Source organism: Marinobacter sp. NFXS9 (assembly GCF_040148665.1).
Lineage (GTDB): Bacteria > Pseudomonadota > Gammaproteobacteria > Pseudomonadales > Oleiphilaceae > Marinobacter_A > Marinobacter_A mangrovi.
The window spans coordinates 461,373-519,043 of sequence record NZ_JAGDDW010000001.1 but is presented as its reverse complement, the minus strand read 5'-3'; the positions used below and the strand labels follow the sequence as shown (position 1 = coordinate 519,043).

48 protein-coding genes and 1 tRNA gene (2 of these 49 cut by a window edge) are annotated in these 57,671 nt (G+C 59.1%); 23 read left to right on the top strand and 26 right to left on the bottom strand.

The window, feature by feature from the left end; all coding sequences use genetic code 11:
- Both J3364_RS02245 and dcm read right to left on the bottom strand, forming a co-directional pair.
- A protein-coding gene (locus J3364_RS02245) for a type II restriction endonuclease (RefSeq protein ID WP_349556345.1) crosses the window boundary here: on the bottom strand, positions 1-252 show its beginning. The gene continues 972 nt to the left of window position 1, outside the view; the window shows 252 of its 1,224 coding nt (coding positions 1-252); its start codon is at positions 250-252; its stop codon lies off the left edge, out of view.
- A 38-nt stretch (positions 253-290) separates the two neighbouring features.
- Positions 291-1,730 carry a DNA (cytosine-5-)-methyltransferase gene (gene dcm / locus J3364_RS02240; RefSeq protein WP_349556343.1) on the bottom strand — a complete coding sequence of 480 codons (1,440 nt, stop codon included), beginning with the start codon at positions 1,728-1,730 and terminating at the stop codon, positions 291-293.
- 234 nt (positions 1,731-1,964) lie between these two features.
- Between dcm and J3364_RS02235 the strand changes: the two genes are divergently transcribed.
- The 3 genes from J3364_RS02235 (at position 1,965) to J3364_RS02225 (ending at position 5,763) form a co-directional block, all read left to right on the top strand.
- Positions 1,965-3,176 (top strand): hypothetical protein, encoded by a 1,212-nt coding sequence (locus tag J3364_RS02235; protein ID WP_349556342.1) that lies wholly within the window; start codon positions 1,965-1,967, stop codon positions 3,174-3,176.
- A gap of 377 nt (positions 3,177-3,553) precedes the next feature.
- The gene (locus J3364_RS02230; RefSeq protein WP_349556340.1) at positions 3,554-5,365 is read left to right on the top strand and encodes a cytidine deaminase-like fold-containing protein; all 1,812 of its coding nucleotides are present in this window, start codon (positions 3,554-3,556) and stop codon (positions 5,363-5,365) included.
- Positions 5,326-5,763 carry a DUF6911 family protein gene (locus J3364_RS02225; RefSeq protein WP_349556339.1) on the top strand — a complete coding sequence of 146 codons (438 nt, stop codon included), beginning with the start codon at positions 5,326-5,328 and terminating at the stop codon, positions 5,761-5,763. The genes J3364_RS02230 and J3364_RS02225 overlap by 40 nt, the downstream gene beginning before the upstream one ends.
- A gap of 139 nt (positions 5,764-5,902) precedes the next feature.
- Here J3364_RS02225 and J3364_RS02220 read toward each other — a convergent pair whose 3' ends face one another.
- Complete coding sequence (locus J3364_RS02220; protein ID WP_123634477.1) at positions 5,903-6,079, bottom strand: DUF1328 domain-containing protein; 177 nt, start codon at positions 6,077-6,079, stop codon at positions 5,903-5,905.
- Positions 6,080-6,370: 291 nt separating this feature from the next.
- Here J3364_RS02220 and recC point away from each other — a divergent pair, with 291 nt between their 5' ends.
- From recC to recD, 3 genes are read left to right on the top strand one after another with little or no spacing between them, the layout of a single operon-like run.
- Positions 6,371-9,883, top strand: coding sequence for an exodeoxyribonuclease V subunit gamma (gene recC, locus J3364_RS02215; RefSeq protein WP_349556337.1), 3,513 nt, complete (start codon positions 6,371-6,373; stop codon positions 9,881-9,883).
- A 5-nt stretch (positions 9,884-9,888) separates the two neighbouring features.
- Positions 9,889-13,617, top strand: a complete 3,729-nt coding sequence (recB, locus tag J3364_RS02210; RefSeq protein ID WP_349556778.1) for an exodeoxyribonuclease V subunit beta — start codon at positions 9,889-9,891, stop codon at positions 13,615-13,617.
- Positions 13,614-15,788 carry an exodeoxyribonuclease V subunit alpha gene (gene recD / locus J3364_RS02205; RefSeq protein WP_349556335.1) on the top strand — a complete coding sequence of 725 codons (2,175 nt, stop codon included), beginning with the start codon at positions 13,614-13,616 and terminating at the stop codon, positions 15,786-15,788. The genes recB and recD overlap by 4 nt, the downstream gene beginning before the upstream one ends.
- A 663-nt stretch (positions 15,789-16,451) precedes the next feature.
- Here recD and J3364_RS02200 read toward each other — a convergent pair.
- The 3 genes from J3364_RS02200 to J3364_RS02190 all read right to left on the bottom strand — a co-directional run bounded on the left by J3364_RS02200 (position 16,452) and on the right by J3364_RS02190 (position 18,186).
- On the bottom strand, positions 16,452-17,297 hold the full coding sequence (locus tag J3364_RS02200) for an ion transporter (protein ID WP_203141017.1): 846 nt from the start codon (positions 17,295-17,297) through the stop codon (positions 16,452-16,454).
- A 71-nt stretch (positions 17,298-17,368) separates the two neighbouring features.
- A complete protein-coding gene (locus J3364_RS02195; protein ID WP_349556332.1) occupies positions 17,369-17,812 on the bottom strand; it encodes a hypothetical protein in 444 nt (147 codons plus the stop codon).
- Positions 17,813-17,826: 14 nt separating this feature from the next.
- Entirely contained in the window at positions 17,827-18,186 is a 360-nt protein-coding gene (locus J3364_RS02190; protein ID WP_123634490.1) for a hypothetical protein, read from the bottom strand.
- Between the two features lie 151 nt (positions 18,187-18,337).
- Here J3364_RS02190 and J3364_RS02185 point away from each other — a divergent pair, with 151 nt between their 5' ends.
- The 3 genes from J3364_RS02185 (at position 18,338) to J3364_RS02175 (ending at position 20,932) form a co-directional block, all read left to right on the top strand.
- Entirely contained in the window at positions 18,338-19,120 is a 783-nt protein-coding gene (locus J3364_RS02185; protein ID WP_349556330.1) for an SDR family NAD(P)-dependent oxidoreductase, read from the top strand.
- Between the two features lie 107 nt (positions 19,121-19,227).
- A complete protein-coding gene (locus tag J3364_RS02180; protein ID WP_349556328.1) occupies positions 19,228-19,635 on the top strand; it encodes a hypothetical protein in 408 nt (135 codons plus the stop codon).
- A 55-nt stretch (positions 19,636-19,690) separates the two neighbouring features.
- Complete coding sequence (locus J3364_RS02175) at positions 19,691-20,932, top strand: saccharopine dehydrogenase family protein (protein ID WP_349556327.1); 1,242 nt, start codon at positions 19,691-19,693, stop codon at positions 20,930-20,932.
- Between the two features lie 7 nt (positions 20,933-20,939).
- Here the strand turns inward: J3364_RS02175 and cydC are convergent, their stop codons facing one another.
- The 4 genes from cydC to J3364_RS02155 are packed head-to-tail and all read right to left on the bottom strand — an operon-like array spanning position 20,940 to position 26,778.
- Positions 20,940-22,601, bottom strand: a complete 1,662-nt coding sequence (gene cydC / locus J3364_RS02170; RefSeq protein WP_349556325.1) for a thiol reductant ABC exporter subunit CydC — start codon at positions 22,599-22,601, stop codon at positions 20,940-20,942.
- The gene (cydD, locus tag J3364_RS02165; RefSeq protein ID WP_349556323.1) at positions 22,594-24,345 is read right to left on the bottom strand and encodes a thiol reductant ABC exporter subunit CydD; all 1,752 of its coding nucleotides are present in this window, start codon (positions 24,343-24,345) and stop codon (positions 22,594-22,596) included. The genes cydC and cydD overlap by 8 nt, the downstream gene beginning before the upstream one ends.
- Positions 24,329-25,330, bottom strand: a complete 1,002-nt coding sequence (gene cydB / locus J3364_RS02160; protein WP_349556322.1) for a cytochrome d ubiquinol oxidase subunit II — start codon at positions 25,328-25,330, stop codon at positions 24,329-24,331. The genes cydD and cydB overlap by 17 nt, the downstream gene beginning before the upstream one ends.
- 2 nt (positions 25,331-25,332) lie before the next feature.
- On the bottom strand, positions 25,333-26,778 hold the full coding sequence (locus J3364_RS02155; protein ID WP_349556321.1) for a cytochrome ubiquinol oxidase subunit I: 1,446 nt from the start codon (positions 26,776-26,778) through the stop codon (positions 25,333-25,335).
- Between the two features lie 284 nt (positions 26,779-27,062).
- Here J3364_RS02155 and J3364_RS02150 point away from each other — a divergent pair, with 284 nt between their 5' ends.
- From J3364_RS02150 to J3364_RS02135, 4 genes are all read left to right on the top strand, one after another.
- Entirely contained in the window at positions 27,063-27,686 is a 624-nt protein-coding gene (locus J3364_RS02150; protein ID WP_349556319.1) for a class I SAM-dependent methyltransferase, read from the top strand.
- A gap of 99 nt (positions 27,687-27,785) precedes the next feature.
- Positions 27,786-27,872 (top strand) — tRNA-Leu (locus J3364_RS02145).
- A 204-nt stretch (positions 27,873-28,076) separates the two neighbouring features.
- Positions 28,077-30,611: a DEAD/DEAH box helicase gene (locus tag J3364_RS02140; RefSeq protein ID WP_349556318.1), complete on the top strand. Its 2,535-nt coding sequence runs from the start codon at positions 28,077-28,079 to the stop codon at positions 30,609-30,611.
- Positions 30,612-30,625: 14 nt separating this feature from the next.
- Positions 30,626-31,813: a DUF3800 domain-containing protein gene (locus tag J3364_RS02135; RefSeq protein WP_349556317.1), complete on the top strand. Its 1,188-nt coding sequence runs from the start codon at positions 30,626-30,628 to the stop codon at positions 31,811-31,813.
- Between the two features lie 374 nt (positions 31,814-32,187).
- Here J3364_RS02135 and J3364_RS02130 read toward each other — a convergent pair whose 3' ends face one another.
- The 3 genes from J3364_RS02130 to J3364_RS02120 all read right to left on the bottom strand — a co-directional run bounded on the left by J3364_RS02130 (position 32,188) and on the right by J3364_RS02120 (position 34,738).
- Positions 32,188-32,385 carry a DUF4926 domain-containing protein gene (locus tag J3364_RS02130; RefSeq protein ID WP_349556316.1) on the bottom strand — a complete coding sequence of 66 codons (198 nt, stop codon included), beginning with the start codon at positions 32,383-32,385 and terminating at the stop codon, positions 32,188-32,190.
- Between the two features lie 130 nt (positions 32,386-32,515).
- On the bottom strand, positions 32,516-32,905 hold the full coding sequence (locus J3364_RS02125) for a hypothetical protein (RefSeq protein ID WP_349556314.1): 390 nt from the start codon (positions 32,903-32,905) through the stop codon (positions 32,516-32,518).
- Positions 32,906-32,908: 3 nt separating this feature from the next.
- On the bottom strand, positions 32,909-34,738 hold the full coding sequence (locus J3364_RS02120; protein WP_349556312.1) for a CdiA C-terminal domain-containing protein: 1,830 nt from the start codon (positions 34,736-34,738) through the stop codon (positions 32,909-32,911).
- A gap of 361 nt (positions 34,739-35,099) precedes the next feature.
- Between J3364_RS02120 and J3364_RS02115 the strand changes: the two genes are divergently transcribed.
- Entirely contained in the window at positions 35,100-36,113 is a 1,014-nt protein-coding gene (locus tag J3364_RS02115; RefSeq protein ID WP_349556310.1) for a substrate-binding domain-containing protein, read from the top strand.
- Between the two features lie 9 nt (positions 36,114-36,122).
- Here the strand turns inward: J3364_RS02115 and J3364_RS02110 are convergent, their stop codons facing one another.
- A complete protein-coding gene (locus tag J3364_RS02110) occupies positions 36,123-36,671 on the bottom strand; it encodes a PadR family transcriptional regulator (protein ID WP_349556308.1) in 549 nt (182 codons plus the stop codon).
- On the opposite strand from J3364_RS02110, the gene J3364_RS02105 reads away from it, so the two are divergent.
- Entirely contained in the window at positions 36,649-37,173 is a 525-nt protein-coding gene (locus J3364_RS02105) for a DUF2306 domain-containing protein (RefSeq protein WP_349556306.1), read from the top strand. The genes J3364_RS02110 and J3364_RS02105 overlap by 23 nt on opposite strands.
- An 8-nt stretch (positions 37,174-37,181) precedes the next feature.
- Here J3364_RS02105 and J3364_RS02100 read toward each other — a convergent pair whose 3' ends face one another.
- From J3364_RS02100 to J3364_RS02090, 3 genes are read right to left on the bottom strand one after another with little or no spacing between them, the layout of a single operon-like run.
- A complete protein-coding gene (locus tag J3364_RS02100) occupies positions 37,182-37,700 on the bottom strand; it encodes a DUF192 domain-containing protein (protein ID WP_349556304.1) in 519 nt (172 codons plus the stop codon).
- Positions 37,700-38,461 carry an ABC transporter permease gene (locus J3364_RS02095; protein WP_123634503.1) on the bottom strand — a complete coding sequence of 254 codons (762 nt, stop codon included), beginning with the start codon at positions 38,459-38,461 and terminating at the stop codon, positions 37,700-37,702. Before J3364_RS02095 ends, J3364_RS02100 begins: the two co-directional genes overlap by 1 nt.
- Positions 38,458-39,384, bottom strand: a complete 927-nt coding sequence (locus J3364_RS02090) for an ABC transporter ATP-binding protein (RefSeq protein ID WP_349556302.1) — start codon at positions 39,382-39,384, stop codon at positions 38,458-38,460. Before J3364_RS02090 ends, J3364_RS02095 begins: the two co-directional genes overlap by 4 nt.
- A 304-nt stretch (positions 39,385-39,688) precedes the next feature.
- Between J3364_RS02090 and J3364_RS02085 the strand changes: the two genes are divergently transcribed.
- The 5 genes from J3364_RS02085 to J3364_RS02065 all read left to right on the top strand — a co-directional run bounded on the left by J3364_RS02085 (position 39,689) and on the right by J3364_RS02065 (position 42,374).
- Complete coding sequence (locus J3364_RS02085; RefSeq protein WP_203140999.1) at positions 39,689-40,093, top strand: MbcA/ParS/Xre antitoxin family protein; 405 nt, start codon at positions 39,689-39,691, stop codon at positions 40,091-40,093.
- Positions 40,094-40,786 (top strand): RES family NAD+ phosphorylase, encoded by a 693-nt coding sequence (locus tag J3364_RS02080; RefSeq protein WP_349556299.1) that lies wholly within the window; start codon positions 40,094-40,096, stop codon positions 40,784-40,786.
- A gap of 174 nt (positions 40,787-40,960) precedes the next feature.
- Positions 40,961-41,338: a PilZ domain-containing protein gene (locus J3364_RS02075; protein WP_349556297.1), complete on the top strand. Its 378-nt coding sequence runs from the start codon at positions 40,961-40,963 to the stop codon at positions 41,336-41,338.
- A gap of 76 nt (positions 41,339-41,414) precedes the next feature.
- Entirely contained in the window at positions 41,415-41,885 is a 471-nt protein-coding gene (locus J3364_RS02070) for a hypothetical protein (RefSeq protein WP_349556295.1), read from the top strand.
- Between the two features lie 174 nt (positions 41,886-42,059).
- Positions 42,060-42,374 (top strand): hypothetical protein, encoded by a 315-nt coding sequence (locus J3364_RS02065; protein WP_349556293.1) that lies wholly within the window; start codon positions 42,060-42,062, stop codon positions 42,372-42,374.
- A gap of 19 nt (positions 42,375-42,393) precedes the next feature.
- On the opposite strand, the gene J3364_RS02060 is transcribed toward J3364_RS02065, so the two are convergent.
- The 8 genes from J3364_RS02060 to J3364_RS02025 form a co-directional block, all read right to left on the bottom strand.
- Entirely contained in the window at positions 42,394-43,005 is a 612-nt protein-coding gene (locus tag J3364_RS02060) for a hypothetical protein (RefSeq protein WP_349556291.1), read from the bottom strand.
- A 112-nt stretch (positions 43,006-43,117) separates the two neighbouring features.
- Positions 43,118-44,596 carry a PhnE/PtxC family ABC transporter permease gene (locus tag J3364_RS02055; RefSeq protein ID WP_349556289.1) on the bottom strand — a complete coding sequence of 493 codons (1,479 nt, stop codon included), beginning with the start codon at positions 44,594-44,596 and terminating at the stop codon, positions 43,118-43,120.
- A gap of 15 nt (positions 44,597-44,611) precedes the next feature.
- On the bottom strand, positions 44,612-45,262 hold the full coding sequence (locus J3364_RS02050) for a phosphonate ABC transporter ATP-binding protein (protein WP_349556287.1): 651 nt from the start codon (positions 45,260-45,262) through the stop codon (positions 44,612-44,614).
- The gene (locus J3364_RS02045; protein WP_349556286.1) at positions 45,262-46,119 is read right to left on the bottom strand and encodes a putative selenate ABC transporter substrate-binding protein; all 858 of its coding nucleotides are present in this window, start codon (positions 46,117-46,119) and stop codon (positions 45,262-45,264) included. Before J3364_RS02045 ends, J3364_RS02050 begins: the two co-directional genes overlap by 1 nt.
- A gap of 120 nt (positions 46,120-46,239) precedes the next feature.
- Positions 46,240-48,510, bottom strand: coding sequence for a selenide, water dikinase SelD (selD, locus tag J3364_RS02040; RefSeq protein ID WP_349556284.1), 2,271 nt, complete (start codon positions 48,508-48,510; stop codon positions 46,240-46,242).
- 139 nt (positions 48,511-48,649) lie between these two features.
- Positions 48,650-49,399 (bottom strand): helix-hairpin-helix domain-containing protein, encoded by a 750-nt coding sequence (locus tag J3364_RS02035; protein ID WP_349556282.1) that lies wholly within the window; start codon positions 49,397-49,399, stop codon positions 48,650-48,652.
- A gap of 181 nt (positions 49,400-49,580) precedes the next feature.
- Positions 49,581-49,997 carry a hypothetical protein gene (locus J3364_RS02030; protein ID WP_349556280.1) on the bottom strand — a complete coding sequence of 139 codons (417 nt, stop codon included), beginning with the start codon at positions 49,995-49,997 and terminating at the stop codon, positions 49,581-49,583.
- Between the two features lie 306 nt (positions 49,998-50,303).
- Positions 50,304-51,833, bottom strand: coding sequence for a bifunctional GNAT family N-acetyltransferase/carbon-nitrogen hydrolase family protein (locus tag J3364_RS02025; protein ID WP_203140990.1), 1,530 nt, complete (start codon positions 51,831-51,833; stop codon positions 50,304-50,306).
- Between the two features lie 205 nt (positions 51,834-52,038).
- Between J3364_RS02025 and J3364_RS02020 the strand changes: the two genes are divergently transcribed.
- Together J3364_RS02020 and J3364_RS02015 are read left to right on the top strand one after the other, a co-directional pair.
- A complete protein-coding gene (locus tag J3364_RS02020; RefSeq protein WP_349556278.1) occupies positions 52,039-53,928 on the top strand; it encodes a methyl-accepting chemotaxis protein in 1,890 nt (629 codons plus the stop codon).
- Positions 53,929-54,222: 294 nt separating this feature from the next.
- Positions 54,223-56,112 carry a methyl-accepting chemotaxis protein gene (locus J3364_RS02015; protein ID WP_349556276.1) on the top strand — a complete coding sequence of 630 codons (1,890 nt, stop codon included), beginning with the start codon at positions 54,223-54,225 and terminating at the stop codon, positions 56,110-56,112.
- Between the two features lie 15 nt (positions 56,113-56,127).
- Here the strand turns inward: J3364_RS02015 and J3364_RS02010 are convergent, their stop codons facing one another.
- On the bottom strand, positions 56,128-57,132 hold the full coding sequence (locus J3364_RS02010) for a transporter substrate-binding domain-containing protein (protein ID WP_349556274.1): 1,005 nt from the start codon (positions 57,130-57,132) through the stop codon (positions 56,128-56,130).
- Between the two features lie 141 nt (positions 57,133-57,273).
- On the opposite strand from J3364_RS02010, the gene J3364_RS02005 reads away from it, so the two are divergent.
- Positions 57,274-57,671, top strand: partial view of a DUF4442 domain-containing protein gene (locus J3364_RS02005; protein ID WP_349556272.1) — the 5' portion only. Its footprint extends 160 nt past the window's final position; the window shows 398 of its 558 coding nt (coding positions 1-398); the start codon lies at positions 57,274-57,276; its stop codon lies off the right edge, out of view.

Below are 57,671 nucleotides of genomic sequence, written 5' to 3'. Positions count from 1 at the left end.
GTATTCCGAGCGGGTAGGGTGGTTCTCCCTTGCGTCATACCAGGTAACGGTATCATCAATCACCAAGCGGTCATCTTCATCTTCACCCAGATAAAAAAAACGGGCGAGGAAACGCTGGCGGCCCATGCCAAGATAGCGTTTCATCGCGCTGGTGCCGTTGAATTCATGCTGGTTTGATGTATGACGCTCTGTCTCCACCGCGCTGAGGCGTTTCGCAGAAACGCCAGCGAAGTGGTCCGAGAGTAAGGTCATGGATAATCCTTTTCGCTAGACAAACTCGAATTGGAGGCTTAAACGGCCAGCTCCATTTCAACTTGGGGCCGCTCTCGCTCTAGAGCTTCTTTTTTCAGTTTTCCTTGCATAATCCTGTCTTTCATTAGCCTTGCCACGGCTTCGAAAACAGGCACTGCAACCGAGTTGCCAAACTGCCTGTATGCCTGAGTATCTGAAACTGGAATGATAAATTTGCTCTCTCCGGGTTGGTCAAATCCCATTAAACGCGCACACTCGGAAGGAGTTAACCGTCTCGGCCGATGAGCTTCTTGCTGATTGTGAGTGCTGTAAAAGTCTTGGCTATCATCAAATCCCTGGTCAACAAGTATTTCTGATCCATCCTTATGATAGCGGGCTGAAAGCGTCCGAGCTGTATCGTCTGGCCTCGTCAAACCAAAGCCGAATCCGTTTCCTTTCTCTCTATGTTTTTGAGCGTACTTGAACAGATATTCCCAAAGCTTTGGAGTCAAGGTGTATTTGGGATCGACGTCTTTCTCCAGCAGATCGCCGAATTTGGGTCGTTGAGCCGGGAAGAGCTGCTCGATATTTCTTAGTGTGAACCCTTGGTGGACATTCAGATCTCTGAGGAATCCAACAAGTACGATACGTTCTCTGTGCTGAGGAACGAAATTTGCCGCATCTATGACTTTGGGATCTCTGCCTTTTGGGGCGTCGACGTCAGCAACGTCATAGCCCAGCTCGTCGAGGGCTTCGCATATCACCCGGAACGTCTTGCCTTTGTCGTGACTTTTGAGATTTTTGACATTCTCCAGGACAAAAGCTGGGGGACGCTTAGCCGCTATGATTCGTGCAACGTCAAAGAATAGAGTGCCTTGGGCATCGCATTCGAACCCGTGCTTCCTGCCAAGAGAGTTTTTCTTCGATACCCCCGCCAAAGAGAAGGGCTGACATGGAAATCCTGCCAATAGAACATCATGATCGGGAATAAATTTGCGAATGTTATCGTACGCTTCCTCTTCACTGGCGTTAGCCCTGTCAGACCAAGTTATTTCCCGAATGTCGCCATTGAAGGAGTGTCGCTTGGGATCGCAGTAATGGTTCGCTTTGTATGTTCGCACTGCATACTTGTTCCATTCCGATGTGAACACGCACTCACCGCCGATAGCATCAAAGCCCTTACGGATTCCACCAATTCCCGCAAATAGATCAATAAACGTAAAGTCAGGATTCCCATAGTGTTCAGGTTTCGGTGGAAGAAGCCGTTGGAGCGCCTCGTACTCGGAGTGATAGAGTCGAGGCACCAGCTTGCCTTTTACCCAACGATTTATCGTTTCGCGGCAGCGATCTTCTCCGCCATGTTGGTTCAGGTACTCGGCAACCTGTTTCTGGTCGTAGATCTCTAGAATTTTGTTGAGCAGGTCCAGATTTTCTTGGTCTTTGGAGTTTTGCTCTTGCTCAATGTCCAGTACAACTCGACTATCTTTGGTTTTGGTCATCTGTCTCTCTGGGTCAAACGTGTGACGTGATGTCACTACCTTATTCCAAATTTCGGTTTTTTACTATACAAATAATCGATTAAATAATTATTTATGATTGTTATTTTGTATCGGTGTGACGTGTTGACGCCGCCTCGGAAGTGGAAGATTAAACCCGTGCTAAACATCCACGTCTAAATCAATTAGTGTTGTCAGTCACTTATCTTTACGAAGCCACAAATTGCGCGGTTTGCGATGGATCTACCCAAATCAGTTTATGTCGATTTGCTATTGGCGAATGAAAAGCCGAAGAGGATAGAGGGAATTCTGCAAGAGCAGTTCTTCGAAAGATCCTTGGTGCCAAGGATGAAGGAGGGCACTTCTTTTTCGTTCGGGTGGGCTCGAACGGGAGGGCAATGGGAGCCAACGACCTGGTGGAAAATTATCGATAGCGATAACCCTCATGACGATTCGCTCGCAAACGCAAAGTTCATTGAATTTTTGACCCAGACTTGCGGAGAAAAGGTGATCGAGGTTCATGCTTGCCTGAAGGCAAAGAGCGAAAAAACCGTCGGCCTCGATGTCAATGTTTTGGAGTATCGTGACGGTCAGATATCTCCATCAAAAGCATATCAGGATAAGGTTGAGTTCCGTCTCAAAAAAAAAGGATGGGTAAACCGCAACTACACGGAAAGCAAGATACCGAGAGATAATGAAGCTTACAGGAAGCATTTTGAGGCGCTGTCTGAGCAGGAGCTAAATCGTCTACTGGTCACAAGGATTCTTTTGAATAACGGGCTGGGTTACCCCGTCGATATTGATGTTGTTTTTAGTAGGAATGAAGCGTTTGGGGTTGTGGAGTATAAGCGAAAAGATCCAATGTACGGACATTTCCCTTTCATCCAGCACCGATCGGAAACGGAGAGTTTCCTTAGGCTCTTACAAAAAGATTTCAGAGATTATCTGTCAGAGCAGGACCCTTTGAAAGGTCAGAATGAGCCTGAATTAGATTACGAAACTGCTAGAGAATACCTCTGGAGCTTTATTAAGGACGATGATCGCTGGATAAATGTTAGCGAGTACATAGAGGAACCATGCTTTGGGCTCGATTTGTCGCATTTGAAAACGGCCGAGTTCTGCAGGACGCACGGGCTTCATTATCGTTACCTGATTTGGAATCACGCGAGCCCGAAACCTGGTAAGAGCTTATTGTCCACAAAATTGATACCTCACCTGCCAGATGAAAAGGTGCTTTTTCAAACTTATAAAAATAGAGCTCTTGTGGTCGAGGGACTGAACCTGACGATCGGGATCGACTCGGGGTCATTTACTGAAGACCCAGAATCTGAAGAGGCGAGAGAGCAGAGATTGAAACTGTATAAAAGCATTCGACTGCAGGCTACGTTCCGTAGTTGCGAATGTGGATTTCGTGCTGTGGACCGGTTCCGAAATTTTTTAGAAGATTGATAGGCTATTTCGTGGTTTGGATGTTGGATCTCTGTTCAGTTTTGATGGGTTGCTGCACTCGGTACTCTCCTCTGCTTTTTCAGTGCGAGGATAGCTGCCTCGCCAGCAACAAAGTTGGCTCATAGTGTTAACGAGTTGCCCAATTGACACATAGGGAGTTGCGCGGGGTCAGGGAGTGCGCGGGGTCAAGTCTTGCCTTTTGCTCCCCAGAGAATGAAGGGGCAAGTGCTGAAATGCCCGTTGCAGGCAAATCTGAGATTTTCCTCGAGGCGTCTGCTTACCTCATCCCTTCCACTTGCCATCCCACCAACAACGCCATAGCATTCCCAGTGCTGTAAAAAGGACCCAAGGACACACAGGACAAGGAAGCAGTCGCAATGTCCTACGCGCTCTACGTCACGGGCGGCTATGGCTTTACCGAAACCATACTGCCCAGGTTGTTGTATCCATCTAATGCCGTGGATGTCGCCCGGGATTACTTTACCCGGGGCTACCAGGGCCACCATATCGATTTGCCTCCGGATGCGGATTTTTCGCAAAGCGGCAACCTGACCGACACCCAGAAACGAAAGCTGCTGGACGACCTGCAGGACGGGCGTCTTGTGCTCGCCAGCCGTTATGGGCCCGGGTTTGAACTGTTCACGGAGTCCGAGGCAAGCCCCGACCTGCTGCGCAGCGACTTGCCACCAGCACTTCGGCATCGTCTCCAACAGCACTGGCCAACCGGAGCGCGTGGTGCGTTTGCCCGCTCCGACTCCCTGGCACCGGCCGTCGAGCCCGCTAATCCTGCCCCAGAACCTCCCGTCGCGGAAACACCTTTGCCGGGATCAGGCCCTTACCACGTCAAGCTGGCTTACCACTGGCCCGACGGCACGGGCGTGGCGAATCTTCCTTTTATCCTCAGTACCGATCAGGAGACCGTCAAAGGCACTCTGGATGCCCATGGCGAGGCTCAGATCCAGGGACTGAATGGGCGCTTTGCTACAATCCGCCTGAGTTCGGATGCCTCCGATGGTGATGTCAGCCAGCAACGCCGGGGAATCCAGGCAGCCCTGGAAGGACTGCTCAATCAGGAAAGAAAGGAGGCCGAAGACCTCGCCCGGGAGTACGAGCAACTGCCTTGGTATCGGCGCGGGCTGGTGAGCATTGGCGCCGTATCCCAAGGGTTTTCAGATGCAGGGATGGGGCTTATCCGATTTGTGGCCGGCGTGTCCGATCTGTCCTCCCCCACCCAAACCATACTGGATGGCCTGAAGTCCGCATGGGCGGCCAGTGAGGGAAGCCCGGATGAACACTGGTTCGAGTCCTATCAGGCGAACTATGAAGAGGCCCGCCACCGACGCTGGGTTGAGGATTTGGGGTTCGACCCTTCGGACATCTCCCGCGAGGATATCGCTGAAGCCTATGACCTCGCCAACCTGGTGATGGCGGATCCCGAACTCCGGCAAAGCTTCACCGATTTTGCGGCCGACTACGCCGCCATACAGCACCATACCGAAGTCAGTTACTTCACCGGGGCGGTGGCTTTTGACGTGATACTCACTGCCATACTGGCGGTTGCCACAGGCGGTGTCGGTGCGGCCGGCGCCGCCGGTACTCAAATCCGCCATGCGGGCCGGCTTACTCATTTGGGCAAAACCGTTAAAGCGTTTGGCAAAGCTGTTCGGAAACAGCGTCTGAGGCGTATCTGGCGTGATGCTGATCTGAACAGTCAGACTGTCCTTGAGGATACGGCTCCGAGTCGGGTGGATGGGCTTGAACTGAAGGCAGCTGACGCTGTTCCAAACGCTGCTAAACCAGTGGTCACCGCAGAAGCTCGCGTGAATGGATCGGTTTTTGGCGACGTTAACCAGACTGCGCGTGCGGGTGCGAATGTTGACCAGCCAACATTAATTGCCGAACGAATCGCCGAGAAGAGTGCCCAATCGGGAAAGGTGCTTCCCAATGGGAATATGGGCACGGCGCATGCTGAAGTTGGGGCGATACAACAAGCATTTGACGCTGGCGCAACCTCCGGGGCAGATATGACGTTAACTGTAACAGGGAAAGCTGTTTGTGGATTTTGCCGTGGTGATATAGCTGCGATGGCAAAACAGGCTGAGTTGAAATCATTGACAGTGTATGAGGAAGCAACAGGAAATACTCTATATTGGCAACCTGGCATGAAATCTGTGAAAAAGGCGAAATAATGTTTTCATTTTCTTGGGTAATCGGAAGTGGTGAAAATGCACAAGGTGGCAACACTAATGATGTGCAGCTAGAAAGCGTTCTGGAAACTGTCGACTTGATTTTAGAAAAATCAGGCTCGGTGACATTGGATATGGTTGATGGTGATCAAATAGGCCCAGAAAGCTTACAGGTGGAAACTGACGGGAGTAAGTCAGTTATTTCGCTTGGGGAAAATACCAGCGATGATTATATTGTTCGAACCTTTACAAATACGAGTGGATTGGCCAACGATGAAACAGTCTCTATTCTTGGCAATGAGTGGGATTCAAGGCTAGTTTGCGAGGATTCCGGGATAGTAAAGGCGATCATTAAGGAGTTTCTTTCAACAGGAAATGTATCTAGGGATTTACTGAGTTGAGTCAGTTGTTCCAGACACCGTGAAACTAAATCCAAAGAGCAGGTTGCCAAGAACAAACGGGTACTGGGATGGTGAGCCTCGAAATGGCCGGCTCCTATAGGCAGCCCTAATAGGAGCAGGCCAGACTCGCTATGTCACGTCACGGACGCGGTCCCCGGCCACGAAAGACGTTGGCAAGAACCGAAACCACGAGCAGCACCAAGAAAATAAAGAACAGGATCTTGGCGAACCCGGCTGCGGTACCAGCGATGCCGCCGAAGCCCAGCACGCCGGCGATGATGGCGATAACCAGACACACCAGTGCCCAATACAACATAACGAATCCTCCTTTTTGGAGCCTTCCTGCCGGCGACTGTCGATGCCGGCGATCCAGCAGACTTTCCGTACGTGTCTTTCAACGTTGCACAGGCATCGGTTTAGGGCAAATTCGCGTGGTCTTGATCGTCTTGAAAAGAATCGACAACCTGCTGAATATAAAGCGTAAAGTTTCTTTATTATGGTTTATTCAGCTTGTGTTAATCTGGCCATTTTCCAAAAATAGCCCGCCAACCCGGACACCGGCGTTTCGGGTCGGTATCATCGGGAAAAAGCCTTCCAGGGAACCAGAATGCGAGCAGTAGACAGGCCAGCGCTACCGACCGGTTTTCAGGTCATTCATGCCAACAAGCTGGAAGATCTGCGTGCGGTGACGGTGGAACTTATTCGCACGTTTCCGCTGGATCCACTCGAGAACGATGTCTTCCTGGTCCACTCTAACGGCATCGCCCAGTGGCTCAAGCTGGCGCTGGCCCGGGACGAGGACGACCCGACGCTGCCGGGCAATGGCATCGCCGCCGCCATGCAGTTCCTGCTGCCTTCACGCTTCCTCTGGCAGGTTTACCGGACCGTTCTCGGCGAAGACGCCGTTCCCGAGCAATCGCCGTTCGACAAGGACCGCATGACCTGGCGCCTGATGCGCCTGATTCCGGAACTGGTGACTCAACCAGGCTATGAACCTCTGGCGCGTTTCCTCAGAGGCGGTCAGGAAGCCCGGCGTCGCTACCAACTGGCCGAGCGGGTGGCGGACCTGTTCGACCAATACCAGGTCTACCGGGCCGACTGGCTGGAAAGCTGGGCTGACGGTCAGGATGTGTTGCATGTCCGCGGTTCCGAGGAGCGCGCCGTACCGGCCGAACAACTCTGGCAGCCGGCGCTGTGGCGGGCCCTGATCGCCGATATCGAAGGCAGCGGCGCGAATACCAGCCGGGCCGAGGTCCATACCCGTTTCCTGGAAGCCGCGGCCAAACTGGATGGCGATAGCCGACCGGCTCATCTGCCGCGGCGGGTGGTGGTCTTCGGTCTGTCGTCCCTACCTCAGCAAACACTCGACGTATTGAGCGCGCTGGGCCGCTGCTGCCAGGTCATCCTGTGCGTCCACAATCCCTGCCAGTACCACTGGGCGGATATTATCGAGGACAAGGATCTGCTGCGGGCCGAACGCCAGCGCCGGGCCCGCAAGCCGGGCATGCCCGTTCAACTGGACGACCACAACCTGCACCTGCACGCCAATCCGTTGCTGGCCGCGTGGGGCAAGCAGGGGCGCGATTATATTCGCCTGCTGGACCACTACGATGTGCCGGAGAGCTACGCCCACTGGCTGGATCGCGTTGACCTGTTCCGGGAAAGTGACGGCCATTCACTGCTGCAGGATCTGCAGAACGACATCCTTAACCTGAATCCGGTGCATGAAAGCGAACGCCCGGCGACAGAGGCCGATCGCGCCGACCGGTCGCTGGTGTTCCACGCCGCCCACAGTCCTTTGCGGGAAGTGGAAATCCTGCACGATCAGCTGCTGGCTGCCTTCAGCGCCGATCCGACACTGCAGCCCCAGGACATCATCGTCATGGTGCCGGACATCAACGCCTATACGCCCCATGTGGAGGCGGTATTCGGCCAACTGGATCCGGATGACGACCGCTACATTCCATACACCATTTCGGATCAGGGTCAGCGTCACCAGTCGCCGGTTGTGGCGGCCCTGGAGGCGTTGATGTCGCTGCCGGAATCCCGTCTCGCGGTCAGCGACGTGCTCGATCTGCTGGACGTGCCGCTATTGCGCGACCGTTTCGGCCTGACCGAAGACGATCTGCCCCAGCTGCACGACTGGATTCGGGGCGCCAATATCCGCTGGGGACTGGACGACCGTCACCGCGCCTCTCTGGAATTGCCGCCGGATCTGTTCCGCAACACCTGGCTGTTTGGTCTTCGCCGTATGCTGCTGGGCTACGCCACGGGGGAAGGGGAGCCGTGGCAAGCCATCGAGCCCTACGACGAAGTGGGCGGCCTGGAAAGCCGACTGGCCGGACAGCTCGACGCCTTCGTTCGCCAGTTGCAGCAATACTGGGAATGGCTGAGCGAATCCCGGGCGCCGGCGGACTGGGTGGCCGTGCTGCACCAGCTGCTGCGGGACTTCTTCGGCGAACCCGAGGGCGAGGACGTGCTGCTGTTCAGCCAACTGGAAGCGGCGCTGGACCAGTGGTTCGACGCTTGCGAACAGGCCGGGCTGGACGATCCGCTGCCGCTGCACGTGGTGCGCGACGTGTTGCTGGAGCGGTTGGACCAGGGCGGCCTCAGCCAACGCTTCCTGGCGGGCAAGGTGAACTTCGCCACGTTGCTGCCGATGCGGGCGATCCCGTTTCGGCGGGTGTGCCTGCTGGGCATGAACGACGGCGACTACCCGCGCACCCAACCGCCCATGGATTTCGACCTGATGGCCCGGGATTACCGCCCCGGCGATCGCTCCCGGCGGGAGGACGACCGCTTCCTGTTCCTGGAAGCCTTCCTGTCGGCGCGGGATCAGTTCTACGTGTCCTGGGTCGGGCGCAGCATTCACGACAACAGCGAGCGGCCGCCGTCGGTGCTGATCGCCCAGTTGCGCGATCATATCGACCGGGTCCGTCGTCCCGCCGAGGGCGACGATCCCTTAACGAAGACGTTGACCACGCTGCATCCGTTGCAGCCCTTCAGCACCCGCTATTTCCCGTCGCCGGATGAGCACTCGCCACTGTTTACGTTTGCGAAGGAATGGCGGGCAGCGCTGGAAGGCGATCAAGAGGAGAGTGCGGATGAACACGTCTGGCCGGAAAGCCTGCCGGAAACCGTCTTCGAGCAACCGCTGGGCCTGACCGAACTGGCTCGCTTCCTGCGCCAGCCGTCTGCGGTGTTCTTCCAGCAGCGTTTGGGCGTCTATTTTGAGCGCGCCTCGCAGGACAGCGAGGACGAGGAACCCATCGTCCTGGATGGCCTCGGCCGATGGCAGCTCACCGACCATCTCGTGCAGGACGTGCTCCAGCACGAAACCGATCCGGATCAGCTCACCGACAAGCTACGACAGGCCGCCCATCGGGCCGTCGGGCGAGGGGAGCTGGCACTGGCGGAGGGACTCGCCTCACTCCAGGTGCGTCAGGCCATCGCGCCGTTGCCCGAGCTGTACGGCCGCTATCGCGAATTGCTGGCGTCCGCTCCGCAGGTGGAATCGCTGAGGCCCGTGCGCATCAGCATAGAACGGGGCGATCACCACCTGGTGCTGGAAGACTGGGTCCGGGATCTGCGCTTTGCTGACGACGGCCGCCCCCTCCAGATCGTCCTGAGCAGCAGCAACATCACGACGCCGGATCGCCGCTATCGCTGGCATCAGCTGCTTCGGCCCTGGGTCCAGCACCTGGCGGCCAACGCGGTGGCGGCGCCGGTGACCACCCACGTGGTGAGTCAGGCCGGCGATGTGGCCTTCAATCCCCTGGATCGAACCCGGGCGGAAAGCGCCCTGGAAGATCTGATGCACGCCTGGTTGGACGCATTGCTGAGCCCGTTCCCGGTCGCGCCCAAGACGGCCTTCGCCTGGCTGTCCGCCGAAAAGAAAGGGGAGGAGGGCATGCTCCGCGCGGCCCAGGGCGCCTATGAGCCCCAGTTCAAACGAAACGGTGAAGTGGACGAGAGCCCCTACCTGCAACGATTGTATCCCGATTTTGACAGTCTTCGGGCGACCGGCCGGTTTGCAGCGCTGACCGACCGCCTGTACCGGCCTATTTGGGCCAATGTACACAACGAAGCGGATCAACCCGGCGGAGAGGATAAGGCATGAGCGATATGGACAACCGCCGATTGGACCCCATTACCTTTCCGCTCCACGGCAGCCGGCTGATCGAGGCCAGCGCCGGCACGGGCAAGACGTTCACCATCGCGCTGCTATACGTGCGTGCGATCCTCGGCCACGAGCCCATCGCCGACAACGCCCACGGGCTGACGCCCCGGGACATCCTGGTAGTGACCTTTACCGAAGCCGCCACCAAGGAACTGCGGGACCGCATCCGGTCGCGCCTGGCTGAGGCTGCGGACCTGTTCCGGGCGGATCCGGCATTGATCGATGCCAACCAGCGCGAAAGCGAAACCGACCCGCTCAAACGCCTGCGCAATACCTGCCCGGATGAGAGCTGGGCCGCCAACGCGCGCCTGCTGGAACTGGCGGCGGAATCCATGGACGAAGCGGCCGTGCACACCATTCACGGCTGGTGTTACCGCATGCTGCGGGAGCACGCCTTCGACAGCGGCGGTCTGTTTCACCAGACCCTGGAAACCGACCACTCCGAGCTGCAGGCGGAAGTCGTCCGCGACTACTGGCGCACCTTCGTCAATCCGCTGTCGGAAAGCGCCGTGGAAACCTATCTCCAGGCCATTGCCTCGCCGGATGCGCTGCACGACGCCATCCGCCCGCTGGTGAACAGTCCGGATGTGGAATCCAATGACGAACTGACCGATCCCCAGTCGCTGATCGAGCCGGCCATGGCCGAGCGGGTAGCGCTGTTCGACCGTTTGCGGCCCGCCATCCCGGAGGCCGTCGCCGATTTCCGGGAACGCTTTGAGCGGGCCAAGGCCGCCAAGGAAGTGGATGGCCGAAAGCTACGCGCCGACTGGCTCGAAGGCTGGCTGAACGGGCTGCTGGAGTGGTCGCAGACCGAAGGCGTCGCCTTGCCTGTAGTAAGCGACAAACTCTGGGAGCGCCTGACCTCCGAAGGCGTCAGCGAGTGCTGGAAAAAGGGCACGCCGCCGACCGACGCCGCTCTGGTTAAGGCGGTGGACGACCTGGCGGCTGAACGCGAACGGGAGATCCCACGGGAGATGCTGGTGCGCCAGGCCGCCGGCTGGTGCCGCGTGCGTCTGGAACAGGAAAAGCAGCGTCGTGCCGAGATGGGCTTCGATGACCTGCTGACCCGACTCGACAGCGCGTTGCAAGGCGAGGGCGGCGAACGACTGGCCCAGGCGATCCGGCAGCAGTTCCCGCTGGCGCTGGTGGACGAATTCCAGGACACCGACCCGATCCAGTACCGGATTTTCGATGCGGTCTACCGGGTGCCCGACGACCGGCCGGAAACCGGCTTCTTCATGATCGGCGACCCCAAGCAGGCGATCTATGCCTTCCGGGGCGCGGACATCCACACCTACCTCAAAGCCAGGAACGCCACGGCCGGGCGCCACTACACGCTGGCCCGAAATTTCCGTTCGGCTGAAGCGATGGTGACGGCCAGCAACCAGATCTTCCAGCAGGGCGAGTCCGTCTCTGGCAAGGGCGCGTTCCGCTTCCGGCGCAGCGATGGGATCAACCCGTTGCCATTCCATGCCGTCGAAGCCCAGGGCCGGAAGGAGCGGTTTGAAGTGGCGAGCGAAGGGCCGCCGGCGCTGACTCTCTGGTACGGCGATGAAGCCGGCACCAAGGACGCAACCGTGGAAAGCATCGCCGCATCGTCCGCCAGTGAAATCGTCCGGCTGCTGAATCTGGGCCGACGGGGCGAAGCCGGTTTTCGGGATGCTAATGGAAAACTGGACGCCTTGAAGGCCGGCGATATCGCGGTGCTGGTGAACACCGGCCGCGAGGCCGACGCCGTGCGGGGCGAACTGGCACAAAGGGGCGTGAAAAGCGTTTACCTGTCGGACCGTGCTTCCGTGCTGGACACGCAGCAGGCGGCCGACGTGTTGCTGTGGCTGGAAGCCTGCGCCGAGCCGGAGCGGGAGCGTCCGGTCCGGGCCGCACTGGCCACCGCCACACTGGACCTGGACTGGAACACCCTGGACCACCTTCGCCAGGACGAACTGGCCTGGGAATCGGAAATCGAACGCTTCCGCGAGTTGGGCCAGATCTGGCGCGACAAGGGCGTGCTGGCGATGATCCGCCGTATCCTGTCGACGTTCGATGTGGCTGCGCACCTGCTGCGCCAGGCCAACGGCGAACGGGCGCTGACTGATGTGCTGCACATCGCCGAGCTGCTGCAACAGGCCAGCCAGCATATCGACGGCGAACAGGCCCTGATTCGCCACTTCGAGGAAATGATCGCCGACCCCGGCGCAGACGCGGAAACCCGTCAGGTGCGCCTGGAAAGCGACGCGGATCTGGTCCAGGTGGTGACCGTCCATAAATCCAAGGGACTGGAATACCCGCTGGTGTTCCTGCCATTTGCCTCCGGCGCCCGTCCCGTCACCCCGAAACAGTCACCGATTCGCTGGCACGACGCCGAGGGCCGTCGACAGCTGTCGTTCAATCCTGACGGTGATGCGGTGGCCATGGCCGACGAAGAACGGCTCGGCGAAGACATCCGCAAACTATACGTGGCCCTGACCCGGGCCCGTTACGCCACTTGGGTCGGCGCGCCTTTCCTGCGTAAGGAGACACCGCTGGGCGCGCTGGCATCGCTCGGTGCCTTCGACGACAGCGGCGAGTCGGAGTGGGCCGCCTGCCTCCGGCAGCTGGCCGGCGATTGCGAGGCCATTGCCGTCGTCGAACAGCCCGAGGCGTCCGATACCCGGTATCAGCCGGAGGCGGCGCGGCAGCCCGGGCCGGCCCTGACACCCGTTCGTCAGGCGGGCGAGCACTGGTGGATCGCCAGTTACTCGGCGATTCGCTATCAGCAGCCTGATACCGAGACAGAGGCGGGCAGTGGGCTCCCAGCCGACGCTCGCGAACCCGAAACCCCGGACGCGGAGCGCCTCTCCGAGGAAAGCGAGGCGCCTGCCGCGGTGGCCCTCAAACCTTTGCGCACGCCCTCGACCCAAGAGCGGCGACTGCATCGTTTCTACCGCGGCGCCGGCCCCGGCACCTTCCTGCACGATGTGCTGGAATGGGCGGCAGAAACCGGCTTTGTCCGGGTTCTGGCCGAACCCGAGGTGATGCAGGAATGGCTGACCCGACGCTGCAGCATCCGCGGCTGGGACGCCTGGGCGCAGCCCCTGGGACACTGGCTGACCGACCTGATCCAGGCGGACCTGCCGCTACCGGTTCAGCCGGATGGCACCGCCGGAACACTGCGTTTTGCGGACGAGCCCCGGATGGTCCCGGAGATGGAGTTCTGGATTGCCAGCCAGAGCCTGGACGTGCGCAAGCTGGATGCCGTCGTCCGCCACCACACCTTGGGCGGCCGGGAGCGCCCGGTGGCGTCGCCGCTCCAGCTCAACGGCATGTTGAAGGGCTTTATCGATCTGGTGTTCGAACAGGACGGCCGCTACTACGTGGCGGACTACAAATCGAACTACATCGGGCCGGAGGATGCGGACTACCACCCGGACGCGCTGGCCGAGGTCATCGCCGAGCACCGCTACGACCTGCAGTACTGCCTGTACCTCCTGGCCCTGCATCGCCTCCTGCGATCCCGGCTACCGGATTACGATTACGACCGTCACATCGGCGGCGCTGTCTACCTGTTCCTGCGCGGCAACCAGGCCGAAAGCCGGGGCGTGTTCTGCGAGCGGCCGGATCGGGAATTGATCGACACACTGGATCGCCTGTTCCGGGGCGAATCCGTGACGGGCACAGCGAGCGAAGCACCATGACCACCGATACCACACAACAGATGTTCGCCTTCGACGACGCGCCCCTGAAGGATGCGGAGACGGTGCTGTCGATCCTGCGCCAGTGGGTGGATCTGGAATGGTTGCGCGCGCTCGACCTGTCATTGGTCACGCTGCTGCACGATGAAGCCGTCAAAGCAGGGCAGGCGCCCGACCCGCTGCTGCTGATGGCGGTGGCCCTGGCGTCCCACCAACTGGGTCGCGGGCACGTCTGCCTGGATCTGGCGACCATGAACCGACAGGGCTACGACGCGCTGCTGTCGCTACCGCCAGAAAACGAGGACGCGCCGGAGCAGCGCCTGCTGCCGTCGGAAGTCCTGCTCGGCGTGTCCGAGGCCGAATGGAATCAGGCCTTGAATCATCCATTGCTGGTGGCCAATGGTGCCGACGCAGAGACTCAAACCAACCAGCCACTGGTGCGGAACGGCCTCCGGCTCTACCTGCGCCGCTACTGGCGCTATGAACAGACCATTGCCAACCAGATTGCGCAGCGGCTGGCTCAGGCGGCACCGATCCAGACGACCGGTTCCCAGGAAGCCCAGTTACTGGAAGAAGCCCTGACCCGACTGTTTGGCGCCGCCAAGCCGGAAAGCGACACCGACTGGCAGCGGGTCGCTTGCGCCAACGCGGCCCGGGGTGGTTTCAGTGTGATCACCGGTGGTCCGGGGACGGGTAAGACTACGACGGTCGTGCGACTCCTGGCAGCGTTGCAGCACGTGGCTATGAATCGCCCGGAAGAGAACCGAGAGCTGGTCATCCGCCTGGCGGCACCCACCGGTAAAGCCGCCGCCCGGCTCAACGAATCCATCGCGGGCGCCGTGGACAAGCTGGACCTGGCGGCTTTTGGCGACGGGGAGCGCCTGCGCCAGGCGATCCTGACCGAAGTCACCACGCTGCACCGGCTGATGGGCAGCATCCCGGGATCGCGGCGCTTCCGGCATCATCGCCACAATCCGCTGCTGGTGGATGTCCTGGTCGTGGACGAGGCATCCATGGTCGACGTGGAAATGATGGCCCAGGTGCTCGACGCCTTGCCCGAGAACGCCCGGATCATCCTGCTGGGGGACAAGGACCAACTGGCGTCCGTGGACGCCGGCGCGGTGTTGGGGGATTTGTGTCAGCGGGCCAGTGAGGGCGGTTATCGCGAGTCCACGCTGGAATGGCTGGAATCGATCACCGGTTGTCGGATTGATCGCCAGTTCGCCGCCGAAGACGGTTCGGCACTGGACCAGAGCATTACGCTGCTGCGTCGCAGCTATCGTTTTGACGAACACAGCGGCATCGGCCAGCTGGCCAGGGCCGTAAACCGGGCCGGCACGGGCGACACCCCGGTGAATCCGGCGGACGTGTCGCAGTTGTTTGAGAAAGACTATCCCGACATCGCTCGCCGAAGATTACCGCGAGACAGCGACTCGGTGATCGCCGAGCACTGTATTTCCGGCGGTGCCGAAGCCTTCCCGGCAGCCGGGCAGGGACGGGGCAGCGGTATCGAATCGCCCCAGGGCTACGCCCATTACCTGCAGGTGATGAAGCAAACAGCTCCGGCGCCGGGCGCGGACCAAACCGAGCTGGATCAGTGGGCGAATGCGGTACTGAAAGCCCACAACCAGTTCCAGGTCCTGTGTGCCTTGCGGCGCGGGCCGCTGGGCGTGGAGGGGCTGAACACGTTGATTGCCGGCGCGCTCCAGTCCCGTGGTCTGATCGGCGCGACCGAGGGCTGGTACGCCGGTCGTCCGGTGCTGGTCACCCGCAACGATTACAGCGTGGGTCTGATGAACGGGGATATCGGGATCACCCTGTCGGTTCCGGTGACCGGTGAGGCGGCCGATTCAAACCGGCAGGTCCTGCGTGTGGCGTTCCCGGCCAACGATGGCAGCGGCCGGATCAAGTGGGTGCTGCCCAGTCGCCTGCACGCGGTCGAAACGGTCTATGCCATGACCGTCCACAAATCCCAGGGCTCGGAATTCGTGCACACGTGCCTGATCCTGCCGGATCGGCGCAATCCGGTGCTGACCCGGGAGCTGGTCTACACCGGCATCACCCGGGCGCGGCATTGGTTCAGCCTGCTGTTGCCGGATGAGGGTGTATTCCAGGATGCGATCAGTCGTGGGGTGACGCGGACGTCCGGGTTGCGGGCGGCGTTGGAGGCATAGTTATTATGGTCCCCCGGTAGGTTGGGCTGACGCAGGAAGCCCAACAACATAGGCCTCGCCTTCGTCCGTGTTTGCCTTTGAATCCGATACGGCGATCTGGAGTAAATGGAAGGAGGCGATGGGACATCGGGTCTCGCTGGACAGGCCTGTTGGGCTTCCTGCGTCAGCCCAACCTACGATTCTGCATTCCGGAATTGCAGGCTTATATCTCCCTCTCCCCTCGCGGGAGAGGGCCGGGGAGAGGGGGAGGCGCCACCAGGCGCCCATCAGTCTCACAAGCATCCCGGCGAGGCTTTCGCCTCGTCCCCCTCTCTCCAAACCTCTCTCCCGCAAGGGGCGAGAGGCTTTTAAAGCGGCGGCGTCCGCAAAGCATCGTTGCATTGGGATGCCGGGAGCTCACGTCCATCGATACCCATCACAACCTACGATTCTGCATTCCAGAATTGCAGGCTTATATCTCCCTCTCCCCTCGCGGGAGAGGGCCGGGGAGAGGGGGAGGCGCCACCAGGCGCCCATCAGGCTCACAAGCATCCCGGCGAAGCTTTCGCCTCGTCCCCCTCTCTCCAAGCCTCTCTCCCTTGAGGGGAGAGAGGCTTTTAAAGCGGTGGTGGCCGCAAAGCTCGTTGCACTGGGATGCCGGGAGCTCACGTCCATCTATACCGATCAGCGATTCTCGCTGTCCCGCACCGGCAACCGGTGATTCACCATCTCCGTCAACGCCTGCAACTGCTGCTGCACCTCATCCAGCTTGCGGGCCATGTCGTCCCGTTCGCGGTGGGCCTGTTCGGCCTCGCGACTGTTCTGCTCGGCGCTCATCACCTCCAGGATGACACCGATCATCATGTTCAGGAACACGAATGCCGTCAGGAAGATGAAGGTGATGTAGTACAGCCAGCTCAGCGGATATTCGGACATGGTTTCGTACATCACGTCCGTCCAGTCTTCGAACGTCGCCACGCGGAACAGGGTCAGCAGCGATACGGCCACGTCGCCCCACAGATCCTCGTTGATCGGCGCGAAGAACAGCGAGCCCATGGCGGCGTAGATGTAGAAGATGATGAACATCAGCAGGGCGATGTAGCCCATACGGGGAATCGCCTTGAGCAGGGAGTTGATCAGGAAGCGCAGTTCCGGGATCACCGACACCAGGCGCAGCACCCGGAACACCCGCAACAACCGCCCCAGCAGGACCGCTTCGGAATTGTCGAGGGGGATCAGGCTGCCCACCACGACGATGGTGTCGAACAGGTTCCAGCCATCCAGCAGGAAGCGTTTCTTGTCCGGATACACCGCGAAACGGAAGACGATCTCCAGCAGGAAAAACACGGTGATCGCACCATCCAGGAAGAGGATGGACTGTTCGACTACCTCGGGAAGGTCATAGGTCTTGGCGCCGATTGCGAGCGCAGACAGGATAATGATGGCGATAACCGACGTCTGGAACAGCTTGCTCGATTCAATCCGGCGCAGGCTTCCCAGCACGGACGAGGCATCCGTGGAGTACGACATGGCGGGGAGTCTCCGAAATAAACAGGGTAGCGTTGGATTTTATTCAGTTGCCCGCCAAAGGAGAAGCGTTCTCAGTCTTTATCGCCGTCGTTCTTCTGGCGCCGACGGTTCAGGCGGATGATGACGTCCGCCAGTGAGTGGATCTGGCGATTGGCGACGCGTATGGAGCGATACACCCGGGTGGAGACGTCGTCGTGGATTTCCCGGGCACGCAGGCTGTTTTCACGGATCCGGTCGTCGCCGGACAGGCGATCGATGGCCTGGAAGGTGGTGTCGCTCAGCATACGGTGCAGGACGGCAATCGCCGCGGTGCCGCCATCGACGGAGTCCTGCAGCATCAGGCGCCGGTTGTCGGCCTCGATGCGCTCGAATTCGCGTTTACGTACCGAATTCTCGACCCGGGCGAGCGTAGCTTCCAGGTGTTTGAACCGCTCACCGATGTGCGACGCACGGTGCCAGGCTAGCCCCATCAACAAGGCGGTCGCGGTTATACCGGCCAGCAATATCCAGAGCATGGTGACTCTCTCCGTTAGCGATATTCCACCTTCATTTCCGCTTCGACGCCGCGCTCGGCCAGTTCGGCGCCGACTTCACGCATCACCTGCTGGTACACCCGGCGGCACACCATATTGGGCAGGTGATCCGCCACAATCCGCGCGGACCGGGACTCCCGCTTGGCCACGGCGATCGGGTCCAGCACCCGCACGGTCAATACCATCTGCGGCTCTTCGCTGCGGCGCCCACCGTTCAAAGATTCGATCCGGGACAGGGCGCTCTCCAGCATTTCACCCTGACGCTTGAGCTGGCGATACAGCACAATCGCGGCGATGAGCAGGCCAATCACGCACAAGGCGAGGAACACCGTCACGTTGGAAACTCCTGTTACCATGGTTGTTTCATCGTTGTCGTCCCTACAGGCACTTGGCCTGCGAGGCTTTCCCGCATAGTGTGAGGGACGTCAGCGGCCTTGCGATTGGCCGAAGTGCCGCTTTAATAACGGACGCCCGGAAACCCGCGGCCGCACAGAACAGGGAGATGGCATGAGCCGAAGAACCGCTTTGGTCACCGGTGCCTCCGCCGGCATCGGCAAGGGATTCGCCGAGAAACTTGCCAGTCAGGGTTACGACCTGGTGCTGGTGGCCCGCCGCCGCGAGCGTCTGGAAGCGCTCGGCACGGATCTGCAAGCCCGCTTTGGAGTGGCAGTTCACATCGTGGCCGAGGACCTGGGCGATTCCGGCGCCGTGGACCGCATCCTCCGCGCTGTCGACGACGCGGGACTCCACGTGGACTTCCTGGTGAACAACGCCGGTTTTGCCGCGCGCACGAGCCTGGTGGACAGCGATTGGTCGGTGCTGAACCAGGAAATCCAGGTGATGGTCACGGCGCTGACCGAACTCATGGTCAAACTGGGCCGGCGCATGGTGAAGCGGGGCTACGGGCACATCATCAACGTGGCGTCCCTGGCCGCCTTTGCACCGTCGCCGGCGGGCATGCTGTACACCGGCATCAAGAATTACGTGGTCAACGTCTCCGAGAGCGCCGACATGGAATTTCGTCAGCACGGCGTTCGGGTGACCGCATTGTGCCCGGGCTTTACCTACACTGAATTCCACGACGTCCAGGGTACGCGCGAGCAGGTCAGCCGCCTGCCGTCGATTCTGTGGCAGGACGTGTCGGCCGTCGTCGAAGAAGGCTACCGGGCCGCGTTGGCCGGCAAGCCGGTTTGCGTTCCGGGCCGGTTCAACAAGGTCATCGCATCGGTCAGTGGGTTGCTCCCCGAGTCCGTTCGCTATCAGCTGGGACGGCGGGGCCGCATCTACTGATCGTCTTGAACCGCAGCCCGCAACGGTGCGTATCAAACCTGGATAACCGCTAACGCGTTGGATTCTGTCTATACTGCCTGTTTTGTGCCGCAACCGGGGGAATGGCTATGGAATGGCTCAAGGCTTTTGTCGCTGGTTTTCTGGCGACGCTCCTGTTTCATCAGGGGCTGTTCGGTCTGTTTTATCTGGCGGGCATGGTGCCGGCCGCACCCTACAATATGGCGCCGGTTCCGCCGTTCCATGTGCCCGCCGTGATGTCGCTGGCATTTTTTGGTGGTTTGTGGGGCATTCCCATCTGGGCCATCATCCGGCGCATGAAGCCGCTGATGCACTGGTTTAGCGCCATCGTCCTGGGGGCCATCGGGCCGACCGTGGTCGCCATGCTGGTGGTTTTCCCGCTCAAGGGAATCCCTGTTTCCGGACAGACCTGGATGGGCGGTCTGGTCCTGAACGGCTTCTGGGGCCTGGGTCTGGCGGTGTTCATGGCGTTTATGGTGAATCGTAAAACAGTATAATAATCATAATTCTAAAGAATATTCTTCAGCTACTTTCAGAAAAAGGGATCTCAGAATGAGTCAGGCACCATTCGATATTGTGGTTTTTGGCGCGACCAGTTTTGTGGGGCAGATTCTGTCCCGATACCTGCTGGAGCGCTACGGCGCCGGGGGCGAGGTCAAATGGGCCATCGCCGGCCGTTCCGAAGCCAAGCTGGTGACGTTCAAGTCGGGGCTGGGTGAGGCGGCCGCGGATCTTCCAGTCATCATCGCGGACGCCGGCAACGAGGCATCGCTGACCGAGATGTGCGAACAGACCCGCGTGGTCATTTCCACGGTCGGGCCCTATGCACTTTACGGCGAACCGCTGGTTCAGGCGTGCGTGAATAGCGGTACGGATTACTGCGACCTGACCGGCGAAGTCCAGTGGATTCGCAAGATGATTGAGCGATACGAAGAGCAAGCCAAGAAGACCGGCGCGCGGATCGTGCATTGCTGCGGCTTCGACTCGATTCCCTCGGACCTGGGCGTTTATTACCTTCAGCAGCAAGCGAAAGCTCAGTTCGGTGAGCCGTGCTCGACGGTGAAAATGCGGGTGAAGGCGGCCAAGGGCGGTCTGTCCGGTGGCACGGTGGCCAGCATGATCAACGTCACCAAGGAAGCGGTCGCCGACCCGGCGTTACGTAAGGAGCTGGCGAACCCGTATTCCATCTGCCCCAAGGATTTCCGGCCGGCCCGTCGTCAGCACAACGTGAAAGCGGCGGAATACGATGAGGATTTCAAGGCGTGGACGGCGCCGTTCGTGATGGGCGCCATCAATACGCGAGTGGTACACCGCTCCAACGCCTTGCAGGGCGCCGCCTATGGTCAGGAATTCGGTTATGACGAAGCGGTCCTGACCGGTAAGGGGCTCAAGGGACGCGCGGCGGCGCTGGGTGTGGCTGCAGGCCTGGGCGGTTTCCTCGTGGCCGCGACGATCAAGCCCGCCCGCTGGGCGCTGGAGAAATTTGTGCTGCCCAAACCAGGCGAAGGCCCGACCCCCAAAGCCCAGGAAGAAGGCTTCTTCGACCTGCGTTTCGTGGGCATTTCCTCCAAAGGCGAGATGATTCGAACCAAGGTCACCGGCGATCGTGATCCCGGCTATGGCTCAACCGGCAAGATGCTGGGCGAGGCGGCCATGTGCCTGGCGTTCGATATCGACGATCCTGAGAAGCGCCCCGGCGGTTTCTGGACCCCGGCCTCCCTGCTGGGCCAGAAAGCCATCGACCGCTTGGTGAAAAACGCGGGCCTGCGGTTCGAACTGCTCGAGAACCGTTAGACCCGCATCAGCTTTTCCAATCTTCCGTGGTCAGCGTCCTGTGCATCGGTGGCAGGGCGCTGGCGTCATGGGCCAGTCCCACCACCGTCTTCCCGCTCAATTCAATTTCCAGCGCCTTGGACAGCTGCGCGGCCGTGTCCCGATCCAGGCCGGTAAACGGCTCGTCGAGAATCAGGATGGGCGCATCCAGCAGGAGCACGCGTGCCAGGGCGACCCGGCGGGCTTCACCGCCTGACAGTTGACGGCCCGCTTCGCCGACCCAGGTCATCAGCCCCAGCGGCCAGCTGTCCACGGCTTCCGCCAGTTGCACCACCTCCAGCACGTGCCAGATTTCACCGGAGGTGATGTCCGGGCGCGCCAGCTTGAGGTTGTCCAGCAGGGTGCCGTTGAACAGGTGAGTGCGCTGGGTCAGGTAGGCCACATCCCGCTGCGCGCCGATGCCGTTGACCGGCCAACGGGTTCGACCGTGGCAGCGAATCTCGCCGGTATCCGGCGTCAGCAGACCGGCGGCCAGGTCGGCCAGCGTGGACTTGCCGCTGCCGGACGCTCCGATCAACCCAACCCGGTCTCCGGGGGCCAGTTTCAGCGAGAAGTGGCGTAACAGCGGGTGGTGATCTTCGAACGCAAAGCCCACATCGTGCCATTCCAGTTCGCCGGGCGTGGGCTCGTCCACGGCTTCGGGAGCCTCCATCAGTTCGTAGTGCACTTCGGTATTCAGGCGCCGGGCGGAAGCCACGGTACCGCCGAATTCCGCGTAAGCCGGGGGCAGGGCAGTCAGGATTTCACCGAGGCCCAGCACCGCCAACGCGATAAGCACCGCCACCGGGCCACTGACCGCACCGGATTCGACCCCGCCAAGGCCCATAACCAGTGCCAGCAGGGCAACCGCCTGCACCGTCCAGGTGATCAGGCCCTGCGCCGTGGAAACCGACCGCTCCGTGGCGTACTGCGGGCGCATCATGGTTTGATCGTCGTCCAGCAGGCGGTCGCAATGTGCGCCGATCAGTCCCGCTGCCCGCAGTTCCGCCTGGCCTTCCAGGGTCTCGATCAGTCGGCCCCGCAGGGCTTCCAGGCGCTCGACCCGGCGCGCGGTGCGCTGTCGATTCATTCGGGCCAGACCCAGCGTGATGACGGCAGTCAGCGCCAGCAGGGCGACCAGCACCCAAAGGGCGAGCTGACCGCTGACCAGCAACGCCAGCAGGCTGACAGCGCCAATGGCCAGAATCGCCACACCCAGCGGCGCCAGCAGCCGCAGATACAGGTTGTCGAGTGCATCGATGTCCTGCACCAGACGGCTCAGCCGATCCGAGGCCCGGGCGAACAGGTGCTCATGGGGGAGCTGGTGAGCCAGGGTCGAAAACAGGCGAACGCGCAGGTCGGCCAGCAAGCGCAGCACGGTATCGTGGTTGAATACCCGCTCCACATAACGGGACACGGTCCGGGTGATGGCAAAGAAGCGGATGCCGCCGCCCGGCACGTAGATGTCCAAAAACGCGTGGATGCCTTTGGCCAGCAGGGCGCCGGTGATGGCCGAGGCGGTCAGGAACCAACCGGACAGACCCAGCAGGCCAATGGCGGACAGCACCGTCAGCAGGATCAGCACGCCGCCAATCGCCAAGCGGCCACGACGTTGCAGGATCAGTTTCAGCCAGGGCCAGAGTTCATTCATGGATCAGCCCTCCGTGACGGACGCGGTACACCGTGTCCGCCATATCCAGCAATTGCGGGTGATGACTGGCCAGCACCAGGGTCCGACCATTGGCGACCAACTCGTCCAGGGCCGCGATCACCTGCTCTTCACTTTCCGCGTCGAGGCCGGCCGTGGGCTCATCCAGCAGCACCAGAGGGTAATCCGCCAGGAAAATACGCGCCAGCGCCAACCTTCGGGCCTGACCGCCGGACAGCCCGGCGCCGGACTCGGAGACCGGGGCATTGAGCCGCAGTGGATGGGTGGCCACCAGGTGCTTCAGTCCGGCCTTGGCAATGGCCTCCAGCAACTGCTCGTTGGTCGCATCCGGCGCCACCAGGCGCAGGTTCTCCGCCCAGGTGCCCTGCAGGATAAAGGGGGACTGACCCAGCCAGCCGAAGGGGCGGATGCCCGGCGTTTCACCAAACACGCTGATCGATCCGGACTGGGGCTGGCAGAAGCCGGCAATCAGGTGCAGCAGGGTGGACTTGCCGCAGCCTGAAGGCCCTTCCAGGCCGACAATCTCGCCCGCGCCGATCGTCAGCGACAGATCGGCAAACAGCGGGCCGCGATCGACGAACCCAAACGAGACGTGCTTCAGGTGAATGCCTTGGGCGGTGTCCGGTGTGTCGTAAACCGTTGGGGCCGTCGGAGCACGAGCGGATTCGGCCTCCAGGCGTTCCAGCAGACAATCCGCCGCACCGATTGCGGAGGCGCGGTCGTGGTAATGCTGGGACAGCAGGCGCAGCGGCTGGAAGAACTCCGGCGCCAGCAGCAGGATGAACAGGCCGCTGAACAGCGTCAGCTCATCGGCGCCGCCGAAATGGATATAGCCCAACAGTCCGAAACCGATGTACATGGCGATCACCGCAATGGCGACCGACGAGAAAAACTCCAGCACCGCCGAGGACAGGAACGCCACCTTGAGCGTCTTCATGTTCACCTTACGGAACTGGTCGGTGACCAGGCCCACCTCGCGGGTGGCTTTGTCGGTCTGACCGAACAGCTGCAGGGTCGTGAGCCCCCGCAACCGGTCCATGAAATGACCGGACAACCGGCCCAGGGTTTCGAAGTGCTGTTGGTTCAGCTTCTCGGCGCCCATACCCACCAACGCCATAAACAGCGGAATGAGCGGTGCCGACAGCAATAGGAAGAGGGCAGCCAGCCCGTCGTAGCAGAACACCACCACCAGGATCAGCAGCGGTACGATCACCGACAACATCATCTGCGGCAGGAATCGTGCGAAGTAACCGTGGAGGGCTTCCACCTGTTCCAGCCACTCGCTGGCCAGCGTTGCCGGACTGGTCTGGGACAGCCCCGTGGGGCCTTGGGCCTGCCAGCTGTCGATCAGTTGGCGGCGAACGGATTGCCGGATGGTTTCGCTGGATGCTGCAGCCGCGTTGTCGCGCATGATCTGGAAGGCGCCGCGCAGCAGAATCGCGGCGAGAATGCCGCCAATCAGAGGTGTCAGCGTGGCCAGTTCGACGTGCGTCATCACCACCTGGGACACCAGCCAGGCCGTCAGACCAAGCTGGACCACCATGGCCACGGCGGACGCGGTGCCGCCGACAATCGCGAGTCGAATCTGGGGCCGCGCCGGGCCGGCCAGCTCGTTGAGCCAGTGTCGGACCCGCCGTTGCCTTTCCCGATCGGATGAGGAACGGCTCCCGGCATCAGCGCCGGGAGCCTCGTCAGTGGAGGAGGTTGGTTCAGTGATAGCCGACACCTGCCTTGACCTTGCCGCGGAAGACCCAATACGACCAGGCGGTATAGGTCAGGATGATGGGCACGACGAACAGCACACCCAGCAGCAGGAACAGCTGTGACTCCGGCGCCGAAGCCGCATCCCACAGGGTATAGTCCGGCGGCACCACATAGGGCCAACGGCTCGCCACCAGACCCAGATAGGTGAAGATGAACATGCCCATGGTCGAGACGAACGGCATGCCTTCGCTGCGCTTACCCACGTGCCGGAAAATCTGGTAGGCACAGAACAGCGCCAGCGCCGGGAAGATCCAGATGACTTCGATGGTGGAGAACCACCGATCGCGCACCAGCTCGTCTACAAAGGGCGTCCAGGCGCTGACGATGGCAAACACGACCAGCACCACAAGCAACAGCGGACGGGTGATCTTGTAGGCCCATTCCTGGATATAGCCTTCAGACTTCAGGATCAGCCAGGTGCTGCCCAGCAGCGCATAGCCCGCCATCAGGCCCAGGCCGGTGAGCACGGTGAACGGAGTCAGCCAGTCCAGCGCGCCGCCGACGTAAACGCCGTTCTGGGTTTCAAAGCCTTGGATGTAGGCGCCGACCACGCAACCCTGCGCGAACGAGGCGATCATGGAGCCAACCGCAAAGGCCCAGTTCCACAGATAGCGGGACGTGCGTGCCTTGAAGCGGAACTCGAACGCCACGCCCCGGAAGATCAGCCCGGCCAGCAGCAGGAACACCCCGATGTACAGCGCCGGCAGGAAGATCGAATAGACCAGCGGGAACGCGGCCAGCAACCCGGCACCGCCGAGCACCAGCCAGGTTTCGTTGCCGTCCCAGATGGGAGCGACGGAGTTCATCATCACATCCCGGGCCTGTTCGTCCGGCGCGAAGGGGAAGAGGATACCCAGCCCCAGGTCAAAGCCGTCCATCAGGACGTACATGATGACGCCGAAGCCGATAATCACAGCCCAGATAAGCGGTAGATCGATCAATTGCATGATTAGTGGCCTCCCTTGTTCAGCGGTGCGGCGTGGGTGTCGTGATCACGTCCCGGATAGGGACCGGCTTCGAAAGTGACGTGCGCGGCCGACAGCGGACGCATGGCACGATCGTGTTCCTCATCCACCGGCTCTTCGTCTTCCACGCCCATCTGCAGGACCCGGAACAGGTAGTAGACGCCGGCGGTGAACACCATGGCGTAGACCACGATGTAGCCGATCAGCGTGAACAGGGCCATGCCGCCGGTCAGCGACGGCGTAACCGCCTCGGCCTGGGTCATGATGCCGTAGATCAGCCAGGGCGCCCGGCCCACTTCGGTCACGAACCAGCCGCTGAGAACCGCCAGGAAGGGCGCGATGCTCATCAGTCGCAGGCTCTGCAGGTACCAGACGGTGCTGTACAGCTTGCCGGTGGCTCGCAGGATCACGCCAATCACGCCGGCGAGGATCATCAACAGGCCCATGGCGACCATGATGCGAAAGCTCCAGAACACGATGGAGACTGGCGGCTGTTCATCCGGCGATACCTCCTTCAGGCCCGGCACGACACCGTTCCAGTCGTGGGTCAGGATCAGGCTCGCCATATGCGGGATGCCGATTTCCATCAGGTTGGACTGGGTCTCCTTATCCGGCCAGGCGAACAGCAGCAGTGGCACGCCAGACTGGGTTTCCCAGTTGCCTTCCATTGCCGCTACCTTGGTGGGCTGGTGCTCCAGGGTATTCAGACCGTGCTCGTCGCCAATAAACGCCTGCGCCGGCGCCAGGAACAGGATCAGCCACAGGCACATGGACAGCGCCTTGCGGTTGGCTTCCTTCTCGCGACCGAGCAGCAGGTACCAGGCGCTCACGCCCGCCACCACAAAGCTCCCGGTGAGGAAGGAGGCCATCACCATGTGCAGGAAGCGGAACGGGAAAGAGGGATTGAAGATCGCCTCGCTCCAGGACAGCACGTGGATCACGCCGTCGCGCATCTCGGTGCCCGCCGGGGTCTGCATCCAGCTGTTGGCGACCAGGATCCAGAAGGCCGAGATGAACGTGCCCAGGGCCACCATCAGTGCGGCAAACAGATGCACACCTGCCGGCACCTTGTTACGCCCGAACAGCAGCACCCCGAGGAAGCCCGCCTCCAGGAAGAAGGCCGTCACCACCTCGTAGCTGAGCAATGGCCCGATAAAATTTGACGAGGCCTGTGCAAAATTGCTCCAGTTCGTACCAAACTGAAACGACATGACAATGCCAGAGACCACACCCATCCCGAAGACCACGGCGAAAACCTTCGTCCAGAAGGCCGACAGTCGTTCCCAGGCCGGGTTTTGAGTGCGAAAGAACAGTCCTTCCAGGACTGCGATGTAGGACGCCAGGCCGATCGTGAAGACCGGGAAGATCGCGTGAAACGATACAACGAAGGCGAACTGGATACGGGAGAGGAGAATGGGATCTAAATCCACGGGTACCTCCGGGCACAGGTTAGACAAAGGCGTTCCAGGTCATGCTGGAGCTGCCGCTCAAACGAAAACGAAATGCCATCTGAGGAGCGGGGTGCTGTCTGGTGACCAGAAGACCCCTTATTGTTACCGGCATCCGGAATGACGGACTGTGAGGATCCATGACCAGTCCGAAAATCCTGCTCAGCGTACCTGTCGAGCCATCGCATGCATTGACTGAAATCAATATCGGAAATCAATAGCCTACATGCCTCTAACAATAGTAGTGCGCGAACCGGAGTGTTCAAATGTCACTTTATGAAGATCATGTTTTACCCCATCTGATTAACCGGGCCTGCTCCATCGGACCGGTGATGAAACTGCGCCAGCAACTGGTGCCTCAGGCCCGGGGCGATGTCCTCGAAGTGGGCATGGGGTCCGGGGTGAACCTCCAGTTCTACAATCCCGACAGGGTCAATTCAGTATGGGGCCTGGAACCGTCCGAGGGCATGCGACGGATTGCCGCGCGAAACGTGGCCGCCGCGCCGGTAGCGGTGAAATGGCTGGATTTGCCGGGCGAACGCATCCCACTGGAGGACGAGAGCGTCGACACCGTGTTGCTCACCTTCACCCTCTGCACCATCCCGGACTGGTTCCAGGCCTTGCAGCAGATGAAGCGCGTGCTCAAACCGGACGGCCAGCTCCTGTTCTGCGAACACGGCTGCGCCCCGGAGCCAGGCGTGCGCAAATGGCAAGACCGCCTGACCCCGGCGTGGCGAAAAGTCGCAGGCGGCTGCCACCTGAACCGACCCATTACCCGGTTGCTGGAATCCGCCGGCTTCGAGATCGAATCGGCCGAAAGCCTTTATATCCAGAATACGCCGAGGATTGCCGGATTCGTGACGTACGGAGTGGCGCGAAAGCCGGGTTAGGGGAGGAGCGATATGGTTGAGAATTGACCGATTTGAAGGGCGAGATTGCGATCAGGCACAGCTACTTATACAATCCCCGCTCCTTTCAGCACTCCCTCTGCCCGGGTGGTGAAATTGGTAGACACTGGAGACTTAAAATCTCTTGACCGTTAGGTCGTGCCGGTTCGAGTCCGGCCCCGGGCACCATAAAATTCAGCAACTTAACTAATCACGTCTTCTTTGCGCTTTATCTCTAGCAGCCCATGTGGACATTATGTAGACATAATGAAAGCTAGCTGATTGCTTATCATGGGGCGAATGTTAACCTCGTGTTAGATTCAACTAGTCTTCTGCCAGACAGGGCGACATCAAAAACAACAGCAATATGGCTTCTGAGATGAGAGGGATTTCATGGTTGATTTCAACGCAATGCGGAATGCAAAAAAAACAAAACTTCCGAACGATCCACAAGAAATTTTCAGACGACTTCCGAAGCCACCTCAAATCAATGATTTGTATACTAGCCAGGCAGAAGTTTTGCAGGATTGGTACTCGAACAGAAATGACCGAGACGTTGTTGTAAAGCTGCACACTGGAGGCGGCAAAACTCTTGTTGGACTGCTCATGGCTCAATCAACCCTAAATGAGCTGAAAGAGCCTGTTATCTTTCTTGCACCAACCAATCAGCTTGTAAACCAAACCCTTTTGAAGGCGCAAGAGTATGGAATTAAAGCTTGCGGTTATGAAAGCGGCTCCCCGCTAAATGATGAGTTTATAAACGGCAAGTCGGTCTTGGTGGCTTCCTACAAGGCGCTCTTTCATGGAAAAAGCAAATTTGGCTTGGTGGGCAGTAATAGCGCCGTAAGAGTCGGCGCAGTAATTCTCGATGATGCACACGTGTCATTCTCGGTTCTTCGGGATAGCTTTACCCTCGATATCGCAAAATCAGGAGACAGCGAGGAGCTATACCACGATTTGGCAGGGTTATTTCGCCAAGCGTTTTCCGAGAACTCCCAGATTGGAACATTCGATGATGTTGTCGGCGGGAATGAACGGTCAGTGCTGGAAGTGCCTTTTCATGCTTGGCTGGAAAATCTAGCGGTTGTTAGAGAGAAACTTCGCCCAACCGAGGGAGGGAATCGCTTTGTATGGCCCCTTGTGAGGGATAATCTCCATCTTTGCCACGCGTTCGTGGGGCGAAGATCTTTTACTATTACGCCAATCTTACCTTTCGTCGACATGTTTCCCACGTTTCACGATGCGCCTCGCCGAATCTACATGTCCGCGACAATCGCAGACGATAGCGAGTTGGTGCGAACTTTTGGCGCTGCAAAAGCCGCAGTGCATCAGCCCCTGTGTTCAAGATCATTGGCCGGCGTGAGCGAGCGAATGATACTTACGCCTCAGCTTATGGAATACGGCCCAGATGTGGCGCAGGTTACTCGGGAGGTTTCCGAATGGACAACGAGAAACCAGGGCTTGGGCGTCGTTATATTGTCTCCATCGAACAAACTGGCTCAGGAATGGAGTGATATAGCGACGATTGCGAAGGGATCAGCAGAAGTTGATGATTTAGTGACTAAACTTCAGGCACGTCAAATTAACGGGCCTGTGGTTTTTGCAAATCGTTATGACGGAATAGATTTGCCTGGCGAATCATGCAGGCTCTTGATTCTAGATGGGCAGCCTCAAGGTAGCTCGAACTATGAACTATACAGGGCCAGCGCATTGCAGGGAGGATCGAGCTTGGCTCGCATGTTGGCTCAGCGGATTGAGCAAGGCATGGGTCGCGCAGCTCGAGGATCTGGAGATTATTGCGTTGTTTTGCTGGTAGGGGCTGACTTAGCTGCATGGATAGCTAAAGAATCCAATTTTCAATACCTAACTGCGCCCACTAGAGCTCAACTTGAGATCGGTTCAGATATCAGCAAGAGAATTGGAACCAACGAAGAGTTTAGAGAGACTGTTTCATTCAGTTACGACAGAAATAGTGACTGGAAAAACTTTCACGCCGAATCTTTGGCAGAAATGGTAGAGGCCGCCGAAGCCCACCCATTGCCCATCGAGCTTGCATCAAAGGAAAGGAAGGCGATTGATCTTTGGCGAGATGGTTATCATGAGAAAGCTATTGCAAAGCTCCTTGATGCAATAGGAGAGATTGGAGATTCAGATAGGCCGCTCAAGGGATGGCTGTTTCAAATTTGCGCAAGAATTGCGTATCACTGGGGAAACCAACAGCTAAGTGACGACTATCAGCAGCATGCATTTGGTCTGAATAGGATTCTGCAAAAACCGGCGATCAGACCGCCATATCAGGCAATTAATCCCCCCAGCTCACAGGCGGAAGCACTGGCGTCCTTAGTTGGCCAGTATCGATTTAGGCGAGGGCTGGAGAATGATTTCGATAGCGTTGTAGCCAAACTTGCGCCTACATCTTCTGCCTCCCAGTTTGAACAATCACTTGCAGACTTAGGCCAACTCATCGGGTTTTCTACGGAAAGGTTTGATGAAGGAGGAAAAGGGCCTGATTTGATTTGGTTACTTTCTCCAAGCAAAGGACTTGTCATCGAAGCCAAAAGCAGGAAGTTAATAGATAATCATTTCACAAAGGATGAGCACGGCCAGTTATTGGTCGCCGAGAAGTGGTTCAATAGAAACTATCCCAATATGACGTGTCTCTGCGTGTCTGTGCACCCAAACCACCTTTCTACAGAGGCCGCAGAGGCAACAACCAGCTATGTTCTGACTTACGCGAAACTTCAAGAGTTGGTCGTCGAAGCCCGCGGTATTATAAGAGCACTATCTCGTTGCTTGCTTGAAGGCGAGGCGCTAAAAAATGAATGCGAGCGACTCTTGTACACGTCAAAGATCCGATATGACCAAATTGCCGAACACTTCCTATCTCCGTTCGAGGTGGTTCTCCCTGAAGAGAAAACAAAAGAATAGGGCGGGTTGCTATCATGGAAAAAACTTTTGTCTTCATCGATGAGTCGGGAAATCATGATCTTGAAATAGAAAAAGATGGAGTGACTGGCTATTTTATGGTGCTGGCAGTATTGGTGAATGAGGATCATCTTGCTAACTTGAATCGGGAAGTAGAGTTAATACGCGCAAAACACTTTCAAACGGGAGAAATGAAGTCAAGTAGTGTTAAAGACAAAGATAAACATGCTCGACGAAATAAAATTTTAAGCGCGATTAATGCTCTCGATTTTAAGTTTTACCTGTTGGCGCTAGATAAAAAATCTGTCGAAAAAGATGGCGGTCTACAATATAAAAAGTCCTTTATAAAATTTGTTAACCGGCTGCTTTACTCGTCATTAATTTCATCTTTTGACGATTTAGAAATATATGCTGATAGTCATGGGAATGTTGAATTTCAAAAGAGCTTTTACGATTACATTACTTCATTGGGGACTGACGATCTATTCCGCAGGAAAACCTTGAAATTAGTTGATAGCCAAGATGTTCCATTGGTTCAACTCGCGGATTTCCTGGTTGGCAGCTTTGCAAAGATTTATGAAAAACGAGCCGTTAACGATAGTCTTCGAGAAGCAACTAAGAATCTGCTTTTGTCAAAATGCATAGGGTTAGCTGAGTGGCCAGTAAAAAATAGACTATATCAAAACGTAAATACAGCCACATCCGACTACGACCCCCAAATTTATAAGCATGCTTTGAGCAAGGCCGATGATTTTATATCAAAAAAATCTGGTGCGACCGACTACGAAACAGCCATGCAACTAGTTGCTTTAAATTTCCTATTATTTAAAGATAGATTTGTTAGCGAAGACTCCTATATCCCTACAAATGAAATAATATCTCATTTGCACTCTCATGGCTTCCAGTCCGTGGCCGAGCAGTCATTAAGGTCAAGTATCATCGCCAAGCTCAGAGACAACGGGGTTATTATTGCCAGTTCAAACAAAGGCTACAAAATTCCCCGGTCCGCTGCAGACCTAGTTGCATATGCATTGAGAGTGAACGGCCAGATAATACCCCTGTTAAGTCGTTTGCATAAAGCTCGCAATAGCTACTTGCTAGCCACTAAAGGCGAGTTTGACCTATTAGGCTCTGAGAGTTTCGAGCATCTTCGGCACTTCATTGACGTGCTGCCGGAAAATGCTCTGGCTGACCACTCAGAGTAACTTCTGCAGTACAGTTATTGACAGAACTCCAAGGTGGCGGTTGAACCTCGCCATTCAGCTTCTCCCAGGCATAGGCGGTAGTTGGGTAAAGCGGCGATTTCCGCTTCTGTCACGTCCCTAATCTGGGTTAACTGCTTGAGGCGATCCAGCCACGAGCCATCAGAAACAGCCTTCGGTTCAGCCTTCTTGGGACGCTTGATTTCCCACCGGAAAACCCTCGTCAGCCAATACCGTCCTTGAGCGAACAATCCGAAAAGATTTCCTTTGCTTGGCTCACCAGCCCTTTTGGTACCCGGGCCATTCATGGCTTCGATAAAGCCTAGCCGGTCGCTTCTATCTGCCGCTTGCCGGGCAGAAATGATGTGTCTGGAACATCATTCGTATTTCGATAGCTGCTCAGGTAACAGTGCTAGCTGAGCTAGCAAATCGCCATCGTCGTCGAGAAACTCTATTTCAAAAGCCTCATTTGGCTCGGAAAACTCGGCTACGACAACACCAACTGCACCCGTTTCTAGGCCTTCGTCTGGAATGCCTATCTGGAGTACAACTGCGTCATTGATTTCAAAAGACATTTGGCGGATTTCAGTACAAACTATCTGTAATGATCTAATGATTCCTGAAAGCCCTCGTCAGCCAATCCCGTCGTTGAGCGGGTAATCCGATGCGACTCTCAGCGCAATTTTTCAGAACAATTAACTGATATTAAAATTCACTACTTAGCTCCAATCCGTTCTCATCACGTTTTGCATACAGGGTTTCGTATTCAAATGAAAGTGCGAACGGAAATGGAGTCAGGTTTGACAACGCGCGCACAAATTCCTTTATCTCATCCATTGCATTGGAACGCGAGGGATCAATATCAAAGTAGATTCGCAAACCCACTTTCCAATCAACACCTTCCAATGCTTCTGTCAGAACACTTGGATCGCTCAAATTAGATTTAACTGATATTGAGACATTCGAGTTGGGGAAGTATGCTTCCAGCGAATTATCTTTATTGGTGATTTCCGAGCCTGCAACCGAACCAAGAGCTTGAATAACATCGTCCAATCTTAGACCTTCCGCAGCTTCTAGATTTAAAGTCATCGACATAATTTAATACCTAATTAGAAGTACTTCTTCATCTTTGATCAAATAGAGATTTTCCAACCCATCGACAGGCTTCTCTTGCAAGAATTTCAGCATATCAGCAGGCACTAGTGGAGAATCTGTGAGGTTGAGTACAATATCCGGTGCCTGATGTTCAACCTTATGAGTCATATTATCCCATATAGTATTCGGGTTTTTCGACTTTGGAGAGTAAACATCAGCAGACCTACCGCCAATATCCAAATCCGGATTGCCACCTTTTCTGCCAGAATTTGGTAGGTGTGTTACATCCAAACCTCTATTAGCCAATAACTCGGCTGATTCATTTTGCCTTGTTAGTGATCGCACCATGTCGGCATTAGCATTAGGATGGGGAAGCTCTGGCTCCCCCCTCAAAGTGCCTTGCTTTGGTTTGAGCTTCGTAGTATCCGGAACACTGTCCGTTGCCTTCAGTTCAAGCCCATCAACCCGACTCGGAGCCGTATCCTCAAGGACAGTTTGACTGTTCAGGTCAGCATCACGCCAGATACGCCTCAGACGCTGTTTGCGAACGGCCTTGCCAAACGCTTTAACGGTTTTGCCCAAATGGGTAAGCCGGCCCGCATGGCGGATTTGAGTACCGGCGGCGCCGGCCGCACCAACACCGCCTGTGGCAACCGCCAGTATGGCAGTGAGTATCACGTCAAAAGCCACCGCCCCGGTGAAGTAACTGACTTCGGTATGGTGCTGTATGGCGGCGTAGTCGGCCGCAAAATCGGTGACGCTTTGCCGGAGTTCGGGATCCGCCATCACCAGGTTGGCGAGGTCGTAGGCGTCAGCAATATCTTCTCGGGAGATGTCCGAAGGGTCGAACCCCAAATCCTCAACCCAGCGTCGGTGGCGGGCCTCTTCATAGTTCGCCTGATAGGACTCGAACCAGTGTTCATCCGAGCTTCCCTCACTGGCCGCCCATGCGGACTTCAGGCCATCCAGCATGGCTTGGGTGGGGGAGGACAGATCGGACACGCCGGCCACAAATCGGATAAGCCCCATCCCTGCATCTGAAAACCCTTGGGATACAGCACCAACGCTAACCAGCCCGCGCCGATACCAAGGCAGTTGCTCGTATTCCCGGGTGAGGTCTTCGGCCTCTTTTCTTTCCTGCTTGAGCAGTCCTTCCAGGGCAGCCTGGATGCCCCGGCGTTGCTGGCTGACATCACCATCGGAGGCATCCGAACTCAGGCGAACGGTGGCGAATCGCCCATTCAGTCCCTGGATCTGGGCCTCGCCATGGGCATCCAGGGTGCCTTTGACAGTCTCTTGGTCGGTACTGAGGGTGAATGGAAGATTCGCCACGCCGGTGCCGTCGGGCCAGCGGTAGGCCAACTTGACGTGGTAAGGGCCGGATCCCGGCGAAGGTGTTTCCGCGACGGGAGGTTCTGGGGCAGGATTAGCGGGCTCGACGGCCGGTGCCAGGGAGTCGGAGCGGGCAAACGCACCACGCGCTCCGGTTGCCCAGTGTTGTTGGAGACGATGCCGAAGTGCTGGTGGCAAGTCGCTGCGCAGCAGGTCGGGGCTTGCCTCGGACTCCGTGAACAGTTCAAACCCGGGCCCATAACGGCTGGCGAGCACAAGACGCCCGTCCTGCAGGTCGTCCAGCAGCTTTCGTTTCTGGGTGTCGGTCAGGTTGCCGCTTTGCGAAAAATCCGCATCCGGAGGCAAATCGATATGGTGGCCCTGGTAGCCCCGGGTAAAGTAATCCCGGGCGACATCCACGGCATTAGATGGATACAACAACCTGGGCAGTATGGTTTCGGTAAAGCCATAGCCGCCCGTTACGTAGAGCTCGTAGGACATAATGACTGCTTCCTTGTCCAGTGTGTCCTTAGATCCTTCTAAGGAGCGCGGAATACTATGGTTTTGCCGGCGGGATGGCAAGTTGGGACAAAAACGCCCAAGGCTGGGTTCTGATCCAGCCATGTTGTCGGTTTAGCACCTAACCCTTTGCCTCATGTGTTCGTCTGAGATGATGGGCACTGGAGATTTTAAGTCTCTTGACCATCAGATGTTGGCGGTTTGATTCCGCCCCGGGGCACCCCAAAACGCCTGTCATTTTACGCCTGTTTCCTGCGAACCTTGGGCCGTCCGCTATACTGTTTCCCAGAGCAGCCGTAGACCACAGGCACGTGGCCACATTCCTGCACCAGCGGGGTTGGATATGGATTTCCGCAGGCGAGTCACTGAGTCACTTCTTTTCGTTTTCCTTTTCGCGATTCCGACCGCTTATGGTCAGGGGCTGACGTTTGCCCTGGTCAGCAAGAGTCTTCATGACGCCAACTTCATTGCAGCCGCTCGCGGCTGTGAGGCGGCCGCCTCGGAGGATGGGAATCACTGCCTTCACGTCGGTCCTGAAGGGGCGGCGCATTTTCGAAGCCAGGATCTGGCCATTCGGCGGCTGCTCAAGCAGGACGTGGATGGCATTGCGTTGTCGGTCACCAACGGCGCGTACCTGGCGCGGCAGAGTCTGAAGCAGGTCACCAAGCGAAACATTCCCCTGATTACCTTTGATTCCGACTTGCCGGAGGATCTGCATTTCCTGCGCAGCGCCTATGTCGGGCCGGACAACCGGGTGATCGGTCAGCAGTTGGGCGGGATTGTGAATCGGTTTATGGATGAGGGCACCTTGTGCCTGATGTCCGCCAGCCCGTTCGACACCAACCTGAATGAGCGCCTGATGGGGGTGCGGCAGGCGTTGACGGGGGATCCCAAGCCGGACGATCCGGGACTGCTGACCGGGGAGAACGGCTGGACGGAAACCGGGCGATGCCCCTGGTACAACGCCGATGACAAAAGCCGGGCCATCACGCAGGTGTTTACCGCGTACACCTATGAGCATTCGGATGCGATTGTGTCGGTCGGGGCTTGGCCGCTGCTGGATTACAATCGTTTGCGGGAGGCGTTGCTGCCATTCCGTGACGAGCTCCGATCCCGGAGCAAGCTCTTTGTTCTGGCCACCGGCGGGCTTCGGCCGCAGGACTATTCACTTCTGGACGAGGGACTGATTCAGGGCTTTGTCTCGATCGATTTCGAGGCGATGGGGCGAACCAGTTATGAGGTGCTGAAACGCCTGCACGAGGGGAGGGCGGTTCGGGAATTCTGGCCTACGCCGGTGATTCAGGTTTTGGGCGGACCGGCGGGCGTCACGGGAGAGGATTCCGCAAACCCTGAATAGCACCCTGCGCTACGGCGTTTTATCAAGATCGGCCAGCGTTGCCTCCAGTTCCTTGATCCACTCCAGCCCGGCTGTTATCTGGGTCACGCCGTGGCGCAGGGCCATGTACTGCAACCGGTAGTGCCGGGACAGGTTTTCCGGTTGTCGGAAGTAAGTGTGTTCGATGCTGCGAAAGTAGCCAAGCTGCGCCAGCCAGTCCTGCTTGGTTTTTTCAAGATCCCTCTTCAGTGCGTCACTGGACAGCAAATCTCCCGCAAACAGCTTGACCAGCAGCGGGTCTCGGACCGGCGGGCGGGACTGCGGTTTGCTGAGCCATTCCTGAAGGTCTTTCCGGCCGGACAGGGTAAGGTGGTAGCGCTTCTTGTCCGGTCTGTCCGATTGCTCAACGGTTTCCACCAGTAGCTTGTTTTGCTCAAGCAGCCGCCCCAGTTCCCGGTACACCTGCTGGTGACTGGCGTTCCAGACATTGGCCAATCGAGAGCGGAAACGCTGGGTCAGTTCATAGCCCGTTGCCGGTGCCTCGTGGAGAGCCGCCATGAGCGCGTATCGCAATGCCACATTCAATCTCCGACGCTGTCTTATGCATATTGTTGCATACAAAGCTGGAGGTGTCGCATTATGCAATAAGTTGCATGGGGCAGCCGCGACGGGAGGCGCACCGGAAATGAACCTTAACCTGCTTTTGAATGCTTCCATGGTCATACAGGTCCATGTTGCGTCAGCGGTCATGGCGCTGATTCTTGGCGGCTTGCAACTGGTTGGCAGGAAAGGAACGCGCTGGCATCGGGGCCTGGGAGCGATCTGGGTGGCGGCGATGTTTGTGGTGGCGATATCGTCGTTCTTTATTCACCAGATCCGGATGCTGGGTCCCTGGAGTCCGATCCACCTGCTGTCATTACTGACGCTGTTCGGTCTTTGGGGCGCATTGGTCACGCTCTGGAAGGGGCGCTACCGGCAGCACGGGCGCATTATGACGTCGCTGTTCGTATTTGGATTGATCGGCGCCGGGCTGTTCACGTTGTTGCCCGGGCGCCTGATGCGTGCGTTGTTCTTCGGTTAATCGGGGATTCAGGCGTCCGGTTGCGGGCAATGAGCCCTTGGAGCGTCCAGGACTTCGACGCGATGGCCCACGCGAATGCCGTTGGTGCGGAAGAAACCCTGCGGCATTTCCAGGGCGGTGGTGTAGGTGACGCCAGCCGGATACTGCGGGCAACGATCGGGATCGTCGGCAGCGCAGGGGAGCATCTTGCGAATCGCGCGGATTTCACCGGCCTCGCTGATGTAGGCGATGTCCAGCGGGATGAACGTGCGGTACATCCAGAAGGTGGCTTCCGGCGGGCGCGATGCCTGATAGACGAACATCATGCCGTGGTCCGGCGGCAGGGATTCGCGGCCCATCAGCCCCTTGCTACGTTGGGTATCGGTGACCGCCAATTCGGCCGTCACCGGTTTCTGGCCGGTATCGGATTCGATGCAGAGTTGAGCCTGATCGAGTTTTGTCGCCGCCTCTGTTGGCGTCCGACAGGCCTGTAGACCGGTGACAACCGCCACGATGGCCGTGGCGGTGAAAAGAGCTCGGCGGCGCATCAGCTTCTGAGTCGATAGCCGGTTTTGAAGATCATGGCGATGATTACCAGGCAGATGACCATGAACAGGAACGTCATGCCGGCGCACAGGAGTACGTTCACATCCGAGATGCCGTAGAACGCCCAGCGGAAACCGCTGATCAGGTACACCACCGGATTGAACAGGGTGATGGTCTGCCAGATTGGCGGCAGCATGCTGATGGAGTAGAAGGTGCCGCCCAGGAACACCAGCGGCGTGACGATCATCAGCGGGACGATCTGCAGCTTCTCGAAGGTGTCCGCCCAGATCCCGATGATGAAGCCAAACAGGCTGAAGGTGATGGCCGTCAGCACCAGGAACAGGAACATCCAGACCGGGTGGTCGATGGAGTAATCCACGAACAGACGCGCGGTCAGCAGGATGATCAGGCCGAGGATGGTCGACTTGGTCGCCGCGGCGCCCACGTAGCCAATCACCACTTCCACGAAAGACACAGGCGCGGACAGCACCTCGTAGATGGTGCCGGAGAACTTGGGCATGTAGATGCCGAACGAGGCGTTGGAAATGCTCTGCATCAGCAGCGAGAGCATGATCAGGCCGGGGATAATGAAGGCGCCGTAGCTGACCCCGTCAATGTCGCCCATGCGGGAACCGATGGCGGAGCCAAACACCACGAAGTAGAGCGAGGTGGAGATGACCGGCGACAGCACGCTCTGCATCAGCGTTCGCCACATGCGCGCCATTTCGAATTTGTAGATTGCGCGGATTCCGTAAACGTTCATACCTTCGCCTTGACCAGGTTGACGAAAATCTCTTCCAGGGAGCTTTCCCGGGTTCGGAGGTCCTTGAAGTCGACACCCTGTTCGGCCAGACGACGGAGCAGGGTGGCGATGCCCGTGCGCTCTTCGCTGGTGTCAAAGGTGTAGACCAGCTCGGTGCCGTCGTCGGACAGCTCCAGCTGCAGGTCGGACAGGGATTCCGGGACGCTCTCCAGCGGTGCCTGCAGGTGCAGACGCAGCTCTTTCTTGCCGAGTTGCTGCATCAGCGTGTGCTTGTCTTCCACCAGGATCAGTTCGCCCTGGCTGATGACGCCGATGCGATCGGCCATTTCCTCGGCTTCCTCGATGTAGTGCGTGGTGAGGATGATGGTGACGCCGTTTTCCCGCAGGCGGCGGACCAGTTCCCACATGTCCCGGCGCAGCTCGACGTCGACGCCGGCGGTGGGTTCGTCCAGGAACAGGATTTGCGGTTCGTGGGAGAGGGCCTTGGCGATCATTACCCGCCGCTTCATGCCACCGGACAGGGCCATGATGCGGGAGTCCCGTTTGTCCCAGAGCGACAGGGATTTGAGCACTTTCTCGATGTGCGCCGGGTTCGGTGCCTTGCCGAACAGGCCGCGGCTGAAGCTGACGGTGTCCCACACGGTTTCGAAGGCGTCGGTGTTCAGCTCCTGGGGGACCAGGCCGATCTTGGTGCGGGCGGCGCGGTAGTCCGAGGCGATGTTATGACCATCCGCCAGCACGGTACCGCTGGTGTGATTGACGATGCCACAGATGATGCTGATCAGCGTGGTCTTGCCGGCGCCGTTGGGGCCCAGCAGGGCGAAGATCTCACCCCGGCGGATATCGAGGTTGATGTCCTTGAGGGCCTGATGCCCGGAGGCATACGTTTTGTAGAGGTTTTTGACAGAGATGTCGGGATGCACGCGCGCTCCTGTCTGGCCGATTCGGGAAAGAGGCTCCCAGCGGTTCGATTCGATCGGGTGCCCGTTCGGGCAAACGAGCATTTTATACGAAAGCAGGGCCGTCGGGCATGACCCGATTCTCCATAAATCACGCCGAATCCCGCTGTTTTCGGTGATTCAGGTCATGGGTTGTCGTGGAATTTACGTACACTGCATTTGTCCGGATATGGCAACTAATGGAACCTATGTACAATTATGGACAGGAAGAGCACAGAAGAATAGACTGGAATCAGCAATGGGCCGGGTGCCCACGGGAGCAAGCGCGATGACACAACCGGATACTTCAACCGCCACCGACCTCCACGGCGAAGAACGGCGTGGGCAGGTTGCCCTGAAGGCGTTTTTTAACATCACCGCGGAGTGGGGTTGCACCCAGGCGGAACGCCAGAAACTGCTGGGGGAGATTGCGCGCTCCACGCTTAACAATTACGCCCGTCTGCCGGCGCAACGCCTGAACCGGGATCTGTTGGAGCGGATCAGTTACATCATGGGGATCTACAAAGCCCTGCAGATTCTCTACCCCACGCGGGAGCTGGCTGCACGCTGGATCAAGGCGCCCAACGCCGCGCTGCCGTTCAACGGGGTTTCCGCGCTGGCTTTCATGACCCGTGGCAGCATGATGCACCTGGCGGAAACCCGCCGCTATCTCGACGCGCAGCGGGGTTGGTAAATGACGGCATGGCCCGAACCGGAGACCTGCATTCCCGGCTGGGAAGCCCATCGGATCGTGCCGTCGCATTTTCCGCCGATCGAGATTTTCGAATCGGTGCTGTCCCAGGACGAATACGACATGGCCGCCGAGATCGAGGGTCTGACCAACGACCGGCTGCGGGATTTGACGGGCGACATTGAACGCGTTGCAGCGGAGGATCGCGTCTTCGGGGCCGGCTCGACGCCCCTGATGGCGGCCTTCACCCATATTGGCGCTGCCAGTCGGTTTACCGACGGCCATTTCGGCGTCTACTACGCCGCCAGCTCCCTGGAAACGGCCATCCGGGAGACGGTCTTTCACCGCGAGCGGTTTCTGCGAGCCACGCAGGACCCGCCGATGGAACTGACCATGCGCTGCTACATCAGCCGCGTCGTGCTGCCGCTGGACGATATTCGCCCGGAAACCTATGTCAGCCTCCAGCAGCCTGATCTGGAGAGCTATCCTCAATGCCAGGGGTTCGCCGCCCAACGCCGGGCGGCCGGCAGCCACGGCCTGCTGTATCCCAGCGTGCGCCATGCCGGGGGCGAATGCGTGGCAGCGTTCCGCCCGAGAACCATGGGATTACCCTGGCAGGGGCCGCACCTGCGATACGTCTGGAACGGCGAATCCATCACCGACACGTTCCGCATCACCCGGCACCGCTCTCTTTGACGAGATGCCGTTGGCATTTTGTCAAAATCAACGCCAAAAACTCGTCTAACCCGCCTTGCAAACTGTGATCCAGCACCGCCTTCTACCGGGTTAATTTGATAAAGTCATGGAAAACAATAACTTCAAATGGCTTTAACAAGACCACAACGGCGTATCGACAAGCGGAGAGACTTGATGCAGGAACGACGGCGGCGGGAACGCTTACCTTTTATCCAGATGGATGCGCGCGTGAAAGTGCGGCGGAATCTGTTTTCCAATCGCTGGATTGATGTCGACGTCAGCGACTTCAACAAACTCGGTATGGCGATTGTCGGCGACCATGAGTTTCGCGAAGGCGAGAAAATCCAGTTCAGTCTGCGCCTGAACACTGAAGTGGGCGATATCACGGTGGAGCAGGCCCAGGCCGTCGTGCGCAATTCCCGGGTTGGCGACAGCGGGACAATCTTTGGCCTGGAGTTTGTCGATAGCCAGAAAGGCGGTGTGGCCGAATCCCTGAGCCGGATCGAAAGCGTTCTGACCCGCTTCAAGGCCGTCACCCAGCGCATGACGTGATCCGCCGCAGGCGCAGCATGGCATTGCCACTCGTTTTCCCGGAGAATGCAGGCTCGCTTGATCGGGAGGAACGGGTTTGCTGCGCGGATTGTCTGTTGTCGTATTGATCGTCGGGCTGGTTGCCCTGCTGGTGCTTGGGCCGCGTTACCTGCGGTCCACCGATGAGGCGGCCAAGACGTCGGCCGAAATCTGCAACCTGGATGATGGCGCCTGCCAGTGGCGAAATGAGGCAGGCGACTGGCAGATGAGCCTGAGCCGGTCCGGGAAGACCACACCTCCAACCCTTACACTGACGCTGTCTGCGCCGGATAGCGTCGCCTCATCTGAGCGGTTGATGGCCGTGCTGAGCGGTTATTCCATGGAGATGGGGACCTTCCCAATGGTGCTGACGCCGACCGGTGAACCTGGCCAGTTTCGGGGGCAAGGTCAGGCGCCGGTTTGCAGTGTGGATCCCGAAATGACCTGGCAGGTGGCTTTGCGGCAGGGCGGTTCCGATGTCGCGATGTCAAAGGTTGCGGTGTTTCATAACGTGGTATCCGCCCAATAAACACTGTCTTTATCGCCAGCCCAACCTACGCTACAGGCTTCCCTGGGCTCTATACCGAAAGAACGTGAATTCCATCACCTCCAGGCCTACACGGCAGGCGCTGTCGAGAGCCGGACATGTTAAAATCGTGTGAAAGCGATACCGCTCTTATTTTCTCGCTTCACGGATGATGCTATGGACTACGCCGACAGTGTACACAAGGTTCTCCTGCGCAAGATCAATAAGGCCGAGCAGGACCTGATGCAACTCAAACTGGATTATTGCCGCTTTATTTTCGGCCTGACGCACCGCAGTCAGGTGATCGTCGGTGAGACCCATTACCTCGTTCAATCGGTGGATCTGGACAGCATGACCCGGCAGGAAGACGGCAGTCTGACCCGGCCGGTGGTGTGGGGGATTCCGGAAGGAGCCGATCCGGATATTGCGCCGCTGAATCTGGGCACGGACTGGGTTGCTGCAAAAGGCCCGGTTGGCCGGGCCGGCCCCTGATTCTGATTGTCTGAACGGATCAGAGGAGGGCATTCGCCGTCAGTGAGGCATAGAGAGACTGCGTTTCAGGCACAAACCGGCGCTCTTGCCAGTGTTCCGCGCCCTCCAGCCCATTCCGATAGCAATGCAGCAGACTGCTGCTGGTGGTCAGATCCGACAGCATCTGCTCAATCACGATATCCCCGATGTCCAGCGCGTGCTGGATGACCTTGATGGCCGCTTCCAGAATCTTTTCCCGTTCCTTCACGTGACCAAACGCCAGACCGCAGGCCGCACCATAGAAATAGGCGACGGCCAGCGATTTCAGTGTGGGCGCAGCGTCGCGCAGGGTGAGTCCGTGATGGCGCACGTCCGTGAGCTGGATCGACGAGAAGATGTGCAGTTGCGTCACCAGGTCGTTGGCGCGCACGCGATTGCGGGTCTGCCCGACGGCCACTCGCTGGTAGGCATCCCGGGTGGCCTCGGCGGCTGGAAAGGAGGCCCCGGCTGAAGCCAGTTCAACGGACGCCGGCGTGAACGCCGACGTCGAACGAAAAGGCCGCAGACGCGCCAGCGTGTACATGCGATAGGCCATCAGCGCCAGCAGGACAGCCAGACTGATTTCCACACCCGATACGATTAATCCCGTCATACGATCCCTGTCGTGCTGGTCGGTGGTGTTGAGCCCGGATTGTAACTAAATGTTACTGCCAAATATCAGGTCAAAGACGTGAAGGAGTGCAAAATCTTTCGCAAAAGGCGATTCAGTGCCCTTCGCAGGTCATGGAAACCTTGAGTTTCAGGCGGGCACGCACCCGGCGGGAAATGGCATCGACGCCAATGTTAAGGAAGGCCGTGACCAGGATCAGCACCATGGCCTTGTCGAACTGGATGTTCTGGATGGCGCTGTCGACAAAGAAGCCCAGTGTGTAAATCCCCAGAATGCCCAGAATGGCGGTTTCCCGCATGATGATTTCCCAGCGGTAGAACAGGAAGGCCAGGAACGGGCTGTAGAGCCGCGGCAGCAGTTCGTAGCCATAGCGTTCGATGCCCTTGGGGGCATCCGGGCGCAATGTAATCTCGTTGCTGCGACGACCGATCAGGTGGCCGATGATGCCGCCGTTATGCAGCGCCAGGGCGACGATCGCCGGCAGCATGGACGGTCCCCAGAGTTGAAGCAGGATATACGCGATCACGTACTCCGGCGTCGAACGGGCAATGACCAGCACGACATGGCCGAGCCCCCGCCGGGTCGGACCGCCAAAATGGCGGGAAATCAGTGGAAAGGCCATCAGCGTCACCAGGCCGGTCAGCACCAGGGCAATCTGCGTCAGCACCAGGGTATTCCAGATGCCGGGCATCGCCTGGTTGACCGCAAGATCCGACAGCCAGTGCCACAAGCCCGGCAGCCCTTCGCCGTCCTTTATCGGAGACGGGACGATGTCCTGGGTAAAGAACCGCACCACATTACCCCAGACGATGGGCAGCCCGTCGCCCAGAAAGAACGGGGCGGCGATCACGTAGAGCGGAATCAGCCGCGGCCGGGCCCAGACCCGCAGGGTAGCGATCAGCACGTAGAACAACAGGAGCAGGGCGCCCACTTCGGAGTAGTAGCCCTGGGAAAAGGACGATTCCAGGTAATAGCCCAGTGTCGGCAGCCCCACGAACCCGAGCACGGCACTGGAGCGCAGGCCGCATTCCAGTCGATAGGAGGTGTAGGTGATCAGGTGCGGCAGAGCGTCCGGAATGCGCGCGTAGAGAAACGACGACAGTACATCCACCTTACGGGACAGCACGCGCTCCGGCGTGGGATCGGTTTCGTCCAGAATCTCGGAATAGACCTTGGCGAAGATCCCGGCGTAGGGAATGGCGATCGCCAGCACGCCGGTCAGCGGATGGAAGCCGAAGAACTGCAGGAAGATCAGCGCCCAGAACAGCTCGTGGAGGGCGCGGATAAAGGCGCAGAACATGCGTACCGCCCGGAACCGGAACACCAGGGCGAGCAGGAAGCCGCTGATGCTGCCCAGTGCCACCCCGGTGAAGGCGAACGCCAGCGTTCTCAGGAGCGCGGTGCCGATGTGTTCCAGGGAGAAGAAATCCGGCGTGACCATGCCGAGAAAGAGGGCGGCCAGGTCCTGCCAGGGATTGATGGTGGTGATCGCCAGATCCGCCGCAAACAGGCACAGGATCGCAATCGCCACGAAGGCGGCGGTAATCCTGACGGATGTTGACGATAGAAACACGAGGCTGGGCGTCTCCTAGTAGAGCGGCAGGATATCGCTGGGAGTGAGGCGTCGGGTCATGTCGTCCAGTGCAATCTGGCCGTTCTGGATGCCGATGATGCGATCGCAGTAGCGCAGGGCCAGGTCGATATCGTGCAGCGCCACGACGGAGGTGGCGTAGGACTCGGTCATCAGGCCCATGACGACGTGGGCGAGCGGACCGTCCAGCGCGGACACCGGTTCGTCCGCCAACAGGATCTCCGCGTTCTGGAACAGGGCCCGGGCAATCGCCGTGCGTTGTTTCTGGCCGCCAGACAGAGCTGCCACCGGCATACGCAGTTTTTCCTGGATGCCGAGCTTTTCCAGCAAAGGTTCGATGGCCCGGAGTTCCCGCCGTCGCGGCCACACCAGGTTGAGCAGGTTGTACCAGCGCGAGTGCGCGGCCAGCTGCCCCATATAGACGTTATGGAAAACGGGCAGGGACTGGACCAGCCCCTGCTCCTGGGGCACCAGCGCTGCCCGGTCCCGCACCTGTTCGTACAGCAGGTTGAGCAGCGTTGATTTACCCGCACCGCTGCCGCCGACCAGCGCAATGTGCTCGCCCGGACGAATGTCCAGCGAGATCGGACCCAGGACCTGCTGGCCACCGTAGGCGGCCGTCAGGTTGCGCAGGTGGACGGCATCCATCAGTCGATGATTCCGATCTGTTTGGCGGTTTCGCGGATGGAGTCGTAATCCGAGTTGCTGGCCGGGATAAAGGCAGAGCGCGGGAATTTCTTGAGCAGCTCGGGATCGTCCATATTGAGCAGCGCCTGCTTGACCTTCTCCTTGAAGCCCTCGCCGAAACGCTCGTTGACGTCGCCGCGGATGGTCCACTGGTAGTCCTGGTAAGACGGGGTCTCCCAGATGACTTTGACCGCGTCGGTGTCGATCTTGCCGGCGTCCAGTTCGCTGTTCCAGACGGCGTAGTTCACGGCGCCCACCTGATAGGTGCCGGATTCCACCAGACGGATGGTGCGGGAATGGTTACCGCTGAAACCGACGCGACTGAAGACGTCTTCCGGTGCTTCGCCGAAGGTCTGGCGAATGTAGTATTCCGGCATCAGGCGACCGGAAGTGGACCCTTTGGAGCCGAAGGTAAAGGTCATGCCCTTGATCGCCTTGGGCAACGTGTCGGAATGCTCCAGGCCGGTGCTCTTGTGGGCGATGAAATAGGTGATGAACTGGGTGTCTTCCTTGCCCTGGGCAATCGCTTCGGAGCCGGGCACCAGCTGCCGGGCCTGGACGCCGGACAAACCGCCGAACCAGGCCAGTTGTACCTGGTTGTTGCGGAAGGCGGACACGGCCGCGGCGTAGCTTTTCACCGGTACGTAACGTACGTCCACATCCAGCTGTTCGGACAGGTAGTCGGCTACGCTCTGGAAGCGCTCACGCAGTCGGGTTTCGTCGTTATCGGGAATCGCGGTAAAGACAAAGGTGTCCGCCATGACCGGGGCCACCAGTGCCAGGGACAGCAGTAACGCCCGTCGAATCTGTTTCAGCATGTTGTTTTCTCCGTCGATGCCTGGTTCGCCGGGCTTCGCCCCGGCATTGGGTTCTGGGTGCGCAAGAATACCGCCTTACTGCAGGGGATTGAAGCACTCCGCCTGGTGCATCCTGCGCGTTTACACGAGGCGAATGGGCGCCAGCTCATCGCCCGCCTCGAGAATGTTTCCGACAATCGCCGCCTGCCCGTACCCCCGCTCTTTCAGGGCGGCCAGGCATTCCTCGGCCTGGTCCGCTGGCACTCCGGCGAGCAGCCCGCCAGCGGTTTGCGGGTCGAACAGGATCGGGTAGCGGGGATCATCCGCTTTCTCGGCCTGGTTGCTAATTGCCCGCCGCAATCGCACGTTGGCGGGTTGCAGCGAACTCAGGATGCCGTCTTTCAAGGTCTCTTCGGCGCCTTCCAGCAGGGGCAGGCTGAGCAGATCCAGTGCCGCATCGACGCCGGACGGCCGGGTCATTTCCACCAGATGCCCCAGCAATCCAAAGCCGGTGACGTCGGTGCAGGCCGTGGCTCCAAATTCTTTCAGACACCGGGCGGCTCTCTGGTTGGACACCTGCATCTGCGCCAGGGCGCCGTCGATCCAGCGTCCGCGGGCCTTGAGCCGCGGGTAGGCGGCAAACAGGGTGCCGGTGCCCAGCGGTTTGGTCAGGATCAGGACGTTGCCCGGTCGCAGGCCATCCTTGCGCAGGATGGCATCCGGGTCGACCAGACCGTTGACGGCAAAGCCCAGTCCCAGCTCCAGCCCTTCACCGGTGTGCCCGCCAACCAGGGCGCAGCCGGCACTGTTGAGGACATCCACGGCGCCTTTCATCATCTGGAACACCAGATCTTCCACCTTGGACTCGATCCCTGCCGGCACCGTAGCGATGGCCGTGGCGCTCTGGGCCTCGGCGCCCATGGCGAAAATATCCCCGAGGCTGTGGTTGGCGGCAATGCGCCCGAACACATAGGGGTCGTCGATGAACGCGCGAAAGAAGTCGATGGTCTGGACCACCGCCTTGCCGTGGGGAACCGCGAGTACGGCGGCATCATCGGGTGAATGCAGACCCACCAGGATGTCATCACGTTCAACGGGTTGGATCCGGGCCAGGGCACGCGACAGGACGGTGCTGCCCACCTTGGCACCACAACCGCCGCACCGCATGGCCAACGCTGAAATCGCCTGGGCGGCATCCTCGTCGTTCAGCGCGGCCGAGGTATCGGGCTGCTGCGCCGCTTCCGCCATTGCAGGCAAATCATTAAAGCGGGCCATGAAGCGGCGATCGATCCGGTCCTTCCAGCGCCAGACCCATCGGCCGCCGAATCCCAGGGCGCCCCGGGACGCGATGGCGTAGCGGTCGCCGGTGCTGATCAGTGCCAGCCAGTGGCGTTGAGGATGGAACGGCCTGGGTGTTTGTCCGAGTGCAATTCGTCTCAGATTATCCGCCAATGGCCGGCCCTGGCGCACGGCAAATACGCCGGCCTTCTCCCGGGGATGTTCGGAGACGTGGGCGATATCACCGGCCGCGAAGATGCGGTCGTCGGTTTCGGTTTGCAGTGTGTCCCGGGTAAGGATAAAGCCGTCCTCGTCGAGCGCCAGTCCCGTCGTTTTCAACCAGTCCGGCGCGCCGGCCCGGGTGACCCAGAGGGTTTCGTTGACGGCCAGCGAGCTGCCGCCGGCGGTACGAATCTGGTTGGCGCTCACCTTGACCACGGGATCGCCCAGGTGAAGGCGGATGCCGCGGTCCCGGACCACGCTTTCCAACCGAGCGCGAACCCGGGCGTTATGCGTCGGCACCAACGTGCTGTCGGCGTCGAACAGGTGGAAGCGCAACTGGCGCGGATCCTTGTTCAGGGACTTGAACACCTGGCGCAGGCGGTACTGCATGGCGAGGATCAGCTCGACGCCGCCGGCACCGGCACCGACGACGGCAATCGACAGCGGCCCCTGATGATGCTCGCAACGCTCAAGCAGGGCCTGCCAGCGGTTGTTGAAATCGTGGATAGGTTTGACGGGGACGGCGTATTGATCGGCCCCGGGCACATCGCCCAGTCCCGGTGCGGAGCCGATATTGATCGACAGCAGGTCATAGGGCACCGGCGGTCGATTGCGGCAGAGCACCTGTTGGGACGGTCGATCAATGCCCAGCGCCTCATCCCGGAAAAAGCGGGCGCCGGCAAACTCAGCCAGTCGACGCAGGTCGATGTGTACGTCGTCATAGTCGTAATGGCCGGCCACATAACCCGGCAACATGCCGGAGTAGGGGGTATGCGTGTCGCGGCAGATCACGGTCAGTCGAACGCCTGGCACCGGCTTCATGGCAAACCGTCGCAATACGCCGACGTGGCTGTGGCCACCGCCGATCAGGACGATATCGCGCAGGACGGGTTGCTCGGGAGAGCGCATCATTCAACCTCTGACAAGACAAACGGTTGCGTATGATACGCAGACAGACGTTTGACGAGAACCGCCGGACGGCGCTCGGGTCGGATCAACGCGAAGGGGAAAGGCTGGGGGACGGCGCAGTGATCGTCCCCCGGTATTCGAATCAGGAGAGAAGCTTCTTTGCCTCGGCAGACCAGGTGTCGTAACCGCGCATGGTGGAGAACTCTTTCATCTTCTCCTTTTCCTCGGCGGACGGATCGGCGATCTGCTTGATGGAGGTGATGCCTTTGGCCTGCATTTTCTTGGCTGTCGCCGGACCGATGCCCTTGACCTTGGTCAGGTCGTTTTCGTTCACGGCTTTCGGTTTACTGGCGGTGGCCGTCTTGGCGGCTGCGGCTTTCTTCGGTGCGGCGGCCTTTTTAGCGGCGGGCGCCTTGGATGCGGAGGCCTTGCTGGTCGCCGAGGCTTTGGCGGCGGGCTTCTTGGCCGCTGGCTTGGTCGTGGCCTTCTTGGTGGTCGTCTTGGCGGTCTTGGCAGCCTTGTTCGCCGCGGTTTTCGCAGCAGGCGGCGTTGCCTTCGCAGCGGTTTCCTGCGTCTTGTCGGCGACCTTCGCGGTGGTCTGTTTCACTTCCTTGGAAGCGAGACCTACGCGCTCGAGCAGGTGATGCTGCAGTTCGTGGAATTCGTTCAGGCGACGATCCAGCTCTTCGTTGAAGCGCTTCATCTCGCGCTCACGGAGCTTTTCCACTTCATCCAGCAGTTTGCGAATCGGTTCCTGGACCTGACTCTGCAGGGCGTCGAACTGCTTGAATGCGTCGTTGATGAGTTTTTCGATCTGGGTGGAGGTCTTCTCGAATTCCTTGTTGACCTTCTTCACCAGTTTATCGACACCTGCCTTTTCTTTCTTGGCCATGGTTCATTCCCCGTTTGCTCTGGTTTATTGATGACTGCGGTGTTTCGATGCGTTTCCCGTCAGGGGGTTACGCTCAAATCTTAAAGCAGGATTGGGGGAGTGTGACGCCCTTTCCCTGTCTGTCCGGATTGCCTGTGGCGCCATCAATCTGCCACGGGTTTTGTCCAGAATCCCTGTACGATCAGGCCAGTTGCGTGGCGCCGGAGCCACTCTGACTGCGCCTTGAGCGCAACGACTGTTTGCGCTCGAGCACTTCCTGAATGCGACCCAATTTGCCGCGCAGATCCGCGTCGGTGCGGGTCTGCGAGGTTGCAAAATCAATGGAATAGAAGAAATTGCTACAGTGCTTTCTCACCTCAACGACCAGTCCCTGAAGGCCTTCCGCTTCGATGTTGTCGAACGGCATTTGCATGACGAGGTCGAACTGGAGGGTGTCGCCGGGTTCGAAGACTTTGTCTGTTTTCAGGATGCAGCCGTATTCGTCCAGTCCGAAAATACGGGATTCGATCAGTTCCTTCCTGAACAGGCCTTTCTTGAAGCGAAAGCGTGCCGTCAGGTCGGGCAGGGGCTGTGTGCTTGTGAGATCCATTCGATCCATGGGCAAAACCGCTGTTCCGGCAAAATCTACTACCGGTTGAAGACAGGTTCGCACCGTCGGGGTTCCCCGGCGGCACCTTCAATGGGCATCGACTGCGTTCGATCGCACCCTCGACTGACGCCTTTCACCTGCAATATTGCTCAAACTGTAGTCAGCGACGGGCAATATGGCAACGTGATCAGCCTTGTACATTAAACTTTTTGACGTCTTGTTCAAGTTTACAAGGTGTCGTAAGGGGCCAGATGCAGACGCATGGTAACCATTTGTGACATTTTGTGCCACGTCGCCTGCAGCTGGCCCGGGGTTTTACTGGTCCGAGGTCTTGGACACGGAATACATATCCGTACGACGATCCTTCAGGTTGGTGACCGAACCTTCGTCACGCACCAGCGTCAGTTTTTCCAGGTCCATATCGGAGAACATGATCATCTCGGTGTTGGGCGTGGTTTCCGCCATCACCGCATCGTGAGGGAAGGCGAAGTCCGACGGCGAGAAGACCGATGACTGGGCGTACTGGACGTCCAGGTTTTCGACCTTGGGCAGGTTGCCCACGCTGCCGGTAATCACCACATAGCACTCGTTTTCGATGGCCCGGGCCTGGGCGCAATGACGCACCCTCAGGTAACCGTTCTTGGTGTCGGTCCAGAAGGGCACGCAGATGATGTCGACACCCTGGGCGGCGGCGATCCGGCCCAGCTCGGGGAATTCGATGTCGTAACAGATCAGGATGGCGACCCGGCCGGCATCGGTCTCGAACACTTCAAACTGGTTGCCGCCTTCAATGACCCAGTCCCGGCGTTCGTGCGGCGTGATGTGGATCTTGCGCTGCTCGTCCACGCGGCCATCCCGGTGGCACAGGTAGGACACGTTATACAGCCGGTCGTTGTCCAGCAATGGCATGGAGCCGGTGATGATGTTGATGTTGTAGCTGACCGCCATCTCCGACATCTGGTCCCGGAACTGCTGGGTGAACCCGGCCAGGAAACGGATGGCGCGGGTCTGGTCGAGCTGGTCGGTCAGACCCATCAGCGGCGCGTTGAAGAACTCCGGGAACAGGGCAAAGTCGCTCTTGTAGTCGGACAGCGCATCGACGAAGTATTCCACCTGCTTGAGCACTTCATCCACGGACGTGAATTCCCGCATCTGCCACTGGACCGCACCCATGCGCACCTGGGTCTTGCGCGTCTTGAGGACCGGGGCCGGCGGCGTATACAGGATGTTATTCCACTCGAGGAGTGTGGCATAACCCATTGATTTCTGGTCTTCCGGAAGATACTTGTGCATCAGTCGGGTGACCTGGAAATCGTTGGAAAGCTGGAAGGTCAGGATCGGGTCGTAGATCTCCTTGCGATCGACCCGTTCAATGTATTCCGCCGGGGTGAACTGATCGGAGAACTTGTAATAGTTGGGGATCCGGCCGCCCGCCAGGATGGCGCGGAAGTTCCGGGAGCGACACAACTCCTTACGCGCCTCATAGAGACGCCGGCCCAGGCGGTAACCCCGATAATCCGGATGGATGAACACATCCAATCCGTACAGCGCGTCCCCGTCATCGTTGTGCCAGATGCGCTCGTTCTTGAGGATCAGATCGTCGTACGTGTGCGGGTTGCTGAAGCGCTCATAGTTGACGCAGACGGTCAGGGCGACGGCGATCAATTCACCGTTGTCTTCGATGCAGATCTGCCCGTCGGCAAACTGCTCCACCAGTTCCTTGATCGTGTCTTCCGGCCAGGCGCCGCCAATGTCGTCGTAGACAAGATCCATCAGCGCCTTGAGCTGAGGATAGTCGTCGTCGGTCAGGTTACGGAGATTGAGGTGCAGTTCTTCGTGAGCCATCGAGGCATCTCCCGGCTGTATAAGCGTGTTGCAAAGGGTTACAAAAAAGGGCGATCAATAAGGGTTTAGCATAACAGATCGCCATCAGGCCTTGCGGTATCCTGCTGGCCATCCAATTCCGGGCTGCTCGCGTGATCCGCAGGGCCGGGAATCCTCACCGGCCTACCGGCGCTCAATCTGTTGTGCTAACCAGGAGAATGTCCGCATGGGCAGTATGTCATTCGGCCAAAAGCTGCTGACAGCCGTTGCCGTCCTGCTGATCGTCGTGATCAGCGTGTACGCCATCATGGGCGATCGCCGCCTTGTGAAGACCACGGACACCTATGTGGAGGCGATGGTCGACGATTCAATCAACCAGAGTACGGCCAGTATCGCTGAATGGCTCAATGGCCGACTCGACATGGTGGAAGCCACCGCCGACGGGCTGCGCAACGTGGAAAACGAAGCCCAGGCCCGCACGCTACTGCAGACGGCCACCCGGGGCGGCGGTTTCAACGACGTGTATGTCGGTGGCGCCGACGGCTCGATGCTGATGCCGACCGAAGCCCGCGACGCCACGCTGCCGGACGACTTCGACCCGCGCACGCGTCCTTGGTACAAGCTGGCCCGCCAGAATGGCCAGGGCACCTTTACCGAGCCGTTTGTGAACGTGACCAACGGCGGCATTATTATTTCCGCCGCGGCGCCGGTCAAAAGCGGCGCTTTTGAGGGTGTCGTCGGCGGTGACATCACACTGAAAACCATCGACCACCTGCTGTCGTCAGTGACCCTGGCCGACACCGGTTACACCACGCTGATCAACCGCAAAGGCACGATCCTTTACCACCCGAACGCCAAGCTGGTCGGCAAGAACATCAAGTCGCTGCTGGGCAGCCAGCCGTCGCTGGATGGTTCCTCCCACGAATACACCCTGGACGGCGCCGACTGGCGGGTCAGCTTCCATCCCATCGAGGGCGCCCGCGGCGTGGACTGGTACCTGGGGTCTTTCGCCAATGACGACCTGATTATGGCACCGGTGAAGGACGCGCGACTGGCCGGATCGATCGTGGCCGTGATTGGCATCCTGGTCACGCTGGTCCTGCTGCACCTGGTCGTGCGCGCCTTGATGAAGCCCGTCCGCAGCCTGCGGGATGCGATGAAGGACATCGCCAGCGGCGACGCCGACCTGACCCGGCGCCTGTCCGTGGACAGCGGCGACGAGTTTGGCCAGACCGCGGAGAGCTTCAACGCCTTCATCACCAACGTCCAGGGCGTGGTTCGGGACGTCCAGCGCGGCGCTATTGAGCTACGTGATGCCGTGGGCTCGCTGCGCCAGACCGCTCGGGCCAGCCGCGACAGCGTGGAAGGCCAGCAGTCGGAAATCGACATGGTGGCCACCGCGATCAATGAAATGTCCGCAGCAGCCTCTGAAATTGCCCAGTCCGCCCAGCAGACGGCCGATGCCTCCAGCGCCGCCGACAAGGATGCCAAGGAGACCCAGACGACGGTCAAGGCCTCTCGCGATGCCGTCGAACGCCTGTCGTCGGGCATCGGCAGCGCAGCGGATGTGATCGAGACCCTGGGTAAGGATGTCGCCCAGATCAATACCGTTCTGGACGTCATCCAGGACGTGGCCGAGCAGACCAATCTGCTGGCGCTGAACGCCGCTATTGAAGCCGCCCGCGCTGGTGAGGCAGGGCGCGGATTTGCCGTCGTTGCCGATGAAGTGCGCAACCTGGCACGCCGGACCCACGACAGCACTGAAGAGATCAATGCCATGATCGAACGGCTTCAAAAGGGCGCGGATAACGCCGTGAGCGTGATGCAGGACTCCCGGGCCATTTCCAACGTGAGCATGGAAAAGGCGCAGGATGCAATGGACGCGCTGAACCGGATCGCCGAGTCCATTACCGCCATCAGCAACATGACGACGCAGATCGCCACGGCGTCCGAAGAGCAGACCTCCGTCACCGAAGAGCTGAACAGTTCCATCACCCGCATTGCCGAGCAGGGGCAGGAAGCAGCCAGCGCGGCGAGCGACAACGATGTCTACAGCAGCAAGATCGACGACATCGGTCGCACGCTGCACGACAACGTCGAACGGTTTAATGTCTGACGTGGCTCATGCCGGCACCATAGAAGGTGCCGGCATCCTTCCCCTCCGGCCGTGCGTTCTGCCTGGCCCACTCCCAAATACTTAACGCTTCCCTGAAGACTTAACTAAAGTTAAGACACCGCCGGCCGATCTCTTAGATAAGAGCGGTCGCCATTGGAGGTGTAGGCGCCGCCGGCGCTGGATGCGATGGGGAATCCTGGCCTTGCTCCAAGGAGTCCCTTGTTTGCAGTCGCTGCTACAAACCAGGGAAGGGCAATAACTCAAATTCCAACGCTCAGATCGGGGACCCCTTCCATGCGCAGTATGTCATTCGGCCAGAAACTGCTGACAGCCGTCGCCATCCTTCTCATCCTTGTGGTAAGCATCTACGCCGTCATGGGCGACCGCCGCCTGGTGTCGACGACGGACACCTACGTCAATGCGCTGATCGACGATTCCATTGCACAAAGCACGGCGAGTATTGCCGAATGGCTCAACAGCCGGTTGGCGATTACCGAAGGCGCCGCCAGCGCATTGCGCCAGGTGGACGGCGAGGATGAAGCCCGGGCCATTCTGCAATCGGCCACCCAGGGTGGCGGTTTTGAGAACGTATACGTCGGGCGTGCAGACGGCTACATGTTGATGAAGACGCCGGCCGATGACGCTACGCTGCCCGACGATTACGATCCCCGCGTACGCCCCTGGTACAAACTGGGCCAGTCCGGCGGCACTGGCACGTTCACAGAGCCTTACCAGGACGTCAGTAGCGGCAACATGATTATTTCGACGGTGGCCCCGGTGAAATCGGGCACCTTCAAGGGCGTGGCCGGCGGTGACATCACGCTGGAAACCATCGAGCACATCCTGTCCCCGGTGACCCTCGCCGATACCGGTTACGCCACGCTGATCAATGACAAGGGCGTGATTCTCTATCATCCCAACAGGAAACTGGTCGGCAAAAAAATCAACGAGCTGATTGGCGGTGCGCCGCAGTTGGATGGCAGCTCCCACACCTACACCATCAAGGATGCCGACTGGCGCGTGAGCTTCCACGCGATCAAGGGTGCCCAGGGCGTCGACTGGTACCTCGGTGCCTTCGCCAATGACGACAAGATCATGGCGCCGGTGCAATCTGCCCGGGTCACCGGCACCATCGTTGCGATCGTTGGCATTATCGTGACGCTGATCCTGCTCAACATCGGCGTGCGCGTGCTGATGAAGCCCGTTCGCAACCTGCGTGACGCGATGAAGAACATCGCCAGCGGCGATGCGGACCTGAGCCAGCGCCTGGACGTCGATAGCCATGACGAGTTCGGCCAGACCGCCGAGAGCTTCAACGCGTTTATCGGCAACGTGCAGACTGTGGTGCGGGATGTCCAGCGGGGCGCGATCGAACTGCGCGACGCCGTTGGGTCGCTGCGCCAGACCGCCGGCGCGTCCCGCAACAGCGTGGAGAGCCAGCAAACCGAGATCGATATGGTGGCCACGGCTATCAACGAGATGTCGGCGGCCGCCAACGAAATCGCCCAGAACGCCCAGCAAACCGCGGATGCCTCAAATACCGCGGATCAGGACGCCCAATCCACGCAGGAAACCGTGAAGGCGTCCCGTGACGCCGTCGAGCGTCTGGCTGCCGAAATCGGCCAAGCGGCTGAAGTGATCGAAACCCTGGGCAAGGACGTCACCCAGATCAACACGATCCTGGAAGTCATCCAGGACGTGGCCGAGCAGACCAACCTGCTGGCCCTGAATGCCGCCATCGAAGCCGCCCGCGCCGGCGATGCCGGTCGGGGCTTTGCCGTGGTGGCGGATGAAGTGCGCAACCTGGCCCGCCGCACCCACGACAGCACCGAAGAGATCAACGCCATGATCGAGCGGCTGCAGAAGGGGGCGGATAACGCGGTCAACGTGATGCAGGAGTCCCGCGCCGTGTCCAACGTCAGCATGGAGAAGGCCCAGGACGCGATGGATTCACTGAACCGGATCGCCGAGGCCATCACATCCATCAGCAACATGACCACGCAGATCGCCACGGCCTCTGAGGAGCAGACCTCGGTAACCGAAGAACTGAACGCCTCCATCAATCGCATTGCGGACAAGGGGCAGGAGGCGGCTGCCGCAACCAGCGAGAACGACATCTACAGCGGCAAGATCGACGAGATCGGCCAGTCCCTTCAGGACAACGTGGAACGGTTCAAGGTCTGATCCGGGGCCGAATGGTCACTGAATGGGCGAGGCCCGGGAAACCGGTTCCTCGCCCAGTTGGATCCTGACTTTCATGTTCTGAAGCACATCCTTCCCAATGCCCAGCATCCCGCCTGGTAACCAGGGGTTGCCCAGATGGAACACATGGCGGTCGGACAGGTGTAAGGCCTGGACGGGCCTGGTGTAGTAGGCGTGCATGAAATCGGCAAAGCTGCCGTCGGCAATGGCACGCTCCAGACCCAGCTGGATCCGGACCGCCAGGCCGAAGTCGCTTCGCCCCACAAAGAAGTAGTTCGGCATGGTGTAGGTAAACAGCAGCGTGGGCTCAATGACCAGGTTCTTGTCCGACCGCAGCTTCAGGTCGTAGTACACCTCACTGACACCCCGGGCGAAGCATTCGAAACGGCCACCTTCCAGCATATCGAACAGGTTTTCAAAGCCGGGATGAGTGACCACGTCCAGCCCGTTGGCTTCCAGGATCTTGGTGTCCGGCCAGTGGCGCCCCTGACCAAACCGGATCCGGCGCTCCCGAACATCGGCCAGCCGGGTGATGCCCTTGAATCGGGGTAGCATGTCCTTCGTCGTCACGCACACCCGGTATCCCAGCAGGCCACCATCAATCGGGATGGTGACGGCGAGAAGGTTGTCTTCCCGTTCCGGCGTCGTCGCCACATTGGCCACCTGCACGGAGCGCGAACGGTCGCTCGCCAATTCCCTCAGGGCTCGCCCCTGATTCATTTCCGGGCTGCGCACGATCGTGTAGAGGCCATATTCCGGAGTCTTTTGCAGCGCCAGATCCAGCAGCGCGTGTATCGCAGGGCTGTCGTAGTTGCGGTACCAGAGGATAATCTGTTGAGGTGGTTCTGCTTCGGCGTGCTCGTCTGACGGGGATGCGGCAACCGGCTGCATCAGGCATGCGGCAACCAGGCAGCCCCGGCAAAGCGAGATCAGGATATGGCGGATAAGGGCCAGGGGCTCTGCCTGGTCAGCCCCCGATGAGAATCCTCGGCGTAACAACACAGCACGTCCTATGCGGTACCACTTCTGTCAGTGTAGCGGCTTTGGCCGCGACGGATGCCAGTGAAACATTAAATGATGACAAATGTTGTATCCCGGGTCCCATTTTGGGAATCTGCGGTTCACTTTGGGAGGGAAGGCGCCATGCGAAATCGACTGATAGCCATGACCGGCGACTGGCTGGCCGGCCTGGATCCGGAAGCGGGCCTGGAAAAACCATTGAACTGGCTGCAGCGCCATGGCGGCATGCGGATGGTGAACCGGCTGGTGGGATTGTCGATTCCATTCGCCACCCGCAATCGGTTCCGTGTCGAGGCGGTCAGCCGGGGTTATGTGCGGGCGCGCATTGCGCTCAAGGGTAACCGCAATCACTTTGGCAGCCTCTACGCCGGCGCCTATTTCCTCGTGGCGGAAATTCCGGGCGGCGTGATGACGCTCTTTGACCTGGGACCGGAGTACATCCCCATCCTCAAGGAGATGTCGCTGCAATTTCTGGAACCAGCCAACAGTGACGTGACCATTGAATTGAACATGTCCGAAAC

Bases quoted from the DNA above. Each gene is read 5' to 3' on its own strand.
- J3364_RS02100 (WP_349556304.1), bottom strand. From the start codon at position 37,700: ATGCGCCGCCGAGCTCTTTTCACCGCCACGGCCATCGTGGCGGTTGTC.
- J3364_RS02115 (WP_349556310.1), top strand. From the start codon at position 35,100: ATGGATTTCCGCAGGCGAGTCACTGAGTCACTTCTTTTCGTTTTCCTT.
- J3364_RS02020 (WP_349556278.1), top strand. From the start codon at position 52,039: ATGGGCAGTATGTCATTCGGCCAAAAGCTGCTGACAGCCGTTGCCGTC.
- J3364_RS02120 (WP_349556312.1), bottom strand. From the start codon at position 34,738: ATGTCCTACGAGCTCTACGTAACGGGCGGCTATGGCTTTACCGAAACC.
- J3364_RS02190 (WP_123634490.1), bottom strand. From the start codon at position 18,186: ATGGTAACAGGAGTTTCCAACGTGACGGTGTTCCTCGCCTTGTGCGTG.
- J3364_RS02080 (WP_349556299.1), top strand. From the start codon at position 40,094: ATGACGGCATGGCCCGAACCGGAGACCTGCATTCCCGGCTGGGAAGCC.
- J3364_RS02060 (WP_349556291.1), bottom strand. From the start codon at position 43,005: ATGACGGGATTAATCGTATCGGGTGTGGAAATCAGTCTGGCTGTCCTG.
- J3364_RS02150 (WP_349556319.1), top strand. From the start codon at position 27,063: ATGTCACTTTATGAAGATCATGTTTTACCCCATCTGATTAACCGGGCC.
- recC (WP_349556337.1), top strand. From the start codon at position 6,371: ATGCGAGCAGTAGACAGGCCAGCGCTACCGACCGGTTTTCAGGTCATT.
- J3364_RS02045 (WP_349556286.1), bottom strand. From the start codon at position 46,119: ATGCTGAAACAGATTCGACGGGCGTTACTGCTGTCCCTGGCACTGGTG.
- cydB (WP_349556322.1), bottom strand. From the start codon at position 25,330: ATGCAATTGATCGATCTACCGCTTATCTGGGCTGTGATTATCGGCTTC.
- J3364_RS02140 (WP_349556318.1), top strand. From the start codon at position 28,077: ATGGTTGATTTCAACGCAATGCGGAATGCAAAAAAAACAAAACTTCCG.
- J3364_RS02200 (WP_203141017.1), bottom strand. From the start codon at position 17,297: ATGTCGTACTCCACGGATGCCTCGTCCGTGCTGGGAAGCCTGCGCCGG.
- J3364_RS02025 (WP_203140990.1), bottom strand. From the start codon at position 51,833: ATGGCTCACGAAGAACTGCACCTCAATCTCCGTAACCTGACCGACGAC.
- cydC (WP_349556325.1), bottom strand. From the start codon at position 22,601: ATGAATGAACTCTGGCCCTGGCTGAAACTGATCCTGCAACGTCGTGGC.
- J3364_RS02065 (WP_349556293.1), top strand. From the start codon at position 42,060: ATGGACTACGCCGACAGTGTACACAAGGTTCTCCTGCGCAAGATCAAT.
- J3364_RS02035 (WP_349556282.1), bottom strand. From the start codon at position 49,399: ATGGCCAAGAAAGAAAAGGCAGGTGTCGATAAACTGGTGAAGAAGGTC.
- J3364_RS02235 (WP_349556342.1), top strand. From the start codon at position 1,965: ATGGATCTACCCAAATCAGTTTATGTCGATTTGCTATTGGCGAATGAA.
- recD (WP_349556335.1), top strand. From the start codon at position 13,614: ATGACCACCGATACCACACAACAGATGTTCGCCTTCGACGACGCGCCC.
- J3364_RS02175 (WP_349556327.1), top strand. From the start codon at position 19,691: ATGAGTCAGGCACCATTCGATATTGTGGTTTTTGGCGCGACCAGTTTT.
- J3364_RS02095 (WP_123634503.1), bottom strand. From the start codon at position 38,461: ATGAACGTTTACGGAATCCGCGCAATCTACAAATTCGAAATGGCGCGC.
- J3364_RS02105 (WP_349556306.1), top strand. From the start codon at position 36,649: ATGAGCGCGTATCGCAATGCCACATTCAATCTCCGACGCTGTCTTATG.
- J3364_RS02180 (WP_349556328.1), top strand. From the start codon at position 19,228: ATGGAATGGCTCAAGGCTTTTGTCGCTGGTTTTCTGGCGACGCTCCTG.
- J3364_RS02125 (WP_349556314.1), bottom strand. From the start codon at position 32,905: ATGTCGATGACTTTAAATCTAGAAGCTGCGGAAGGTCTAAGATTGGAC.
- J3364_RS02050 (WP_349556287.1), bottom strand. From the start codon at position 45,262: ATGGATGCCGTCCACCTGCGCAACCTGACGGCCGCCTACGGTGGCCAG.
- recB (WP_349556778.1), top strand. From the start codon at position 9,889: ATGGACAACCGCCGATTGGACCCCATTACCTTTCCGCTCCACGGCAGC.
- J3364_RS02185 (WP_349556330.1), top strand. From the start codon at position 18,338: ATGAGCCGAAGAACCGCTTTGGTCACCGGTGCCTCCGCCGGCATCGGC.
- selD (WP_349556284.1), bottom strand. From the start codon at position 48,510: ATGATGCGCTCTCCCGAGCAACCCGTCCTGCGCGATATCGTCCTGATC.
- J3364_RS02030 (WP_349556280.1), bottom strand. From the start codon at position 49,997: ATGGATCGAATGGATCTCACAAGCACACAGCCCCTGCCCGACCTGACG.
- J3364_RS02230 (WP_349556340.1), top strand. From the start codon at position 3,554: ATGTCCTACGCGCTCTACGTCACGGGCGGCTATGGCTTTACCGAAACC.
- J3364_RS02015 (WP_349556276.1), top strand. From the start codon at position 54,223: ATGCGCAGTATGTCATTCGGCCAGAAACTGCTGACAGCCGTCGCCATC.
- J3364_RS02220 (WP_123634477.1), bottom strand. From the start codon at position 6,079: ATGTTGTATTGGGCACTGGTGTGTCTGGTTATCGCCATCATCGCCGGC.
- J3364_RS02195 (WP_349556332.1), bottom strand. From the start codon at position 17,812: ATGCTCTGGATATTGCTGGCCGGTATAACCGCGACCGCCTTGTTGATG.
- J3364_RS02075 (WP_349556297.1), top strand. From the start codon at position 40,961: ATGCAGGAACGACGGCGGCGGGAACGCTTACCTTTTATCCAGATGGAT.
- dcm (WP_349556343.1), bottom strand. From the start codon at position 1,730: ATGACCAAAACCAAAGATAGTCGAGTTGTACTGGACATTGAGCAAGAG.
- J3364_RS02085 (WP_203140999.1), top strand. From the start codon at position 39,689: ATGACACAACCGGATACTTCAACCGCCACCGACCTCCACGGCGAAGAA.
- J3364_RS02130 (WP_349556316.1), bottom strand. From the start codon at position 32,385: ATGTCTTTTGAAATCAATGACGCAGTTGTACTCCAGATAGGCATTCCA.
- J3364_RS02135 (WP_349556317.1), top strand. From the start codon at position 30,626: ATGGAAAAAACTTTTGTCTTCATCGATGAGTCGGGAAATCATGATCTT.